We start from the raw sequence: 48,723 nt of genomic DNA on the forward strand, positions 1-48,723 counted from the left end.
CCTGGTGGGCCTGGCCGCGCCGGGCAGCTTCGGCGGCGATGTCAGCCACCTGAACCTGCACAAGACCTTCTGCATCCCGCACGGCGGCGGCGGCCCGGGCGTGGGCCCCGTCTGCGTGGTCGAGGATCTCGTGCCCTTCCTGCCCGGCCATGCCACCACGGGCCTTGCGGGCGGCACGGGCGCGATCAGTGCCGCGCCGCTGGGCAATGCGGCCGTGCTGCCCATCAGCTGGATGTACATCCGCATGATGGGCGCCCAGGGCCTGACCCTGGCCACCGAGACCGCCATCCTCAGCGCCAACTACATCAGCGCCCGGCTGCGCGACCACTACCCCACGCTGTACGCGGGCGAGCACGGCCATGTGGCGCACGAGTGCATCCTGGACCTGCGCCAGTTCAAGGAAAGCACGGGCGTCATGGCCGAGGACGTGGCCAAGCGCCTGATCGACTACGGCTTCCATGCGCCCACGCTGTCCTTCCCCGTGCCCAACACGCTGATGGTGGAGCCCACCGAAAGCGAAAGCCTGTACGAGCTGGACCGCTTCGTGGACGCCATGATCGCCATCCGCGAGGAAATCCGCGCCATCGAGCAGGGCCGCCTGCCCCAGGACGACAACCCGCTCAAGAACGCGCCGCACACGGCCGAGACCCTGCTGGCTTCGGAATGGACCCACCCGTACAGCCGCGAGGCCGCCGCCTACCCCGTGGCTGCCCTGCGCCAGTCCAAGTACTGGTGTCCCGTGGGCCGGGTGGACAACGTCTACGGCGACCGCAACCTCTACTGCAGCTGCATCCCGGTCGACGCTTACCTGAGCTGAAGCACCTGCCACCCAAAGGGGCGCTTGTGGCGCCCCGGCCGGCGCGCGTACACTGCGGCCCTGCCCGCGCCGGGCCCCGGTCCATCTGCCGGGCGCCAGGCGCGGGCAACCAGGATTTGTGCGGCAGATGCCGCTTTCCCCAGCGCCAGCACGCGATGAGCAGCCAAGACCCTTCCGACCAGCCTCGCGACGACGAGCACCTGCCCCTGCATGCCTTGCTGGCGCCCGGCGCCGACCTGCCCCCCGTCGAACGTTTCCCCTCCTTCCAGCCCGAAGACGATCCGCTGCAGGCCCTGGTCGCCGAGCTGCGCAACTACCAGCGCGAGCTGGAGATCCAGAACCGCGTGCTGGACTACAGCCAGGCCGTGGCCGAAAGCGCCTCCGAGCGCTTCGAAGCCCTGTTTGCCAGCATTCCCCTGCCCCTGCTGGTGGTGGACGAGCACGACATGGTGGTGCAGGCCAACGCCATGGCGCACAGCGCCTTCCAGCCCACCGAGCATGACCGGCTGCTGGTCAATTTCGCGCCCTTCGTGCACCCTGACGACGCCGAGCGCGTGCGCGAGACCTTCGTTGCGGCACGCGAGCTGGGCCGCACCGAGGCCCACGAGGTCTGCTTCGACATCACCGAGCAGCACCAGCTGCGCGCCGACCTGCATGTGGCCTGCATCGCCATCCCGCAGCAAAGCGGCCCGCCCATTGCGCAGTACCTGTGCGCCGTGGTCGACCAGGGTCCGCTGCTGGCCGAGCGCCTGGCGCTGCAGCAGCGCAACCACCAGCTGTTCCTGAGCGAGCGGCGGCTCGAATCGGTCATCAACTCGGCCCTGGACGCCATCATCTGCCTGGACCACGAGCAGCGCATCACCGTCTTCAATCCCACGGCTGCCGCCCTGTTTCTGTGTCCGCCGCACGACGCGCTGGGCAGTCCGCTGGAGCGTTTCCTGCCCGATGCGGCCCAGGCCCTGTCCTTTGCGCCGCTGACCACGCAGGCCGTGCTGGGCGAGATGACGGCACGCACGGCCAGCGGCCGCGAAATCCCGGTCGAGGTCAGCGTCTCCTTCGAGCACCACAGCGGCGGCGAGACCACCACCGTGTTCGCGCGCGACCTCACCAGCCGCAAGAAGGCCGAGGCCCAGCGCAACGAGCTGGAAGAGCAGCTGCGCGAATCGCACAAGATGCAGGCCCTGGGCACCATGGCCGGCGGCATTGCCCACGACTTCAACAACATCGTGGGCGCCATCCTGGGCAATGTGGAGCTGGCCAAGGCCGACTGCGGCGGCAATGCCGCAGCCATCGAAAGCCTGCAGGAGATCGAAAAGGCCGGCCGCCGCGCGCGCGATCTGGTGCGCCAGATCCTGACGTTCAGCCGCAATGAACCGCCGCAGCGCAAGCCCGTGCAGGCGCGCGAGGTCATGGGCGACACGGCGCGGCTGCTGCGCGTGACCCTGCCGCCCGCAGTGGAGCTGCAGGTGCACGTGCCGCCGCAGATGCCGCCCATGCTGGCCGACGCCATGCAGGTGGAGCAGGCCCTTTTCAACCTGTGCACCAATGCCATGCACGCTTTGGGCGAGCGGCGCGGCCTGATCCAGATGGATGCCGACCTGGTGCGCCCGGACCAGCGCCTGTGCGAACGCCTGGGCCTGCCGCCCGTCAGCTATGTGGCGCTGTCGGTGCAGGACAACGGCCCCGGCATGGACGCACGCACGCTGCAGCGCATCTTCGAGCCCTTCTTCACCACCAAGCCCGTGGGCCAGGGAACGGGCCTGGGTCTGCCCGTGGTGCACGGCGTCATGCGCAACCACGGCGGCGCCGTGGACGTGTACAGCATCCCCGGCCAGGGCAGCCGCTTCACGCTGTACTTTCCTCCGGCCGACCCCCTGACGCCGGCCGACTCTGCACCGGCCGAGCCCCCCGCCTCCCAGGCGCTGCCCAGCGCACCCGAGCCCCTGGCGGCCGCGGAAACCCCGACCGGCCCGCAGTTCGCCCTGCTGCCCGACCCGCAGGCCGCGCAGCAGCATGTGATGTACGTGGACGATGACCAGGCCCTGGTCTTTCTGGTGCAGCGCCTGCTGCGCCGGCGCGGCTACCAGGTCAGCGGCTTCACCGATCCGCACGAGGCCATCGAGGCGCTGCGCGCCGCGCCCCAGGACTGCGACCTGCTGGTCACCGACTACAACATGCCCGGCTACAGCGGCATCGACCTGGTGCATGAGGCCCTGTCCATCCAGCCGCAGCTGCCCATCGCGCTGGCTTCGGGCTACATCACCACCGAGATCGAGCAGGCCGCATTGGCTGCAGGCGCCAGGGCCCTGGTCCACAAGCCCAACGACGTGGAAGAGCTGTGCGCCACGGTGCACAGGCTGCTGAATGAGCGGGGAACGGCTTGACCCCTGAGCAACGCGATGGCGGCGCCAGTGCAGGTGGCGGCGCAGGCGTCATTTGCCTGCACGAGGATGCCGAACTGCTGGTGCTGGACAAGCCCAGCGGCCTGCTGTGCGTGCCCGGGCGCGGCCCAGACAAGCAGGACTGCCTGAGCGCCCGCGCCCTGCAGCGCTGGCCCGATGCGCTGGTCGTGCACCGGCTGGACCAGGCCACCTCGGGCCTGGTGATCATGGCGCGCAGCCTGGCCAGCCAGCGCCTGCTGAGCGAGGCCTTTGCGCAGCGCCGCGTGCACAAGCGCTATGTGGCCGTGGTGGCAGGCAGCCCCGCCGCGCGGCAAGCCGGCGCATGGCAGAGCATCGACCTGCCGATTGCAGCCGACTGGGAGCGGCGCCCGCTGCGCATCATCGATGCCGTGCAGGGCAAGCCCAGCCAGACCCTGTGGCGCGCCCTGCCAAGCGCGCAAGCCACCGAAGTCCGGGATGCAATCACCACGCGGGTGCAGCTGCAGCCCGTGACGGGGCGCACCCACCAGCTGCGCGTGCACATGGCCGCGCTGGGCCATCCCATCCTGGGCGATGCGCTCTATGCCGATGCCGCCGTGCAGGCGCTGTCGCCGCGCCTGCTGCTGCATGCGCAGCTGCTGGAGCTGGCGCATCCCCTGTCTGGCGAGACGCTGCGTTTCGAATCCGCCGCGCCGTTCTGATCCATCGCAGGAACACGCAAATCATCGCCACCGCGTACGTTGCTGCAATGCAACATTCAGCGTACGTGTTTCCCCTTCTTGCAGTTGGTCATATTGACTTCATGAAGCACCGTCAGGGTGCATCGTCGGCATCAGCCGTTTTCTTCGGCCAAAACAGCCCCCGCCCGACGGCGCAGGCCGCGATGGGAGCCTTAGCGAAAAGCCTGTTGCCGCGCCAGCCCCGGGATACCCTGTTGCCATTGGTAACCAGGCGATTAACCTGTGCTTCTTTGCGCGGCTAGCCCCTACAGGAGCCACCGCGTTTTTCAGAACGCTTTACCCAAAGTTGAAGGAAGTACTCATGAGCATTCCGTTCCGCATGCACACCGTCGTCGCCGCCCTGGGTTTGGCTGGCGCCGCCCTGTTCTCCACAGCGCATGCGCAAATCAAGATCGCCATGGTGGTTCCCACCACCGGCCCGCTGACGCAGTACGGCGACATGGTCAAGGAAGGCGTGAACACCGCCGTGGAAATGGCCAATGCGGCCGGCGGCGTCAACGGCAAGAAGATCGAGCTGGTGTCCGTCGATGACGCCTGCGAACCCAAGCAAGGTCCCGTGGCCGCCAACCGCGTGGTCAACGCCAAGATCGGCTACGTGATCGGCCCCGTCTGCTCGGGCGCATCGATTGCCGCAGCCCCGATCTACAACAACGAAGGCGTGGTCGTGGTGACCCCCTCGGCGACGTCCCCCGCCCTGACCGACGGCAAGAACTACCACTTCATCTTCCGCACCATCGGCCGCGATGACCAGCAGGGCCCGGCCGCCGCCAAGTTCATCCTGGAAAAGGCCAAGCCCAAGAAGGTTGCCGTGCTGCACGACAAGCAGTCGTATGGCCAGGGCATTGCATCCTCCGTGCGCGACGACCTGAAGAAGGCCGGCGTGGAAGTGGCCCTGTTCGAAGGCATCAACGCCGGCGACAGCGACTACTCCGCCGTCATCACCAAGCTCAAGAGCGCCGGCGTGGACTTCATCTACTACGGTGGCTACCACCCCGAAATGGGCCTGCTGCTGCGCCAGGCTTCCGAGCAGGGCCTGAAGGTCCGCATGATGGGCCCCGAAGGCGTGGGCAACCCCGAAGTCAACGCCATCGCCGGCAACGCCGTCGAAGGCATGCTGGTGACCCTGCCCGCAGACTTCTCGGCCAACCCCAAGAACGCCGCCGTGGTCAAGGCCTTCAAGGACAAGAAGCGCAATCCTTCGGGCGCCTTCCAGCTGACCGCATTTGCCGCCACGCAAGTGCTGCTGGACAGCATCAAGGCCGTGGGCGACAGCCCCGCCAAGGTGGCTGACCACCTGCACAAGTCCAACTTCGAGACCGTTCTGGGCTCGGTGGGCTGGAACAAGCAGGGCGACCTGAAGTCCTTCGACTTCCAGGTGTTTGAATGGCACAAGGACGGCAGCAAGTCGGTCGCTGCCAAGTAATCCCCCTCCGTCTGACTGACCGGGGCACGCATTCGGCGTGTCCCGGTCGTCTGCATCCTGGCCTTTTAGGCCTTTTCCTGTTTTGGGGCGGCATTACACCATGTCAGAACTCTTACCTCAGCTGATACAGCAGCTGTTCAACGGACTGTCCCTGGGCGCCATCTATGCCCTGATCGCCATCGGCTACACGATGGTCTACGGCATCATCGGGATGATCAACTTCGCCCACGGCGACATCTACATGATCGGGGCCTACATCGGCCTGGTCACGCTGTCGGCCATAGGCACGCAAAGCGGCCTGCCGGTGTGGGCCATCATCGGCCTGATGCTGGTGGTCTCGGTCTTCGTCACCGGCGTCTATGGCCTGGTGGTGGAGCAGGTGGCCTACAAGCCGCTGCGCCGCAGTCCCCGCCTGGTGGCCCTGATCTCGGCCATCGGCATGTCCATCTTCCTGCAGAACTGGGTGGCCCTGGGCCAGGGTGCGCGCGACATGGCCGTGCCCTCGCTGCTGCCGGGCGCGCTGCGCTTCGGTGCCGAAGGCGGCTTCGAGATCTATGTGCCCTACTCGCGCATCCTGATCATCGTGGTGGCCATCGTGCTCATGGTGCTGCTGACGCTGTACATCCGCCACTCGCGCATGGGCCGCGCCTCGCGCGCCTGCGCCCAGGACATGCACATGGCCAGCCTGCTGGGCATCGACACCAACCGCGTGATCTCGTTCACCTTCGTGCTGGGCGCCATGCTGGCGGCCGTGGGCGGGGTGCTGATCGCGCTGGCCGTGGGCAAGCTCAACCCGTTCATCGGCTTTCTGGCCGGCATCAAGGCCTTCACGGCCGCGGTGCTGGGCGGCATCGGCTCCATCCCCGGCGCCATGCTTGGCGGCGTGCTGCTGGGCGTGGCCGAAACCTTTGCGGCAGCCTACATCTCGTCCGAGTACAAGGACATCGTGGCCTTCGGCCTGCTGGTGCTGATCCTGCTGTTCCGCCCCACGGGCCTGCTGGGCAAACCTGAAGTGGAGAAGGTCTGATGAAAACCAAACCCACTTTGAACCTGCGCGACGCCCTGATCGCCACGGTGATGACGGCCGTGGTCGTCACGCCCATCTTCGGCCTGCACCTGGAACGCGCCGGCACCCGCACCATCATCAACCCCGACTGGACGGTGGTGGCCTGGGCCTGCGCCCTGGTCTTCCTGGTGCAGCTGCTGCGCCCGCTGATCGCGGCGAAGATGCCCAAGGTCTCGCTGCCCTCGCTGCCGCAGGCGCGCCCCAGCCACCGCAACGGCCTGATGCTGGCGGCCCTGCTGATCGCCGTGTCCTGGCCCTTCTTTGCGGGCCGCAACGCGGTGGACATCGCCACGCTGGCCATGATCTACGTGATGCTGGGCCTGGGCCTGAACATCGTCGTGGGCTTTGCCGGCCTGCTGGACCTGGGCTTCGTGGGCTTCTACGCCGTGGGCGCCTACACCTATGCGCTGCTCTTCCACTGGGCCGGCTGGTCCTTCTGGGAAGCGCTGCCGCTGGCCGGTGCCGCTGCCGCGATGTTCGGCTTCGTGCTGGGCTTTCCGGTGCTGCGGCTGCGCGGTGACTACCTGGCCATCGTGACCCTGGGCTTTGGCGAGATCATCCGCCTGCTGCTGGTCAACCTGACCAGCATCACGGGCGGGCCGGACGGCATCTCCAGCATCCCCAAGCCGACGGTGCTGGGCCTGGAGATGACGCGCACCCCCTCCACCGAGGGCGGCACGACGTTCCACCAGTTCCTGGGGCTGGAGTTCAGCTCGCTGCACATGGTGATCTTCCTGTACCTGATGGCGCTGCTGCTGGCCGTGGTCACGCTGTGGATCTCCAACCGCCTGGTGCGCATGCCCATAGGCCGCGCCTGGGAGGCACTGCGCGAGGACGAGATCGCCTGCCGCTCGCTGGGCCTGAACCCCATGAAGATCAAGCTGTCGGCCTTCACGCTGGGCGCCATGTTCGCCGGCTTCGGCGGCGCCTTCTTCGCGGCGCGCCAGGGCATCGTCAACCCCGAGTCCTTCACCTTCATCGAGTCGGCGCTGATCCTGTCCATCGTGGTGCTGGGCGGCATGGGCTCGCAGCTGGGCGTGATCATCGCAGCCATCTTGCTGACGGTGCTGCCCGAGCTGGCGCGCGAGTTCTCCGAGTACCGCATGCTGATCTTCGGCCTGGTGATGGTGCTGATGATGGTCTGGCGCCCGCAGGGCCTGCTGCCCATGCGCCGTCGCCATGTGGAGGTGCGCTCATGAGGCATGCCGACACCATGATTTTTGGGACAACAGATAGCAGCAAGGGCCGGCAATGAGCGAGTATTTGCTAGAAGTCAAAGACCTGTGCATGCGCTTCGGAGGCCTGCTGGCCGTGGACCACGTGGGCTTCAACGTGCGTCCGCAGGAAGTGTTTGCCATCATCGGCCCCAACGGCGCCGGCAAGACCACGGTGTTCAACTGCATCAGCGGTTTCTACCAGCCCAGCAGCGGCTCCATCGCGCTGGACGGCAGCGCCATCGAGGGGCGCAGCAGCCACCACGTGGCCAACCACGGCGTGGTGCGCACCTTCCAGAACGTGCGCCTGTTCAAGTCCATGACGGTGCTGGAAAACCTGCTGGTGGCACAGCACCGCCGCTCCGGCGTCAACCTGCTGTCGGGCCTGTTCAACACGGCGGGCTACCGCCGCAGCGAAGAGGAAAAGATCGAGAGCGCCCTGCACTGGCTGGACGTGATGGGCCTGCGCGAGTTCGTCAACCGCGAGGCCGGCAACCTGGCCTACGGCCACCAGCGCCGCCTGGAGATCGCGCGCTGCATGATCACCAAGCCGCGCGTGCTCATGCTTGACGAACCCGCCGCCGGCCTGAACCCGCAGGAGAAAAAGGACCTGCAGGGCCTGATCGACCAGCTGCGCCGCCAGTACGGCATTGCCGTGCTGCTGATCGAGCACGACATGGGCCTGGTCATGGGCGTGTCCGAGCGCATTCTGGTCATGGAGTACGGCAAGCCCATCGCCATGGGCCTGCCGGATGCCATTCGCAACGATGAACGGGTCATCAAGGCCTATCTGGGAGAAGCCTGATGCCTGCCATGCTGCAACTGGAGAACATCTCCACCCACTACGGCGCCATCTGCGCGGTCGACAGCGTCAGCCTGCACGTCAACCAGGGCGAGATCGTCTCGCTGATCGGCTCCAACGGCGCCGGCAAGACCTCGCTGCTGATGACGGTGTGCGGCAACCCGCGCGCCAGCTCGGGCCGCATCTCGTTCGAGGGCGAGGACATCACCCAGCTTCCTTCGCACCACATCATGCGCAAGGGCATTGCGGTCTCGCCAGAAGGGCGGCGCATCTTCTCGGACCTCACGGTCACCGACAACCTGAAGATGGGCGGATTCTTCCTGGACAAGCCGCAGATCGAGGCCGGCATCGAACATGTGTTCGGCCTCTTCCCGCGCCTGCGCGAGCGCGCCCACCAGCGCGCCGGCACCATGTCGGGCGGCGAGCAGCAGATGCTGGCCATCGGCCGCGCGCTGATGAGCAAGCCCCGCCTGCTGCTGCTGGACGAACCCACGCTGGGCCTGGCGCCGCTGATCATTGCGCAGATCTTCGAGATCATCCAGACCATCCGCGCCGCTGGCGTCACGGTCTTCCTGGTCGAGCAGAACGCCAACCGCGCCCTGCAGATCGCCGACCGCGGCTATGTGCTGGAGACCGGCAAGGTGGTGCTGGAGGACACCGGCGCCAACCTGCTGACCAACGACGCCGTGCGCCGCGCCTACCTGGGCGCCTGAGCGCCTGCGCGCCCGGCAAAACGCCGGCAATACTGCACGCCGGCACTGAACGGAGGCCCGCCATTCGGCGGGCCTTTTCATTTCAGAGCCCGCGAGACCTCACACCAGGCCGCGCTGCTTGAGCAACGCCCAATGCGCATCCGGCAGACGGGCCTTCATGGCCTTCAAGGGATCGACCTCGCCCGTGTTGTCGGCAAAGGCCACCACGAAATCATCGGTCACGGGCAGGCCCGCCTGCCTGACCATGCTCTCCAGCAAGGGCAGCATGTGCCTGAGCACCCGCATGGCCGAGGCATTGCTTTGCTTCATCTCCATCAACTGGCCATGCAGCAGGCAGGCTTCGCCTAGCGCCTCGTCGGAGAACCAGTGCTCATCGGCCTCGCCCATGCCGCGTATCTCGTCCGGCGCCCACAGGTAATACGGAATCTCTTCACCACGCTCCAGCACCGCGCGCCGATAGGATTCGCGCCCCCAGACCAGAAAAGGCGGCCAGGCTGCAGTCAGGTCCTCATGCGTGTAGCAAAGCAAAAGACCGTAGAGCGGTTCGCCGCGTGGGATCTGCTGCAAGGCCGTGGCCAGTGACTGCTCCAGCAGCTGCTGCACACGCGCCTCGACGGTCTTCAGCGTCTCGCCCCTGGGCAGGCGCAGGTAGAGCAGCCTGTCGGCACCCGGCTCGGGCTGGCCCTGGGTGTCCAGGTATTGAAGGTGGATGCGATCCAGAACGCCGTCCGCGCCATGCACGAACACATGCCGCGTGAGCCAGGGCTTCTCACGGGTTTCCCAGTTCCGGGTCACGCTGCACTGCAGTTGCCGGCCGTCGTACTCATAACGGCTGTCCATGCCACGGTAGCCAAGGTGCATGTGATGGGCGACCAGCCGCCCCTCCTCGTAGCGGCTTTGGCTGACGGAATCGATGCTGCCGCCTCCATGCCACGACACGGTTGTGCGCTGGCCGGGCGTGTACAGGCATACCTGCTCGCGCGCGTTGGACCGGCATTCGATGACGATACGGCCCTGGGCATCAAAGCCGTGGTGCACATGCTTTTGCGGGTCTGCCCGCCCATCGCTGAGCCAGCGTGCGGCAGGGCCGCCGAACAGCTCACGGGCATAGGGTTCGTCAAAGCTCATGGAGTCGGACGCCCAGCGCCAGCTTGCGACCTGGCTGCGGATCTCGGCCCTCAATCGCTCCGAGGCCTCGGCACCGCTGAATTTCGAATACAGGGCCTGGATTTCTGAAGGGGAATTCATGTTCAAGCGAGATGCATGCGCGCGGAAAAAACCATTCTTGCATGGCGCTCCAATCCCGCTGCCGCGATTCTGGAAGTGGTCTGGCCGTGCTCCCTGGATTGTGCTGCCGGCCCTCGCATGGCAGCGCTATAAATGCAGCTTCGCCCAAGAATTACCACCCGCAAGGCCGCCCATGAACGCCCCCGCCCCCCATGACATGCTGCAACCCCTGGCCATCGACGTGGTGTCCGTGCAGTCCCAGGTCGTCTACGGCCGCGTTGGCAACAACGTGGCCATGCCCACGCTGCAGGCACTGGGACTGGCGGCGGCGGCCGTGCCCACGGTGGTGTTCAGCAATACGCCGCACTATCCCAGCATCCACGGCGGAGCAATTGCCGCCGAGTGGTTTGCGGGCTATCTGCAGGACCTGGGCGCGCGCGGCGCGCTCGGGCAACTGCAGGCCGTTCTGGCCGGCTACCTGGGCGGGCCGGAACAGGCCGGGCTGCTGGCGGACTGGGTGGCGGGCCTGCTGCAGCAGCGCCCCGGCCTGCGCGTGGTGGTGGACCCGGTGATCGGCGACCACGACAGCGGCATCTATGTGGACCCCGCCATGGTCGAGGCCTACCAGCGCCACCTGCTGCCCCTGGCCGACGGGCTGACACCCAACCATTTCGAGCTGGAACGGCTGACCGCGCGCCCTGTGCACGGCATGGACGATGTGGTCCAGGCCGCACGCAGCCTGCTGACCGGCCGCACGCAGTGGGTGGCCGTGACCAGCGCGGCGCCCGAGCTGGGCGGCGAGCATGCACTGCGCATGCGCGTGGCGCTGGTCACGCGCGAGGACGTGCATGTGGTCACTCACGCGCGCGTGGATGCGGTGCCCAAGGGAACGGGCGACTTGTTCAGCGCCGCGCTCACCGGCCACTGGCTGCAGGGCGCCAGCCTGCGCGAGGCGGCCGAGCGCGCCTGCGAACGCATCGTGCAGGCGCTGGAGCGCACGCGGCAGGCGCGCAGCGCCGAGCTGCTGCTGCCCTCGGACCCCGTCGCCGCCCGGGCAATGACCGCGCAGGCAGCACCGGCAGCACGGGCACAAGCGATACCATCGCCCGCATGAACAATGCATCGCCTCTCCTTTCCCTGACGATTCTCACGGGCGCTTCGCGCGGCATGGGCCTGGCCATGGCCCGGCAACTGCTCGATGCCGGCCATGAGCTGGTCACGCTGTCGCGCTCCACCAGCGAAGACCTGAACCGGGCCGCCGCCACGGCAGGCGCCCCGCTGCAGCAGTGGAGCGTGGACCTGGGCGAGCCCGAGGCAGCGGCCCGCAGGCTGGGCGAATGGCTCGCCGGGCTGGACGCCACGCGCTACGCCAGCGTCACCCTGATCAACAACGCGGGCGTGATTCCGCAGATCGCGCCGCTGTCGCAGCTGCGGCCCGCCGACATCGCCCAGGCCATGCGCGTGGGACTGGAGGCGCCCATGCTGCTGACGGCCGCCTTCCTGGCCGCCACCGAAGGCTGGACGGCCGTGCCGCGCAAGGTGCTCAACATCTCTTCCGGCCTGGGGCGGCGCGCCATTGCCTCGCAGGCCTCCTACTGCGCGGCCAAGGCCGGCATGGACCATTTCAGCCGCAGCGTGGCGCTGGACGAGGCGCTCAAGCCCCACGGCGCGCGCATCTGCTCGCTGGCGCCCGGCGTCATCGACACCGACATGCAGGTGCAGCTGCGCAGCGCCGATGCCGCAGCCTTTCCCGACGCAGGCAACTTCGCCCAGCTCAAGGAGGGCGGCAAGCTGTCCACGCCCGAGCAGGCCGCCACCCTGGTGCTGGGCTGGCTGCAGCGCGCGGATTTTGGCGAGCAGGTCGTGGCCGACGTGCGCCAGCCCTGAACGCACGGGTCTGGCAGGCCCGATGCCGCAATGGAAATCCCGGCAGCAGACAGAAACATATCGCCGTGCTGCCGGAAACAATCCAGCCATTCGCCCTGGAAAATATTCCGCAAGTTTTACCGGTTGCAGGAATCATTTCCCATATCCAGGCCGCGCATTGCCTTCAAAAACGTCATCTGGCAAAGGATGACGTTTTTCGTCTGCGTTTGCCAGTCCCGCTTTTCCAATCCTCCTACAGTGGCATTTATTGCGGCTGGCAAGAATGGGGCACTCAACTCCAGGAAATCCAGCCATGTCCATTGCCTATTCCGATCCCCTGGCAGCGCCAGTGGTCCCTGCGGCCAATACATCCGTCAGCGGTGTTTCATGGGCGGCGATATTCGCGGGCGCCATGGCGGCGGCCTCGCTGTCGCTGCTGCTGTTCATTCTGGGCACGGGCCTGGGCCTGTCGTCTGTCTCGGTATGGACCGGCCAGGGCATGGATGCCGGCGCCCTGGGGTGGACGGCCGTGGCCTGGATCGCCTTCACCCAGCTGGCCTCCGCCGGCGTGGGCGGGTACCTGGCCGGGCGGCTGCGCACCCGCTGGCAAGGCGTGCATACGGACGAGGTCTACTTCCGCGACACGGCCCACGGCTTTCTGTCCTGGGCGCTGGCCACGCTGGCCATGGTGGCCCTGATGGGCGCTGCGGCCGGTGGTGCGGTGTCCGGCGCCTTCAAGGCGGCGCAGACCGTGGCCACCAGCGCCTCCAGCGTGGTGGGCGGCGCGATCGGCGCCGCCGGCGGTGCGGCTGCTGGCGGTGCCGCAGCCATGGCCGGTGCCTCGGGCGCCGACGCCTCGCCCCAGGGCCTGGCCTACTGGACCGGCAGCCTGTTCCGCAATTCCGCGGCAACCTCCGGCAGCACAACGCCTGCCGACATGGCCAGCGCCACGCGGGAGGCCGGCGTGATCTTTGCCCAGTCGCTGCGCACCGGCCAGCTTTCTGCGGCCGATGAGCAATATCTGGCCCAGCTGATTGCGCGCAATTCCGATATTCCGGTGGAAGAAGCGCAAAAGAAAGTGCGAAGCACCTTTGATTCCGTACAGATGCAGATAAAGCAGGCCGAGCAAAAGGCAGAAGAGGCCAAGCAAAAGGCCAAGCAGGCCGCTGAAGAAACGCGAAAGGCCACCGCCCATTCCATGCTCTGGCTGTTTGTTTCCCTGATGCTGGGCGCCTTTGTGGGCAGCCTGTGCGCCACCTGGGGTGGCCGCCAACGCGATGCCATTTGATCCTGCATCGCAGTCAACACCATCCAACCATTCATTGAACGGAGGCCATTCATGCGATCCATACTGCTTTTTCTTCTGGGCGTGCCCATTCCCATCATCATTTTGATTGCACTGATGTTCTGAAGGAGCGCCGCATGCCCGCACCGCGCCGCAGCCACCCGGTCACGCAGCAGCCGCGGCGGGCTGCTGCGGCCGGCGGGCAGGACAAGGCTGCCGCTTCGCTGGCGGCCTACCGGCAAAAGCGCGACTTCACGCGCACGCCGGAGCCCTCGGCAGAACCTTCCAGCGACGCGATTGCAGGGCAGCCCGGCACGGGTGTCCTGCAATTCGTCATTCAAAAGCACTGGGCCAGCCATCTGCACTACGACTTCCGGCTGGAGCTGGACGGCAGCATGAAAAGCTGGGCCGTGCCCAAGGGCCCCAGCTACGACCCGGCCGACAAGCGCATGGCCGTGCAGGTGGAAGACCACCCCATGGCCTACAACCGCTTCGAAGGCCAGATTCCGCCGGGCCAGTACGGCGCGGGCAAGGTCATCATCTGGGACCGGGGCACCTGGTGGCCACAAGGCGACGCCGCCGAGGGCCTTCGCAAGGGCAAGCTCAAGTTCGAGCTGCGCGGCCACAAGCTGCAGGGCCGCTGGACCCTGGTGCGCATGCGCGGCAAGGACGATGCCAAAAAACCCGCGTGGCTGCTGATCAAGGAGCATGACGGGCTGGAACGCGCCGCCGGCGAATTCAGCGTGGTCGAGGACATGCCCGACAGCGTGGCCGGCCTTCCCCTGGAACCTGCAGCAGCGGCAACGACAGAAACAACAACAGCAACAGCGCCAGCGGCAGCGCGAAAGCAGCACGCCGGCACCGCGACCATGCCGCAGGAGATCGCCCCCCAGCTGGCGACCTTGGTGGACCGCCCGCCCACGGAGGCCGGGCAATGGATCTTCGAGAGCAAGTTCGACGGCTACCGCCTGCTGGCGCGCATCGACAGCGGTACCGTGCGGCTTGTCACGCGCAACGGCAAGGACTGGACCGCCAGAATGCCTGCCCTGGCCCGCGCCTTGGCGGCCCTGCCCTTGCAAACAGGCTGGATCGACGGCGAGGTGCTGATGCTGGACAGCGACGACCGCCCCGACTTCCAGGCCCTGCAAAATGCCTTCGACGGCGAGCACACCGACCTGCTGGTCTTCTTCGCCTTCGACCTGCTGTGGCACGACGGCCAGGACCTGCGCCAGCAGCCCGTGGAACAGCGCCGCCAGCGGTTGCAGGAGCTGCTGCACAAGGCGCCGTCGGACCGCGTTCGGTTCAGCCAGGCCTTTGACGCCCCGCCCGCCGACCTGATGGCTGCCGCCTGCCGGCTGGGCCTGGAGGGCGTGATCGGCAAGCGGCGCGGCAGCGCCTACGTCTCGCGGCGCAGCATGGACTGGATCAAGCTCAAGTGCGGCCACCGTCAGGAGTTCGTGATCGCCGGCTATACCGATCCCCAGGGCTCGCGCACCGGCCTGGGGGCCCTGGTCCTCGCCGTGCATGGCGAGGACGGGCAGCTGCACGCGGCCGGCAAGGTCGGCACGGGTTTCAACGCACGCACCCTGGCCGACCTGCGCCAGCGCCTGGACGGCCTGGCCACCGGCACATCCCCGCTGGCAGACACCCGGGGCCTTGGCAGCCAGGTGCACTGGGTGCGCCCCACCCTGCTGGCCGAAGTCTCGTTCGCGCAATGGACCGCGGACGGCCGCATCCGCCACGCCGTATTCCAGGGCCTGCGCACGGACAAGCCTGCGCGCCGCATCGCAAAAGAGGAGCCACAGCACGTGCCATCGACCGCATCTTCACCCCGCACCGCAACCCGCCACAAAGCCGCCCCGCCCCGCATGGCCAAGGCGACGCGCCTGCCCGCCACGATCGCCATCACCCATGCCGAGCGTGTCATCGACCCCTCCACCGGCATCACCAAGATGGAGCTGGCGCGCTACTACGCCACGGTGGCCCCCTTCATGATCACCCACCTCAAGGCCCGGCCCGTGGCCATGGTGCGCGCGCCGGAGGGCATCGAGGGCGAGCTGTTCTTCCAGAAACACATGGACCAGACGCCGCTGCAGGGCATTGCCGCCCTGGCGCCCGAACTCGATCCCGGCCATGCGCCGCTGATGGAGGTGGCGCGGCGTGAAGGCCTGGTGGCGGCTGCGCAGATGAACACCATCGAATGGCACACCTGGAATGCCCGCCGGGACCGCATCGACCGGCCCGACCGCATGACCTTCGACCTGGACCCCGGCGAGGGCGTGCCCTGGACGCAGGTGCAGGAAGCGGCCACCTTGCTGCATGTGCTGCTGCAGGAGCTGGAGCTGCCGGCCTTCCTCAAGACCAGCGGCGGCAAGGGCCTGCATGTGGTCGTGCCGATCAAGCGGCTGCTGGACTGGGACACGGTCAAGGCCTTCTCCCAGGCCGTGGTCCAGCACCTGGCCAGCACCGTGCCCCAGCGCTTCGTGGCCAAGAGCGGGCCACGCAACCGCGTGGGAAAAATCTTCGTGGACTACCTGCGCAACGGCTTTGGCGCCACCACGGCCTGCGCGTGGACAGCGCGTGCGCGGCCCGGCATGGGCATCTCCGTGCCCGTGGGCTGGAACGAGCTCGACAGGCTCACGGGCGGCGCGCACTGGACCATTCGCTCGGTGGACCAGCGCCTGCGCCTGGGCAACTCGCCCTGGGAGCACTACGGCACGGCGGCCACCAGCCTGGGCCGCGCCATGAAGGCGCTGGGCTTCGAGGCACCGGCCCGCGAAGAGCCGCCAACGAGGAAAGCACAACGATGACCAGGAAAGCCACATCTCCCCGCACGGCCCCGGCCGTCTCCTCGCGCAGCCTGTGGAAGGGGGCCATCAGCTTTGGCCTGGTCCACATCCCGATAGGCCTGTATGCGGCCACGGCCAGCACGGACATCGACTTCGACTGGCTGGACAAGCGCAACATGCAGCCCGTGGGCTACAAGCGCATCAACAAGGTCACGGGCAAGGAGGTGGCCTCGGCCGACATCGTCAAGGGCGTGGAATTCGAAGAAGGCCGCTACGTGGTGCTGAGCGCCGAAGAGATTGCCGCCGCCTTTCCCAAGACCATGCAGACCATAGAGATCGAGGCCTTTGTCGATGCCGACGATATCCCCTTCATCTACCTGGAGCGGCCCTACTACACCGCCCCCCTGCACCGGGGCGGGAAGGTCTACGCACTGCTGCGCGAGGCGCTGCGCAAGAGCAACAAGGTGGGCGTGGCCAAGGTCGTCATCCAGGCCAAGCAGCACCTGGCCATCCTGATCCCCTGCGGCCGGGCGCTGGTGCTGAACCTGCTGCGCTGGGGCGGCGAGATCCGCTCCTTCGAGCAGTTGGACCTGCCGCCGCTGGACGCAAGGGCCGCAGGCATCAAGGCCGCCGAAATGACCATGGCCCTGGCACTGATCAAGGACATGAGCCAGGCCTGGGACGCCGACCAGTTCCGCAACTCCTTCAGCGAGGAAATCCACCAGCTGGTGCAGGCCAAGGCCCATGCGGGCGACGTGCAAAGTGTGCAAAGGCAGCAGGACGCGCCCGCCGCACCCGCCAACGCAGCCGTGCTGGATCTGACCGCCCTGCTCAGGAGCAGCCTGGGCAAGGCAGGCAGCGGGGCCCCCGCCTCCGCGGCCAAGGAAAAAAATACCGGGGCGGCGGCAAAAGCTGCAAAAGCTGCAAAAGCGCCCGCGACCCGGACAACACCCAAGCCCCGAAAGCCAGCGTCCAAGGCGCCTGCAAAACGTTCAACATCCAAATGAAACGGACCATTGCCGTTTTGCATAATCTACAAATGGCATTTCATGATAAAAAATACATGCATTTTTGCCGCAAAAATGGATTCCATGATATTCATAGCAAATTCCAATGATTTACCAAAAGTAATCTTCCGAATTTCCTACACGCCGTGGATTTTTCAGGCAGCACAATGAAATTGCAGTGATGACGGCATCGCTGTTTACTTAAGGAGTATGGAAATGACGCAACAGACCAATAACTCTCAAGGCAACACGGCCAGCAACCAGCAAAACGACAAGAACAAGCAGAACCAGCAGCAGCAACAAAACAATCCGGGGCAGCAGCAGCAAAGCAATCCCAATAATCCCAACCATCAGCAACAGCAGAGCAACCCCCAGCGCAACCAGCCGGGTCAGCAGCAAAAGCAGGACAGCCACCAGCAGCGTTGAGCCGCAGGTTGCATGACCTGAAAAAAGGGTCCTCCGGGCCCTTTTTTTATTTTCCCATTGCGGCAACTGAAAAACATACCGTTGCTCCGCTTGAAAATATCCGCGTCAAAAGAACATGGCGTTCATTCCCAAGGAGTGCATCATGGTCAAGAAAGCCCCAGCTGAAAAGAAATCCCCATCCCAATGCCCCGTTGGCCACGGCGGAGAACTCCAGCAGCAGGCCGAAGCCTCTCATCCTGTATTGACGACGCAGCAGGGCATACCGGTTGCGGACAACCAGAATTCATTGAAGCAAGGGCCAAAGGGACCCACGCTGCTGGAAGATTTCATATTGCGCGAGAAAATCACGCATTTCGACCATGAGCGCATTCCGGAGCGGATCGTCCATGCACGCGGCACAGGTGTCCACGGTTATTTCCAGCTGATCGATTCACTGGAGCAGTACACCACCGCCAAGGTGCTGACCGAAACCGGCAAGCAGGTGCCGGTCTTCGTGCGCTTTTCCACCGTGGCCGGCGGCGCAGGCTCGGTGGACACCCCGCGGGACGTGCGCGGCTTCGCCATCAAGTTCTATACCGAAGAGGGCAACTGGGATCTGGTCGGCAACAACATTCCGGTGTTCTTCATCCAGGACGCCATGAAGTTTCCCGACCTGGTCCATGCCGTGAAGATGGAGCCGGACCGGGGCTTTCCACAGGCTGCCACGGCGCACGACACGTTCTGGGACTTCATCTCCCTCATGCCCGAGTCCATGCACATGGTCATGTGGATCATGAGCGACCGCACCATCGCGCGCAGCCTGCGCATGATCGAGGGCTTTGGCGTGCACAGCTTCCGGCTGGTCAATGCGCAAGGCAAAAGCACCTTCGTGAAATTCCACTGGCGGCCCGAGCTGGGCATCCAGTCCACGGTCTGGGACGAGGCCCTGAAGCTGCAGGCCGCCGACAACGACTACCACCGCCGCGACCTGTTCGAGGCCATCGAGGCGGGCGACTACCCGGCCTGGGAGCTGTGCGTGCAGCTGTTCTCGCAGGAACAGGCCGACGCCCTGCCCTATGACCATCTGGACCCCACCAAGATCATTCCGGAAGAGGAAATACCGCTGCGCAAGATCGGCCGCTTCGTGCTGGACCGCTGGCCCGACAACTTCTTTGCCGAGACCGAGCAGGTCGCCTTCTGCCCGGCCAACCTGCCCCCGGGCATCGACTTCAGCAACGATCCGCTGTTGCAGGGCCGCCTTTTCTCTTACCTGGACACCCAGCTGTCGCGACTGGGCGGGCCCAACTTCACGCAGCTGCCCATCAACGCGCCCAAATGCCCGTTTGCCCACGACCAGCGCGACGGCCATATGCAGACCCAGGTGCCCAAGGGCCGCGTGGCCTACGAGCCCTCCAGCCTGCAGGCCGACAGTCCGCGCGCCTCGGCGGCGCGCGGCTTCAGGCACTTTGCCCAGGATGACGGGGACGGCGCCAAGGGCCGCATCCGCCCCGAAAGCTTTGCCGACCACTACAGCCAGGCGCGCATGTTCTACGCCAGCCAGAGCGCGGTGGAGCAGGCCCACATCGCCAGCGCCCTGGTGTTCGAGCTGTCCAAGGTGCAGACGCCGCATGTGCGACTGGCCGTGGTGGGCCACCTGCAGGTGATAGACGCCGACCTGGCAAAGCGCGTGGCCGACGGCCTGGGCCTGCCCCAGCTGCCGCCTGCCGCCAAGCCAGCCGTGCCCCCGCAAAAGCTGCCGCCCAGCCCGGCCACGCGCATCATCGACCGCATGAAACCCACACTGCAGGGCCGCTGCGTGGCCATCCTGGTGGATGAAGGCTCCAGCGCCCGGCACATTGCCGCCTTCCACAAGGCCCTGGTGGCGCAAAAGGCCAGCGTGAAGATCATTGCGCCCAAGATCGGCGGCGCCACGCTGGACGACGGCAGCCACCTGCCCGCAGACGGCCAGCTGGCCGGATCGCCCTCGGCGCAGTTCGACGCCGTGGTGTCCATCCTCACGCCCCAGCGCGGCGAAGCCCTGGCCCGGGAGGCGGCCGCCCAGGACTGGTTCCGCGATGCCTTCGGCCACCTCAAGGCCATTGCGGCCTGCAAGGCCACCGGGCACATCCTGCAGACCGCGGGCATCACGCCGGACGAGGGCGTGTTTCCCATCGACACGCCCAAGCCCTTTGTCGAAGGCGCCAAGAAACGCTTCTGGGACCGCGAGCCCACGCTGAGGACGCTGGCCTGAGGCCGCCGGCCACCGGCTTTTGCGAATCATTGCTACCAAATGTCAACGCTTCGGCCCCGTGCAAGGGTCCGGGCATGGCGATTGCTGCAGCGGCTGCATGGCCGCTGCGGCCCGCCACCATCACAGGAGAAACCGTTCCATGATCGCTGCACCACCCACACCGCCTGCCACACCTCCCGTCGCTCCGCCGGTCAATCCGCCGCCGACCGAGCCGCTGGTGCCACCCGTGGGTGATCCTCCGCCGGCTCCGGCGCCTTCGCCCTATTCCGATCCCCCCATCGCACCTCCGCCGCCGCCGCCGCAGGGGTTGCACTGACTGCAGACCTCATCCATGTCAACGACCGCATGCCCGGCTGGCGCCGCCTGCGGCGTGGCAAAGGCTTTTCCTATGTGGACCAGGACGGCAGGCCCGTGCGCGACGCCCAGGCGCTGGAGCGCATCCGCAAATTGGCCATTCCACCGGCCTATGTGGATGTATGGATCTGCCCTGACGCCCGGGGCCACCTGCAGGCCACGGGCCGCGATGCCCGCGGGCGCAAGCAATACCGCTATCACCCGCAGTGGCAGGAGCAGCGCAAGCAGGTCAAGTTCGACCGCATGCGCGAGTTCGGCCGGCATCTGCCCGCCATTCGGCGTGCCGTGGCGCGGGACCTCAGGCCGGGGCGGCCGCAGCTCGAAACCGTGGTGGCCACCATCGTCTGGCTGCTGGACTGCACGGCGCTGCGCGTTGGCAATGACGAGTATTCAGAAGCCAATGGATCCTTCGGCCTGACCACGCTCAGGAACCGCCACGCCCAGGTGCGCGCCGGCGAGCTGACGCTGAGCTTCAAGGGCAAGAGCGGCGTCGCCCAGCAGGCCCGCGTGTCCGACCGGGCCGTGGCCCGCATCGTCAAGCGCTGCCAGGACCTGCCGGGACAGCGGCTTTTCCAGTTCGTGGACGACGAGGGGGATGTTCACCATGTGCGCTCCGAGCACGTGAACGACTACATCCGCAGGATCTGCAGCAAGGCCGGGGCAGACGAGGCAGACGGACCGGACTTCAGTGCCAAGGACTTCCGTACCTGGCATGCCAGCGTGTACGCGCTGGAGCTGGCCATGGCCGCCGCAGCGTCACCGGCGGGCAGCCGCCATCCGGGCGCGCTCACCTCCACGGACCTCATCGCCGAGGTGGCGCGGCGCCTGGGCAATACCTGTACGGTTTGCCGCAAGTTCTACATCCATCCCCAGGTACTGGCCCTGTGCGAGCAGCCCGGACAATGCCCGCCCGCCGCGACCGCTGCACCCGCACGGCGCACGCGCGGGCTGAGCGCCAAGGAATGCCTGTTCCTGGGCCTGCTGGAGCCCCAGCCCCGGCCCCGCAGGACCCCGCCCCGCCGTGGCCAGGGCGCCAGCCGCCGGCCCGCCTGATCCGCTTGATCCTCTCTTTGCGGCGACGGCGGCGGGGACCGGACCACCCGGCAAGCACTGTGCCTGTGGACTGACACAGATGCATACATCCCAGCCCCTAAACTGCCGGATCATGAATTTTTGTCAAAACAGGCTGCGGCCAGCAGCTCTGGAGGCCATGGAATGAACCACGTGCTGATCGTCGATGACGACGCGGACTCGGCAGCCACCATGCGCGAACTGGTGGGCGTCGACCGCTTTTCGGTCGCCGTGGCCCACACCCTGCGCGATGCGCGCCGCCAGATGGCCATGCAGCCGCCCAGCCTGGTTCTGCTGGACCTGCAGCTGCCCGATGGCAACGGCATGGACCTGTTCGGCGACCGGCAAGTGCCGCAGGACTCGCAGATCGTGCTGGTGACCGGCCATGCCAGCCTGGACTCCTCCATCGAAGCCCTGCGCCGAGGCGCCATGGACTATCTGGTCAAGCCCGTGGGCATAGGCCGGCTCGAGGACATTCTTTCGCGCTTTCTCATCCCCACGCCGGGCCTGTCGGGCGCGGACAGCCGCAACGGCGCAGGCCCGGCCTCCGATCAGATCACGGCACAAGACCATTGCGCACCCGCTGGCAGCTACTGCGCGCAGGAAGGCCGCTTTGGCCGGCTCCTGGGCCAATCGCCTCCCATGCAGCGCCTGTACCAGCAGATGGAGCGCGTGGCAGGCACCTCGGTCACGGTGTTCCTCACGGGGGAGAGCGGCACCGGCAAGGAGGTCGTGGCGCAGACCCTGCACGACTTGAGCCAGCGGCGCAGCCGCCCGTTTCTTGCCGTGAACTGCGGCGCCATTTCGCCGCATCTCATCGAAAGCGAGATCTTCGGCCACGAAAAGGGCAGCTTCACGGGCGCCGACCGCCAGCACCAGGGCTTTTTCGAGCGCGCGGCCACGGGCACGCTGTTCCTGGACGAGATCACGGAAATGCCCATGGAGCTGCAGGTCAAGCTGCTGCGCGTGCTGGAGACCGGCCGCTTCATGCGCGTGGGCTCCACCCAGACGCTGCAGACCGATGTGCGCGTGATCGCCGCCACCAACCGCTGCCCCTTCGAGGCCGTGGCCAGCGGCAGGCTGCGCGAGGACCTGCTGTACCGGCTGAACGTCTTTCCCATCGAGCTGCCGCCGCTGCGCGAGCGCCTGTCCGACGTCCCGCTGCTGGCCCAGCACTTGCTGCAGGCCATCTCTCAGCGAGAGGGGCAGACCAAGCAGTTCACGGCGTCGGCCCTGAGGCAGTTGGCGCAGCACAGCTGGCCCGGCAATGTGCGCGAGCTGCGCAATGCCGTGCAGCGTGCCTACGTCATGGAGCCCGGCCCGCAGGTAGGCACCGAATGGCTGCCCCGCCCACCGGTGGCCATTGCCCAGCCCGCCCCCATGCCGGTGTCATTGCACGCATCCGTGCCTGCACAGCTGGCCGCCAATGCCCCGCAATTGCCGCCCACTGCGCAGGCCGCGCCTGTCGCCGTGCATCCGTTCGCCGACCACGGCGCGGCAGGCGATGCCTACGACCTGCCCGATATGGAGCCGGCCACCATACAGCTGCCCATCGGCATGACCATGGCGCAGGCCGAGCGGCTGCTGATCCAGGCCACGCTCAAGCAGTGCAAGTACCAGAAGGAACGCACGGCCGCCGTGCTCGGCATCAGCCTCAAGACGCTGTACAACCGGCTCAAGGACTATGCGGGCGGCAAAAAGGACAGGACGGACGCCGAACCCGGCTGACACGTGCGCAGACGCGCACAGCACCTATTGCCGTTGCCTTGCGGGCACGCTGCTTGCCACCCTGCAAGCACCTTTGAGCAACCAAGGACAAGCCCATGGACTCCTCTCCTGCCCGCGCCTACGGTGTCTTCAAGCCCGTGGGCCACATGGTGGTCTCTTTTCCCACGGCTGCGCAGGCCGATGACGGCATGGCGGCGCTGCAGGCGCTGAACCTGCCCGAGCAGGACGTACGGCGCTACACCGACCGGGAAATGCTGGCCCAGATCGACCAAGACCTGCGACAGGCCAGCCCCGTGGCCGCCGTGGGCCAGGAACTCAATCTGGTCAAGGCCCACCAGGCCCTGGCCGAGCGCGGCTACCACTGGCTGGTGGTACGGGTGGACAGCGACGAGGCCGCACGCAACGCCGCCGATGCCCTCAAGGCCGCCGGCGCCGAGCGCGCCCAGCTCTACGGCCGCTTCATCATCGAGGAATTGATAGAACACGCCGCCGATCTGCCCCAGGTCAGCGAGTCGCCCGACCGGGGCCTGGACGCCCAGACACCTTCAGGCCGCGAAGCCGAGCGGGCACAAATCCGCCCTCCGCCGGCCCGGGGCAACGGCACCCCGCAACCGGAGCGCTGAGTCGCTTGCGACGGGCAGGCACGCCGATTGCCATTGATATTCAACTGCAACTTTTGTCAAAGGCGATGCCATGGATTTCCTCATCTGGCTGATGGTGGGCGGGCTGATCGGCTGGATCACCAGCATGGTCACGAACACCCAGGCCCAGCAAGGCATTTTGCTCAACGTGGCAATAGGCGCCATCGGCGCCTTGCTGGGCGGCTGGCTGCTGGCGCCGCTGCTGGCGCCCTCGGCCATGGATGCGCAGGCGCAGGTGCCGGCCACATCCATGTCCATCTTCATTTCCATGGCCAGCGCCGTTGCGCTGCTGGTCATCTTCAACCTGTGCAAACCGCGCATGCGCCACTGAGCCGGCCCGGCCACGGGCCATTGACTTGCAGGAAAGGAGCCTCCATGAGCAAAGATCCCTTCCAGACCAGAAGTACCGCTGGCAGCACCGACCTCTCCCGCCAGGGCAGCGCCGTGTGCAAGAAACCGCTGCGCTCCATTGCCACGGCGCTGGCGGCGGGGCTGCTGATCGCGCGCCTCGCACGCTGACCGGGCTCGGCCCTCCTCTCTTTTTCGACTTTCCTGCTTGCTGACTGCGCGCCCCGGCGCGCAGTCCTGTTTCCAGGACCGCGAATGCCAGCTCAGTCCAGGCTTTGCGCAAGACAATCCTGCGCCGCCATGGGCACGCGCGGCAGGACCAGAGAGACGGCCAGGCCGCCGCTGTCTCCATCGCCGTCGCCTCCCCCGCTGCCGCCCTCGGCCCACGCCACGCCACCGCCAGCCAGGCATAGCCGGCGCGCCAGGGCCAGGCCGCAGGAGGCATCTGCATCGGCGTCGCTCAACCGCACGCCGGGGCGGGATTCCTGCGGCCGCTGCGGCGCCTCGGCGCTGGCTGCGGCCGCAGCGCCCGATTCGCCCGGACCCACCCCCTCCGGCCCCGGCTCGGTGTCCTGCCAGTGGGCCACGGCCTCGATGCGGATCTCCACCTGCTCGCCCTTGGCGGCCGATGCCGCAAGATGTCCGCCCACGGGATGTGCCGCCATGCGCACGCGTGCGCCATCGGGCAAGGCCTCGCGCACGGACAGGAAAATGCTGATCAGCGCCAGCTCCAGCTCGTCAGGGTCCACATACACGCCCAGGCGCGCGGCCGGCTGGCCCGGCGGGCTGGCCTCGGCGGGCTCAGCCACCTCCAGCGCCACGCGCTTTCCCAGCACCACGGCCAGCGTGCCCCGCACCCCCGGCAACCAGCGGTACAGATCCACCACCAGCGCATGCGTGCTGTGGCGCGGCCCGAAGCGCAGCAGCTGCTGCGTCAACCGACTGGCCGTGTCCACCGAACGCAGCATGGCCTGTGCAGGCAGGCGCAGGTTCGGGTCCTCCGAACGACGCTCAATCAGATAGGCGCTGTTGCTCAGAACGCCGAGCTGGTTGTTGAACTCATGGGAGAAGCGGCCTGCCAGCCGGCCGACCACCTGCAGGCGCTCGTTCTGGATATGGGCCTCGCCGGCTTCGTTGTCCCGCTCCCCCGGTGCGCCGCCGGCCTGGCTGCGCCGGGCCGGCCTCATCGGGTCCGCCCTGCCACGCAAGGCCAGCCCCGCCAGGCCCAGGCCGGCCAGCGCAAACAACACGATCGCCGCCCAGATCACGCCCCTCAGGAGCGGGGAACACGCCGGATCCAGCGCGGAACAGGGAACCCAGCTCACCCAGGTCCAGCCCTGGGCCGTCCTGCTGAAGAAAACGCGCAGGGTGCCGCCCTGCGCATCGGGCACATCCAGCCAGCCGTGCGCCAGGCTGGAAGCCAGGCGCTCGCTGAAATCAGCGGGCAAGGCAGGCTGACCCGTTGCCGCAGCCGTGCCGGCCGGCACCGCACGGCCCGCGCTGTCCACCAGAAAGCCGGACCATCCCGCCTCCAGCAGCGGTTGGACGGCAGCCAGCGCCTGCTCGGCATTGGCAGCGCGTGGCTCCTGCCTGTCCAGCAGGCGGGCCGCGGCCATGCTGGCGATGCGAACGGCCTGCTCCTGCGCCGCGTGCCCGGATTGATAGGCGCGCAACAGCAGCCAGGACGAGGCGGCCAGCACAAGCACCAGCAAGGCCAGAAGCAACAGGACCCGTCTCAGGCGCATGGACATGGATGGCCCGCGTGCGGCGCCGCGCGCCCCGCCTTGCGGGACTGCATTGAGGGTTCCCGGCGGCGGGACCGTGTGAAAACCGGTGGATTGGTACATGGCAAAGTTTGCAGAAAACCTTGCGCCCGAGCGGAAATTTTTACCGCAGGCGCCTTGAGCGGCCCTGCTGTTGCAAAGCCGATACCCGCAGCGACGGCCGAACCCCGGGCCCCTGTGCCTTCTGCGCAGCAAGTACGCAGCAGGTTTCGTGCCCAAAGTGTATCCAGACGATTCGCCACGCTGATCGGGGCATGAACGTTGCGTCCTTGTGGCCATCGCAACAAGGAGACGAGATGGGTTCCATGCACCTCAAGGCGGACATACGCCAGTCCCAGACGCTTTCCCCGCGCTTGCAGCACGCGGTGCGCATGCTGCAGATGTCCTCGCTGGACTTTGCCGCGATGGTGCGCAGCAAGATGGAGGACAACCCATTCCTGGAAGATGCCGAGCCCGCAGATGACCGCGACCTGTGGGTGGCCGACATGCACCTGGGCGCGCGCCAGGCCGTTGACGCGGAAGGCTCCGCCATGGACACGGCTGCCTGCGAAACCACGCTGGCCATGCACCTGCACGGCCAGCTCAACGTGACGGCCATGACGCCGCGCGACCTGTGCATGGCGCGCGCCATCGTGGAATCGCTGGACGACGACGGCTATCTGCGCACGGACCTGCAGGAGCTGGCCGGCCTGCTGGCGCTCAGCCCGGCGCCCGATGCGCAGGAAATGCTCATCGCCCTGCGACTGGTGCAATCGCTGGATCCGGCGGGCGTGGCCGCGCGCAGCGTGGGCGAATGCCTGTTGCTGCAATGCCCGCAGATGGCCGACGCCACGCTGCGCCAGCTGTCGCAGACCCTGCTGCAGCACCACATGGACGCGCTGGCCGCGCGCGACGTGCCGCGGCTGGCCAAGGCGCTGCAGGTGCCGGCGGCCCAGGTCGTGCAGGCCATGGATGCCATACGGCGCCTCAACCCCAGGCCTGGCTGGAGCTTCGGCTCCACGCGCGTGGACTACATCGTTCCCGACGTGATCGTGCGCAGGGGACCGAGCGGCTGGAATGTGCAACTGAACCCCGCCGTCGTGCCGCGCGTGCGACTGAACAGCGTCTACGAGCAGCTGTTCCAGCGCCACCGCTGCACGGGCCAGGCCCAGTTGGCCGACCATCTGCAGGACGCGCGCTGGACCGTGCGCAATGTGGAGCAGCGCTTTTCCACCATCCTGGACGTGGCCCGGGCCATCGTGCGAAAGCAGGAGCTGTTCCTGGAGTTCGGCGCCATGGCCATGAAGCCGCTGGTGCTGCGCGAAATTGCCGAGGAAGTGGGTGTGCACGAATCCACCGTCTCGCGCGTGACCAACAACAAGTACATGGCCACGCCCACGGGCGTGTTCGAGCTCAAGCACTTCTTCTCGCGCCCCATGCTCAGTGCCAGCGGCAGCGCCTGCTCGGCCACGGCCATCCGCGAGCTGATCGGCGACATCATCGCGGCCGAATCCGATGCCCGGCCCCTGTCCGACGTCGATATCGCACGCCAGCTGGGCGCCCAGGGCCTGGTCGTGGCCCGCCGCACCGTCACCAAGTACCGCCAGCTGCTGCGCATAGCGCCGGCCGACCGGCGCAGGCGCCACGGCTGACACGGCACCTGCCGTCGCGGCCGCGGCCTTGCGATGGCCCTTGGCGCCGCTGCCCGTGGCGGTGTGTCCTGCCAAGCCCCACTGCCGTGCAGCGGCTTGTCGCTCCCCCAGGTCCTGCCTTGTCCGACAGTTGCAGGCCGCCGTCCGGCCTAAGGTGAAGGCTCATGGATTGAAGGAGACCGCCATGGACACCCCTCCCCGCAGAGTGCACGCCCCCCTCGAACGCCAGCGCAGCGAGAACAACCACATCCGCGATGGCCGCTGGCCGCTGCGCATCGCCGCCCTCACGGCCGCCGTCGCACTGATCCTGGTGCTGATGTTCAACTTCATGGCACCCAGGGGGCGGCTGGATGCGCCCAGCGCCACCGGAACGCCAGCGACAGAACCCACCTCCTCTGCCTCGCCGGCCGCACCTGCCGCACCTGCCGCGCCGTCCATGACGCCGCCGCAGGCCGATCCGGCCACCGCACCCGCCACCACCGCGCCACGCTGAGCCCGCTTGCGCACTTGTATCAACCTTTCCCCTCAGGACAGCAGCAGCCATGAACCACCCCCTGCCCCACGCACCCAATATTCCCCAGGTGCCGACCACGCCCAACGACCCCGTGGCACCCGACGATCCCAACCGCCAGCCCGGCCGCCCGCGCGGACCCGAGCCGATAGATCCGCCCACCACGGCGCCCCCCATAGAATTGCCGCCCGCGCCCGAGCAGGAACAGACCCGCAAGGGAGAGTGACATGCCCCGAGGAGACAAATCCACCGATACCCATGAGCGAAAACGCCAGGCCCGGCACATAGTGCACAGCCACGAATCGCGCGGCGCAGGCCATGAAGAGGCCGAAAGGCGCCTGTGGGCCACCGTGGACAAGGACAGCGGCGGCGGCAGGCAATCGGGCTGCGGCCGGGGCCGGAAAGCAGTGCATTGCGCTGCCCGCAAGGGCGACCGCAGGCGAGGCGCCGCACCTGCAGCGCAATCCGCCTCGCGATAGCTGCGCCGCCCCCGCGGCCCCGGCGCCTGGATCAACGACACAGGCCGGCCCGCGAAGTCGGCAATCCCGTGGGAGAACCCGTGAATTCAGAAGACGGTTTTGGATTCCTGCCGCAGCGCGGCGAAATGGCGGCACGCGTGCGCGCCCACGACTGGGCGGCCACGCCCCTGGGCTCGCCGCAGAGCTGGCCGCAAAGCCTGCGCAACGCCGCCAGCCTGATGCTGGGCTCGCGCTTTCCCATCATCATCTGGTGGGGCGATGACTTCCGGCTGATCTACAACGACGCCTACATTCCCTTCCTGGGTACCAGCAAGCACCCCAAGGCGCTGGGACAGGCCGGCGCGCAATGCTGGAGCGAGATCTGGGACGACATCGGCCCCATGCTGGAGGGCGTGCTGCGCACGGGCCAGGCCACCTGGTCCACCGATGCGCGCTACTTCTTCGACCGCGAGCTGCCGCAGGAAGAGGTCTTCGTCACCTTCACCTACGGCCCCATCCTGGCCGATGACGGCATCACCGTGCAGGGCGTGTTCTGTCCCTGCACCGACACCACCGAGAAAATCGTCAGCCGGCGGCGCCTGGAGACGCTGCACCGCCTGGGCATCCGCACGCTGGACATGCGCAGTGCCAAGGACGCGGGCGAAAAGGTCTGCGCCGTGCTGGATGAAAACCCCTACGACGTGCCCTTCGCCATCATCTACGAATGCCAGGCCGCCCCGGATGCAGGCAGCGCAGACACCGCTCCCCCGGCCTTCCAGCTGCTGTGCTCCACCGGCATGGACACCGACCTGGCGGCCGACCCCGCGCCCTGGCCGCTGGCCCAGGCCGTGCAATCGGGCCAGCCGGCCAACGTGGACCTGGCGCAGTTGGGCCTGACCCTGCCTGGCGGCCCCTGGCCCGAACCCTCGCGCCTGGCGCGCATCGTGCCCGTTCGCTGGTCGGGCGACGGCCAGGCCTCGGGCGTGCTGGTGCTGGGCGTCAGCCCGCGCCGCCCGCTGGATGCGGAGTACTGCGCCTTCCTCGATATGGTGGCAAGCCACACGGGCGGCGTTGTCGCGCACGCCGTGGCCTATGAGCAGGAAGCGCGGCGCGCCCGGGCCCTGGCCGAGGTGGACCGTGCCAAGACCGTGTTCTTCTCCAACGTCAGCCACGAGCTGCGCACGCCGCTGACGCTGATCCTGGGGCCGCTGGACGACGCCCTGCGCGAGCACGGCGGCCACCTGCCGCCCGATCAGGCGCAGATGGTCCACCGCAACGCGCTGCGCCTGCAAAAGCTGGTCAACGCCCTGCTGGACTTCGCGCGCATCGAGGCCGGGCGCATGCAGGCCAGCTACGAGCCCACGGACCTGGCCCGCGCCACGGCCGAGCTGGCCAGCGTGTTCCGCTCGGCCATGGAGCAGGCGGGCCTGCGGCTGCGCGTGGACTGCCCGCCACTGCAAGGGTCGGTCTACGTGGACCAGGACATGTACGAAAAGATCGTGCTCAACCTGCTGTCCAACGCCTTCAAGTTCACCTTGCAGGGCGAGATCGCCGTGGCGCTGCACGACGCGGGCCCTGCGGTGGAGCTGTCCGTCAGCGACACCGGCTCGGGGATCGCACCCCAGCACCTGCCCCATCTTTTCCAGCGCTTTCACCGCATTCCGGGCAAGCCCGCCCGCACGCACGAGGGCACGGGCATCGGCCTGGCCCTGGTGCAGGAACTGGTGCGGCTGCATGGCGGCACCATCACGGTCACCAGCACGGAGGGCGAGGGCAGCCGCTTCACCGTGCGGCTGCCCAAGGGCAGCGCGCACCTGCCGGCCGAACAGGTGAACCCCATCGCGGCACCGTCAACCCCGCCGCCGCCGGGGCACGGCGCGGGCGCCCCGGCCGCACGCCAGCTCGTGGACGAGACGCGGCAGTGGGTGCCGGGCGAATCGCCCACGCACGCCCCGCACGGCGTGCCGGCTGGGGCCGAACCGCAAGGCCCCCGGCCGCGCATCGTCTGCGCCGACGACAACGCCGACATGCGCGGCTATATCGGCCAGTTGCTGCGTCCGCTGTACGAGGTGGAGGTGGCCGGCGACGGCCGGGCCGCGCTGGACTGCATCCGGCGCCAGCGGCCCGATCTCGTGATTGCCGACGTGATGATGCCCGTGCTCGACGGCTTCGAGTTGCTGCATGCGCTGCGCAGCGACGAGGCCACGCGCTCCATCCCCGTCATCATGCTGTCCGCGCGTGCAGGCCAGGAGGCCCAGGTCGAAGGCCTGCGCGCAGGCGCGGACGACTACCTGGTCAAGCCCTTTTCGGCGCGCGAGCTGCTGGCGCGCGTCGCCTCGCTGCTGCAGCTCGAGCGCGTGCGCGAGCAGGCCCATGCCGCCCTGCGCGCCAACGAGAAAAGGCTGCGCGCCATCATCGACCAGATGCCGGCGGGCGTGGGCGTGTCCGACATGGGCGGCACCATGGTGCTCAGCAATGCGCTCATGGACCGATTCGTCCCGCGCGCCATCCCCTCCACCCTTGCCGACCGCGTGCAGCGCTGGCGCGGCTGGGACGACAAGGGCCGGCCCATACCGCCCGAGAACTGGCCCGGCAGGCGCGCGCTGCGCGGCGAGGTGGTCATGCCGGGGCTGGAGATGCTGCACACCGACGACGAGGGCCGCGAATGGTGGATGCGCGTCAGCGCCGCTCCGCTGCGCGATGACGGCGGGCAGCTCGTGGGCACCTGCTCCATCATCCAGGACATCACCGAACTCAAGCGCGCCGAGCAGCACCTCAGGGAGGCCGACCGGCGCAAGGACGAGTTCCTGGCAACCCTGGCCCACGAGCTGCGCAATCCGCTGGCACCCATCAGCCACGGCCTGCAAATCCTCAAGCGCACCGTCCATGGCGACGACAGCGCGCGCCGCAGCCAGGAGATGCTGGAGCGCCAGGTCAACCACATGGTGCGCATGGTGGACGACCTGCTGGAGGTCTCGCGCATCACCACGGGCAAGGTCCAGCTGCGCAAGGAGGTGGTGGACCTGAACAACGTGCTGCAAGGCGTGGCGGCGGCCAGCCATGCGGTCATGGAATCCGGCGGCCACCAGCTTCGGCTGGAGCTGCCCGCCGAGACCCTGCTGCTGCCTGCCGACCCCGTGCGGCTGGCGCAAATGGTCACCAACCTTCTCAACAATGCCGCCAAGTACACCGATCCCGGCGGCCACGTCGTGCTGGCGGCCTGGGCAGAGGGTGCGCAGGCCGTGATCTCCGTGCGTGACGACGGCATAGGCATCCCCGCCGCGCTGCTGGACAGGATCTTCGACATGTTCATGCAGGTGGACCGCGGCGGCCGCCAGGGCCAGGGGGGCCTGGGCATCGGCCTGACCCTGGTGCGCAGCCTGGTGGAGATGCACGGCGGCAGCGTGCAGGCGCTCAGCGAAGGTCCGGGCCAGGGCAGTGAATTGCGGCTGCGCCTGCCCTTGCCGGCCCATGCACCTGCCGATGCATCCGCCCATGCACCCGCCGATGTGCCCTCCCTGCCCGGCCCGGCCGCAGGCGCGCAGTCCGGGGACGCGCCAGCCTTCGGCCGCATCCTGGTGGTCGATGACAACGCGGACGCGGCCGACACCCTGTCCATGCTGCTAGGGCTGCTGGGAGCCGAGGTCGAGATCGCCCGCGACGGCCCCGGCGCGCTGGCCATGCACGACGCCTTCAGGCCCGACGTCGTGCTGCTGGACATCGGCCTGCCCGGCATGGACGGCCTGGAAGTTGCGCGCCGCATCCGCGCCCGGCAGGACCGCGACCAGGTGCTGCTGATCGCCCTCACGGGCTGGGGGCAGGAGGATGACCTGAGACGATCGCGCGAGGCCGGCATGGACCACCACCTGGTCAAGCCCGTGAGCTTCGACACGCTGGAGCGGTTGCTCAGGAGCCTGCGCACGTCTGCATGAGCACCGCCTTTGCGCGCGACAATCCCCGCTTCGCCCAGCCTGCCTGCGCTGCCTGCGCGGCTCGCGCGCCTGCCGCAGAACTCACCGAGACCCATGACCGCCCTGCCCCCCATCAATGCCGAGCGCCTTTGGCGCCGTGTCCAGACCCTGTCCACCTTCACCCTGCCCGACCGGCCCTGGACCCGCCGCGCCTTCTCGCCCGAGTTCGACCAGGCCCGCGCCTGGCTGCGCGCCGAGTTCGCGGCCGCGGGCATGCAGGTGCATCTGGATGAAGGCGGCAATCTGGTCGGCCGCCTGCCGGCTGCCCAGGCCGCTGCGGGCGGCGCAGAACGCGCCCCCATCTCCACCGGGTCGCACTGCGACACCGTGATGATGGGCGGGCGCTTCGACGGCATCATCGGCGTGCTGGCCGGCATCGAGGTGGCGCACTGCCTGCATGAAAACGGCATCGCCCTGCAGCACCCGTTCGAGGTGATCGACTTCCTGTCCGAGGAGCCCAGCGACTACGGCATCTCCTGCATAGGCAGCCGCGCGCTGTCGGGCAAGCTGGACGCCGCCATGCTGGCGGCACGCAACCCGCAAGGCGAAACCCTGGCCGAAGGCATGCGGCGCATCGGCGCACGGCCCGAGGCGCTGCACCGCCCGCTGCGCAGCGCCGGCGGCACGGCCGCCTTTGTGGAGCTGCACATAGAGCAGGGCCCGGTGCTGGAGCAGCGCGGCCTGCCCATTGGCGTGGTGACGAACATCGTGGGCATACGCCGCGTGGGCTTCACCGTGCACGGCCAGGCCGACCACGCAGGCACCACGCCCATGGACATCCGACAGGACGCGCTGGTGGGCGCGGCGCGCATCATCGATGCGGCCAACCGCAAGGCCGCTGCGCTCAATGGCCAGCCCCACTATGTGGTGGCCACTGTGGGCCGGCTCTCGCTCACGCCCAATGCCTCCAATGCCGTGCCCGGCCTGGTCGAGATGATGATGGAAGTGCGCAGCGACCACGCCGGCGTGCTGGAGAGCTTCCCCGAGGAACTGCTGGCCGAAGTCCTGCCCGGCCTGGCCGCCCTGCGCGTGCGTGCCGAGATGGCCGACGTGAGCCGCTCCCAGCCCACGGACTGCGCTGGCCTGGTCATGCAGGGCGTGGAGCAGGCCTGCGACAACCTGGGCTACGCCCACATGCGCATGCCCAGCGGCGCCGGCCATGACGCCGTCTACATGGCGCCCACCGGCCCCATGGGCATGATCTTCATCCCCTGCCTCCACGGCCGCAGCCACGCGCCCGAGGAATGGATAGAGCCGTCCCAGCTGCTAGACGGCACCCGGGTGCTGTACGAGACGGTGCGCGTGCTGGACAGGCAGTTGGCGCAGGGCTGAGCGCCTGGCCTGCGGCCAGGCACCAAGGCGGCATAAAATAGCCCGCTTCCCTCTGGAGCAGGCACAAGCTGCTCCTTGGTGGAAGCCCCTGTGGCACAGATTGCGGAAATCCGCCCAAATAGCGGGTTTCCCAATGCAAGATGGCGGAACCACCCTCCCCGATCATCGACAACCCACCGCATGGGCGGCCCGGTGCTGCCGGTCCGCTGCGAGAAGGTTGCACCGCCCCATCAGACCCTGGAGTTTCTTCTTTCATGTTCCGCCAACTGATCACCTGCACCGCCGTGGCCGCCGCCATGGGCCTGAGCTTTTCCGCAGCCGCCCAAGGCACGGCGGCCGACTATCCGAACAAGCCCGTGCGCATGATCGTGCCCTTCCCGCCCGGCGGCGGCACCGACATCCTCGCGCGCGTGGTGTCCAACAAGCTCACCGAAGTCAGCAAGTGGACCGTGGTGCCCGACAACCGCGCGGGCGCAGGCGGCACCATCGGCATCACCGAGGCCGCCAAGGCAGCGCCCACGGGCTACGACATGGTCATGGGCCAGAAGGACAACGTGGTCCTGGGCCCCTACCTCTACAAAAACCTGCCCTGGAACCCGGTCAAGGACCTGGTGCCCGTGGCCCACGTGGCCTACACGCCCATCGTGATCGCCACCAGCGTGAACTCGCCCTACAAGACCCTGGCCGACATCGTGGCCGCTGCCAAGCAGCACCCGGGCAAGGTGACCTACGGCTCGCCGGGCAATGGCACCAGCATCCACCTCTCGGGCGTGCTGCTGGAGAAGGCGGCGGGCATCCAGCTGGTGCACGTGCCCTACAAGGGCTCCAATCCGGCCCTGATGGATGCGCTGGCCGGCAACGTGGACCTGCTGGTGTCCTCCGTGCCCTCGGCCATCGGCCAGATCAAGGCCGGCAAGCTGCGCGCCATCGCCGTGACCTCGGCCAAGCGCTCGTCCTCGCTGCCCGACACGCCCACGCTGGCCGAATCGGGCCTCAAGGGCTTTGACGTGAGCACCTGGTACGGCCTGTTCATGCCCAAGGGCACGCCCACGGCCATCGTGACCAAGGTCAACGCCGAAGTGAACAAGCTGCTGGCCATGCCCGAAGTGCGCGACGCCATCCAGACCCAGGGCGCCGAGCCCCAGTCCATGACCGTGGCCGACTTCGACAAGATGTTCCAGGCCGACTTCAAGCAGTCCAAGCAGATCGTCGAGTCCTCGGGCGCCAAGATCGAGTGACGCCGCGTCTCCTTGATGCAGATCAGACTGATCTGCATCAAGGGGCGATGTGACAGTCCCGTGAATACTTCTCCGGAAATCATCGAATTCCTGGAGAACGCCATGGCATTGCTGGTCTGGGTCCCCGAGCTGGACACCGGAATTGCAGAGATCGACAGGCAGCACCGCCGCATCGTCGACTACATCAACAAGCTCTACGAGCTGCGGTCCTCGCCCGACCGCGAGGCCCTGGGCGATGTCATCGGCGAGATGATCGACTACACCGTCTCGCACTTCGTGTTCGAGGAAAGCCTGATCGAGAGCGCCGGCTACATGTTCGCCGGCCCGCACAAGAAGGTGCACGAGCTGTTCACGCGCCGCGTGATCGAGATGCAGACCCGCTTCGATGCCGGCGAGGACGTGGCCGCCGAGCTGCACGGCATGCTCTCGCGCTGGCTGTTCAACCACATCCGCAACGAAGACACCGGCTACGTGGACTCGGCCAAGGCCTATCTGCGCATGGCGCGCGAGTCCAGTCCTGCCGCCGAGAAGGAAAGGCTCAAGAACGAAGTGCTGCAGGAACTGGAACTGCAGCGCAAGAAAAAGGGCTGGCTGGCACGGCTGCTCAATCGCTGATCGCCCTCTCCCCCTGCAGCGCACCAATAAAAACGGCTCCCGAGGGAGCCGTTGACGTTTCACCCGGCGAAGGGCCGAGCGGCCCGGGGATTACTCGCGCACCACCAGCACCGGCACGCGCACGGCGCCCAGCACGCGCTGGGTCACGCTGCCCAGCATCAGCTTTTCCAGGCCACGGCGGCCTTGCGAGCCCATGATGATCAGGTCGGCGCCCGTGCTCTCGAGCACGCGCACGATGCCTTCGTGCACCGCATGGCCTTCGCCCACCACGGTGGTGGCGGTGATGCCGGCCTCGTCGGTGATCTTCTTGACGGCGTCCAGCGTGGTGTTGGCCTCGGCCGTGGCCGCGCTCAGGTACTGCGACTGGCCGTAGGCGAAGTCGGCGCCCACGCCCGTGAACGGATAGGGGTCCACCACGTAGACCGCCGTCAGCGTGCTGCCAAAGACCTTGGCCAGCTCCACGCCCTTGTGGACCGCCAGCATCGAGCTGTTGGAGCCGTCCACGGGAACCAGGATGTGCTTGAACATGCGTTTTCTCCTTTGTGCTTGGCCGCCCTCAGGAATCGGGGGCGGCCGGGTCGATGAACCAAAGTGTGCGCCCATCATGCGCCAGCGTCTTGAGCTGCATCAATCCTTGCGGCGACGCGTCAGCTCCGAGCCCTGGAAACCCTGGCGGCGATAGGTCAGCACCAGGGTATCGCGCACACCGCCCGGCTGCTCGGGCTGTATGGGCGTGGTCTCGTGGATCATGCGGGCATCGTCCAGCAGCATCACCGACCAGGGCTCGGTCAGCGTGAAGCGCTGGCCGCTGGGGCCCGTGGCCTCGAAGATGCGCGTCTCGCCGCCCTTCACGCCCTCGCGCCCGACCAGGATCACGGCCACCAGGTCCACGCCGTCGCGGTGCGCGCCTTCGGGGGTGGGCCGGCCAATGCCGTCCGTGGTGTCGATGCGGAACTGGTGGGACTCGATGAACCAGCGCTCGTGCTGCACATCATCGCCCTGGGCGCAGAACACCTGGTCGGACAGGCCGGCCAGCGCCAGCAGCAGCCGGCTCCAGGTGGCGCTTTGCGCCGTGGCATCGCGCATGGGATCGAACATGCGCAGCATGCCGCCATGCAGCGCGTTGTACTCCACCGGCTGCCAGTGCGCGCGGTGCTCCACCTGCTGCAGCCCGTCCTGCCCCGCGATGAAGCAGGAATGGCGGCGACGCCGGTAGCGGCCCCCGTCCTTGAGAAAGGCATCGGGCGGCAGCTGGGCCCAGTCGGCATCGAGCGCATGCAGTTCGGTCAAGGACACGCCCGCCCAGGCCGCGAATTCGTCGGGGCGCAGCACCGCATAGCCTGCGTCGCGCAGCGACTGCGCTGCATTCTGGGGGGCGATATAGGGAGGGGGAAACGTGATGTGCGCCATAACCTGCCAAGCTTACTCCTCGCCCGCACCCGTCCGGGCGAGGCGGCCTGCAAATTTGCGCAATGCTGTGGCGACAGGCGCGCATCAATGCGGGCGCAGCCTCGGCGGCGCCCGGGGCCTCACGCCGGCCCTCACACCAGCGGCAACCCCACATAGTTCTCCGCCAGCGAGGTCGAGCCTGCCCGGGAGTTGACGATGTAGTCCAGCTCCGCCTCCTGCACCTTGGTGTCGAAGCCGCCCGCGTCGGGGAAGCGGTGCATGAGCGAGGTCATCCACCACGAAAAGCGCTCGGCCTTCCAGACGCGGCGCAGGCATTGCTCGGAGTAGCCGTCGATGCCTTCGGGCGCCTTGTCGCGGTAGTACTGCGCGAAGGCGCTGGACAGGTAGCCCACGTCCGAGGCGGCCAGGTTCAGGCCCTTGGCGCCCGTGGGCGGCACGATGTGGGCCGCGTCGCCGGCCAGGAACAGGCGGCCGAAGCGCATGGGCTCGGTCACGAAGCTGCGCAGCGGGGCAATGCTCTTTTCCAGCGAGGGGCCGGTCACCAGGCGCTCGCGTGCCTCGGGGTCCAGGCGCAGGCGCAGTTCGTTCCAGAAGGCTTCGTCGCTCCAGTCCTCCACTTTCTCGGTCAGCGGCACCTGCAGGTAGTAGCGGCTGCGCGTGGCGCTGCGCTGGCTGCACAGTGCGAAGCCGCGCTCGGTCTGGGCGTAGATCAGTTCGTGCGAGACGGGCGGCGTGTCCGACAGCAGGCCCAGCCAGCCGAAGGGGTAGACCTTCTCGAAGGTGCGCACCTTGTCCTGGGGCACGCTGGCGCGGCAGATGCCGTGAAAGCCGTCGCAGCCCGCGATGAAGTCGCATTGCAGCTCATGGACCTGGCCGTCCTTTTCGTAGCGCACGACGGGGCTGTCGCCATCGAAGCCCACGGGCTGCACGTTGCTGGCCTCGTAGACCGTGGTCAGGCCCTCGGCGGCGCGCACTTCCATCAGGTCGCGCGTGACCTCGGTCTGGCCGTAGACCATGACGCGCTTGCCGCCGGTCAGGCCGTGCAGGTCGATGCGGTGACGCTGGCCGCCGAACAGCAGCTCGATGCCGTCGTGCGGCAGGCCTTCGGCGCGCATGCGGGCATCGGCGCCGGCCTGCTCCAGCAGGTCCACCGTGACCTGTTCCAGCACGCCGGCGCGGATGCGGCCCAGCACGTAGTCGGCGCTGCGCTGCTCGATGATGACGTTGTCTATGCCTGCGCGGTACAGCAGCTGGCCGAGAAGCAGGCCGGCAGGGCCTGCACCGATGATGGCGACTTGGGTGCGCATTGATTTGTCTCCGTTGCGTTGTTCGATGTCATGGCCGGTTCATGCCATGGCCTGCGCCCAAGATTAGTTTTGAGGCAGCGCAAAGACGAGGGGCCGCAGCACGCGTTGCGCGGTGATCGCGCAATCTGCGCGACAATCGCGCACTACCTGCATGCCCGCCCTCCCCGCCCATGAACCAGCCCTTTCCCATCGACCCGGATGACTTCATCGCCGGACTGGCCAAGGGCCTGGCCGTGCTGGAGAGCTTCGACACCGAGCGCCAGCGCCTGAACGCCACCATGGCGGCCGAGCGCTCTGGCATCACGCGCACGGCCGCGCGCCGCCATCTGCTGACCTTGACGCACCTGGGTTATCTGGAGACGGACGGCAGCCATTTCTGGCTGGCGCCCAAGGTGCTGCGGCTGTCGGGCAGCTACCTGGCCTCGGCGCGGCTGCCGCGCATCGTCCAGCCCGTGCTCTACCGGCTGGCGGCGCAGACCCAGCTGTCGTTTTCCTGCGTGGTGCGCGATGGCCACGAGGTGGTCATCGTCGCGCGCAGCGCCCTGCACGAGCGCGGCCAGCGCCTCATGGCCCACGGCCTGCACCTGGGCAGCCGCCTGCCCGCCCACGCCACCTCCACCGGCCGCGTGCTGCTGGCCGCCCTGCCTGCGGCCGAGCTCAGGCAATGGCTGGCCTCGCACGATCTGCGGCGCCTGACCGCCCACACGGTCACCGACAGCGCAGCGCTCGAAGGCGTGCTGGACGAAGTGCGCCGACAGGACTTCTGCCTGGCCCTGGAAGAGCATGAGCTGGCCGTGCAGGCCCTGGCCGTGCCGCTGCGCAACATGGAGGGGCGCACGGTGGCCGCGCTCAACATCGTGACCTCGCCCCAGCGCATGGCGCCGGCCGACATGGTGGCCGAGCTGCTGCCGCTGCTGCAGGAGGCGGCGCGGGAGCTGCGGCCGTTGCTCTGAGGCCTGGCTGAACTGCCGCCGTCGCTGCAACCGCTCAGAGCGGCGCGCACACCAGCCGGCTCAGTTCGCGCAGGGCCAGAGAAGTCTTGCGGATCAGCGGCGTGGCCTTTTTCTTGGCCGACTGCGCCAGGCACAGCGTGCTCACGACGTAGGGCGACTCGATGGGAATGCCCACCAGCTCGGCATCGGTCAGGTGGCTGCGCATGGCGCTGTCGGTCAACGCGGCATAGCCGTAGCCGCCGCGCACCAGGTCCAGGATGGCCGGCACGCTGGACACTTCCCAGACCACGTTGAGCTTGACCTGGGACAGCGTGGCCTGGGCCTCCATCAGCTTGCGGAAGATCTGGCCGTGCTGCGGCATGATCAACGGAAACTGCGACAGCTCGTCAAAGCGCACGCTGCTGCGCCCGCCCAGCGTGCGCGCCGGGCCGATCAGGCACAGGCGCTCTTCCAGCACGGGCGTGACCTCGATGTGCGGATGCGGCTCGGGCGTATAGACCAGGCCCAGGTCCATGCGGCCCGAGGTCAGCCATTCGGCGATATTCATGGAAAAGCCCTCGACCACGGCCAGCCGGGCCTTGGGCATGTCCTTGCTGAACAGATCGATCAGCGGCAGCGTCAGGCGCCGCGCCAGGCTGGGCGGCAGGCCCACCACGATGCGGCCCACGGGCTCGTCGCGCTGGCTGCCCAGATCCTCCTTGGCCAGCGCCACGCGCTGCATGATGGCGTGGCCGTGCTCCAGCAGGCGGCGGCCCGCGTCGGTCAGGGTCACGCCGCGGCCGGTGCGGATCAGCAGGGTTTCGCGCAGCTCGGTCTCCAGCGCCCGCACCTGGCGGCTCAGTGCGGGCTGGGCCGTCTCCAGCAGCACGGCCGCCTTGCTGAAGCTGCCGGTCTCGGCCACATGCACGAACGTCTCTATCTGCTGCAAATTCATGTTCTCTCGCCTCCTCACTTATGCCATTTTGCTATAGCTGCTAGCGCCAGCCACGGCTAGGTGCTTTGCAACGAACTGACACAATGCGGCGACTGGATGATCCAGCCGCTCCCGCAAGAGAGCGTAAAAACAAGAGCAGCCTGTGCCTTGCCGGCATAGGACCAAGCCACCCAGCAAGCCCAACAGCGACTCGGAGACAAACCATGAAAGACAGCGCCTTCCGCATCAATCGCCGCCAGGCGGGCCTCGCCCTTGGCGCCCTGGCCATGGGCGCCCTGGCACCCGCGCGCGCCCAGTCGGGTGCCGCCGCCAACTGGCCCACCAAGCAGGTGCGCATCATCAACCCCTTCCCCGTGGGCGGCGGGCCGGACGGCACCTCGCGCCTGGTGGCCGACAAGCTGGCGCGCCTGTGGAACCAGCCCGTCATCGTGGAAAACCGCCCGGGGGGCAACGGCTTCATCGCCATCGAGGCCTTCAAGCGGGGCGCCACCGACGGCACGGACATCATCCAGCTGGACAACGTCCACCTGGCCGCCTATCCCCACCTGTTCAAGAAACTGCCCTACAGCATCGACAAGGACTTCGAGGTCGTCCTGCCGCTGTTTCGCACCTTCTTCTTCGTCTGCGTGCCGGTCAACAGCCCCTACAAGACCGTGGCCGACCTGATTGCCGACGCCAAGGCGCGCCCCGGCAAGCTCAACTACGGCTCGTGGTCCGTGGGCAACCCGGTGCACCTGGGCTCGGCCCTGCTGGAGTCGCTGACGGGCACCAAGATGGAACACGTCATCTACAAGGAAACCAGCCAGCTGTACACCAGCGTGGCCACGGGCGAGCTGGCCTTTGCGCTGGGCTCCTCGGGCACGGCCGGCCCGCTGATGCGCTCGGGCAAGCTGCGCTTTCTGGCCGTGCTGGCGCCCCACCGCCTCAAGGGCTATGAAGACGTGCCCACCGTGGCCGAGTCCGGCGGCCCGGCCGATGCCGTGGTCACCGGCTGGAATGCCTTTGCCGTCTCCAAGTCCACGCCGCCGGCCGTGGTCGAGAAGATCCGCCAGGACACCATGAAAGTCCTGCGCGAGCCCGACATCCAGCCCAAGTTCCAGACCTTCGGCTACGAGAACTACTTTCCCACGCCCGAAGAGTTCAAGGCCTTCATCGTCGAGGAAAACAAGCGCTTTGGCGACGTGATCCGCCGCGCCAAGATCGAGCTGTAAGCCACAGGCCACAGCAGGCGCAGACGCAAAAAAGCCGCCGCGCCGCAAGGCCGGCGGCTTCTTTCATGCCGTCTTCAGCGCGACAGCCCGCGCGCCGCAATCGGCCACAGCGCGTGCACCGTGCCGCCCTGCAGCACCACCAGCTCGTCGTGCAGGTTGAATGTCGGGTCCACGTGGGAGGGCAGCAGCTGCAGCACGCTGCCCAGGGCGGGCGCCTGGGCGCCAGGCTCCACGCATACCACGCTGTGCTCGTCATTGATGGCCACGCAGCGCAGGCCCGGCGTGCCGTAGACGGCGGGCGGGCCGCATTCGGCCGAGGTGGATTTCAGGCCCGCATCGAGGATGACGCGGTCCGGCGCGGGCGTGCTCATCACCGTGGACAGCAGGAACAGGCTGCGGCGAAAGGCCAGCGCCCCGCCCCATTCGTTGGCGCCGTAGTCACCATCCATGAAGGCATAGGAGCCCGGCTGCAGCTCGGTGTAGACGCCGCTGGCCGCATCGAACTCCACGCTGCCCGTGCCGCCGCCCGTGATGGTGTGGCACGCCAGGCCGTTGTCGCGCAGCAGCTGCGCGCAGGCCGCCGCCCGGCTCGCAGCCTCCTGGCAGGCCTGCGCACGCTCTTCGCGGCTGCGCCGGTGCTGCGCCGCTCCGTGGTAGGCCTGCAGGCCCGCGAAATTCACGCCCGGCAGGTTGTGCGCCTGCCGCGCCAGGGCCAGCACGGCCTCGGGGCCCGTGACGCCGCAGCGGCCCTGACCCACGTCCACCTCGACCAGCACGTCGATCTCCACGCCCGCCTGCGACATGGCCTCGGACAGCTGCACCAGGTTGGCCGCGTTGTCCACGCACACGGCCATGCGCGCACTGCGCGCCAGCCGGGCCAGCAGCGCGTGCTTGGCCGGCCCCACGACCTCGTTGCTGATCAGGATGTCGCGCACGCCGGCCGCCACAAAGGGCCGCGCTTCGCTCACCTTCTGGCAGCAGATGCCACGCGCGCCCAGCGCCAGCTGGCGCAGCGCGATCTGGGGGCACTTGTGCGCCTTGGCATGCGGGCGCAGCGCCACGCCATGGCGGTCGGCCCAGTCCTGCATGGTGCGCAGGTTGGCATCGAAGGCCGTCAGGTCCAGCGCCAGGCTGGGTGTGTCGATGCGATCGAGCGGATCGCCGGGCCGTGCGGCAGGCTCCATTGCCAGGCCGCTGGCGTCATCGTGCAAGGGCATGGTGCTGTGCCTCATTCCTGCGGGGGCGCGTACTGGGCGATGACCTCGGCCTCGGTCATGGTCGGCGTCTGGTTGGCGAAGTCGTAGTAGCCGGGCTTCTTGTCGATGTAGATCTGCGTGGCCAGCTCGAAGTCCTGCGACTCGAAGGCGCCGGCCGGCACGAAGTACTCGCCCGTGGCGTGCAGCCGGTAGTACAGGTGCGTGCCGCATTGCCTGCAGAAGGCGCGCTCGGCCCATTCGGAGGAGGCATAGGTGCCTATGTGCTCGCCGCCCTCGAACTTCACATCGGGCCCGCAATGCACCGCCAGCATGGGGCCACCGCCCCAGCGCCGGCAGTACCCACAGTGGCAGGCCCCGATTTCCCGGGCCTGGGGAGAGACAAAGCTGACTGCGCCGCAAAGACAGTGACCGTTCATGGTGCGTGGACCTTTCCGTGGGTTGCGAGTACCTGGGATTATTCACAGGTATCGCGCATCATAGGGGATGGCGGGCCGCCTGCAAATCGCCGCGCCCTACACTGCGCGCCAGTCCTCTCAACCATCCATCCCCCTTGTCAGCCATGCCCCGCAATGACAACCGCCTCAAGGTCCTCTTCGTCTGCAGCCGCAACCAGTGGCGCAGTCCCACGGCAGAGCAGGTCTGGCGCAGGCACCCTGCCTTGCAGGTGCGCTCGGGCGGCACCAGTGCGGGCGCCCGCCACCGCGTGTCGGCCGACGATGTGGCCTGGGCCGACGTGATTCTCGTGATGGAGGAAAGGCACCAGTCCCGCCTCAAGGCCGATTTCGGCCGGCTGCTGGCGCAAAAGCGTCTGCATGTGCTCGATATCCCTGATGAGTACCGCTACATGGACCCCGAGCTGGTGGACATGCTGCAGACCGCCGTCAGCGCACTGCTGCAACTGGACTGAGCGCCGGACGCCACGGCGACGGCAACCATAGGCAAGCAGGTAGGCAAAAACAGTCAATTGCATTCGGACGTACGCTATAGTAACGAACGGTATCAAAAGCACGGTCTGCCGTATGACAAATGGACGACTGGATACCCTCCAGGAGGACCCCCAACCGAGGCTGAAATGCACGATGCCATCACCAACCCCACGCAAGCTGCGGTGACCCCGGTGGCGCCAGCCCCCCTGGAAATACCCGATTACGAACTGCTGGAAACCTTGGGATCGGGTGGCTACGGCACCGTCTACCGCGCGCGCCACCGGCGCACGGGTGCATCGGTGGCCATCAAGGTCGTCAGGCTGCAGGAAGGCGGCCGCCAGGTGGAGCGCTTCCACCGCGAGACCATGCTGTGCGCGTCCCTGCACCATCCGCACATCGTCCAGTTGCTGGACAAGGGCGAGCAAGGCGACTGCGTCTACGGCGTCTTCGAATATGTGCCGGGTGAAACCCTCAAAAGCCTGATCCGCCGCCAGGGCGTGCTGACTGCCGCCGAGGCCGGCCGCCTCATGGCCGAAGTGCTCGATGCGCTGGACTGCGCGCACGCGGCCGGCATCGTGCACCGCGACCTTAAGCCCGACAACGTGATGGTCACCTCCACGGGCGCCGTGCGGCACGCCATGGTGCTGGACTTCGGCATCGGCACCGTCATTCCGCAGTTTGCCGGCCCGCAGGTCTCGCAGCTCACCATGGGCGACGAGTGCCTGGGCACGCCGGCCTACAGCGCCCCCGAGCAGCTGCGCGGCGAGCCGCCCAGCGCACGCACCGACCTGTATGCCTGGGGACTGATGTTCCTCGAATGCCTGACGGGCACGCCCGCCGTGCAGGGCGCCTCGGTGGCCGAGATCGTGCACCGCCAGCTCAGCCCGCAGGAAGTGCAGCTGCCGCCGGCCATCTCCACCCACCCCGTCGCCACCTTGCTGCGCAAGGCGCTCAAGAAGCGGCCTGCGGAGCGCAGCGACTCGGCGGCGGCCCTGCTCAGGGACCTCATGCGCGTGCGGCTGGACGATCTGGTGGGCCAGTTGCCCGCCGCCGCCCAGGTGCAGCAGGCGGACCTGACACGCACCGTGGCCACCACACGCGTGTTCTCCGAAGTGCGCCAGCTCACCGTGCTGTGCTGCAGCGTCTCCCTGTGGCCGGGCAGCGACATCCACGGCATGGACAGCGCGGCACGCACCGCAGGCCAGCCCTCGCAGGGGCTGAACATCGAAGACATCGAGCTGCTGCAGCGCGAGGAACTCACGCTATTCTCCGACGTTGCCACCCGGCGCGGTGGCATGCTGGCGGGCACGCTGGGCGACCGCATGCTGGTGCTCTTCGGCTACCCGCACACCAGCGACACCGATGCCCGCCAGGCCGGCATGACGGCCCAGGAGCTGCTGACGCTCAGCCGCAGCCGCGCGGCCGCCATCGAGCAGGTCCACGGACTGCACCTGGGAATCCGCATGGGCCTGCACACCGGCATGGCCGTGGTGGTCGGCGGCGAAGCGCCCTCGGGCCATGCCGTCAACGTGGCCATGCGGCTGGAGGCCATCGCCGATGCGGGCACCCTGCTGGCCAGCGAAAGCAGCCATCGCCTGCTGTCGCGCCATGCGCGCTTCGAGAAAGCCGGCAGCCTGCGCCTGCCCGGCCAGCCCACGGGCATGCAGACCTATCGCCTGGAGCTGGAGCAGCCAGCCGAGCTACTGCAGGGACCTGTGTCCGATGCAGCCTTGCAGTGCATAGGCCGCGAACCCGAACTGCAGCGCCTGAACGACGCATGGGCGCGGGCCCGCGAAGCTGGGGGCAATGCGCTGTGGATTCGCGGCGAGCCGGGCATCGGCAAATCCTGCCTGGCCGACATGCTGCTCGTCCACGCCAGGACACAGTGCGCGAACACCGTGGTGCTGCAATGCCAGCCCGAGCACCGCAACACCGCGCTGACCCCTTTCCTGGGCCTGATACGGCAGCGGCTGGAGGCGGCCGATCCCCCGCAGGACCACCGCGAGCAGATGCGCGAAGCCCTGCGCGCCGCAGGCTGCGATGCCGAGGCCGCCCTGCCCATTCTGTGCGCCTGGCTCTCGCTGCCCCTGGGCGACTGCGAGCCCAGCCGCATCTCGGCCGTCATGCAAAGGGCGCTGCTGCTGCAGTCCACCGCGCAATGGCTGCTGCACATGTCCGAAGCCGAGCCCCTGCTGCTGGTCGTCGAGGACGTGCACTGGGCCGACCCCACCAGCATCGAACTGCTGGAGCAACTGGTCGCGCGCCTGCCCGGGCGGCGCGTGCTGCTGGTGCTCACGGCGCGTCCGCAGTGGCAACCGCCCGAAGGCCTGCAGGCCGACTGCGTGGACGTGCGGCGGCTGGAAGACGCCCAGGCCACCGAACTGGCCCGCCAGACGCTGGCACCGCGCCGGCTCAGCCCCGCCGTGATCCGCCACGTGGTGGAACGCACGGACGGCGTGCCGCTGTTCATCCAGGAAATGGCGCGCATGCTGCTGGATGCCCACCTGGTGGAGGAAGACGGCGTCTGGGACTTTCGCCATGCCGGGCTGCCGGCCGCCATTCCGCTCACGCTGCGCGACTCGCTGGTCAGCCGCTTTGACCGCATCGGCCCGCTCAAGCCCCTGCTGCAGCTGGCAGCCACCATGGGCCGGCACTTCGACTTCGACCTGCTGTGCGCCTGCCTGGAACGCCCGCAGGGCGAGGTCGAGCAGGAACTGGCGCAGCTGGGCCAGGCCGGCCTGGTCATTGCCGATGAACGTGCGGGCGCCGGCGCCTTCATGTTCCGCCACGCGCTGATCCGCGACACGGCCTACGAATGCATGCTGGTATCGCAGCGCCGGCTGCTGCACCGCGACGTGGCCCTGGCCCTGATGCAGCACCAGCCGCAGCGCGTTGCGGCGGAACCCGCAGGCGTGGCCCAGCACTGGGCGGACGCCGGAGACCACGCCCAGGCCGTGGCCCTGGCCGTGCGGCAGTTGCGCATCACCCAGCTGCGCTCGCTCAACGATGAAACCATTGCCTACGCGCGCCACATCGACGACTGGCTGCAACAGCTCCAGGGCGTGGCCCAGCGCGAGGCGCGGCTGGACGTCAACAGCTACGTGACCCAGGCGCTGATGAACAAGCACGGCTGGGCCCATGCCCAGGTGGTGGAAAGCATCGCGCTGTCGCAGGAGCTGCTGGCCGGCCCGGGCGCCAACGCCGTGGCCGACTACAAGCAGGTGCAGCACCTGTGGATGCTGATCACCTACCACCACGTGGCCAGCAACCGCGAGGAAGTGCGCCAGCTCAGCCACCGCCTGCTGGAGCAGGCCGTGCGCCAGCAGGACACGGGCGTGCTGGTGGCCGCCCAGACCTACCTGGGACTGGCCCACTACTCCGACGGCCGATTCGAGCAGGCCGAAGAAGCGCTGACCGACGCCATCACCCGCTACGACCCCGTGGCCCATGCCCACCATGCGGCCGAGTTCGGCTTCGACACGCGCGTCTGGGCCACCTGCGGGCGCGCCCTGGTGCGCTGGTTCGCCGGCTTCGACCAGGCCGCGCTGGCCGATGCGAACGACGCCGTGCGCCTGGCGCACGAGGTCTCGCACATCCCATCCCTGAGCATGGCCCTGCTCTACCAGGGCCTGGTCCACCAGGCGCGCGGCGACCGGGCCAGCGCGCTGGCCACCACGGGCGAGCTGCTGGACATCACGGCCCGCTACGGCCTGCCAGCGTTCTCGGGCTATGCGGACATCATCCGCTGCTGGGCCCTGGGCGAGGGCACGGCAAGCGAAGACAGCGAAGGCATAGCGCGCGCCAGCGCAACGGCGCAGGTGCTCTGGGACATGGGCTGCCGCTACTGCCAGACCTACTACCGCTCCTTCGTCGCCGAAATGCTGGCGGCCAGCGGGCGCTGGACCGAGGCCCTGGACAAGATCGACGAATGCCTGCGCCTGGCCGACGTGCTGGACGAACGGCTGCACAGCAGCGAGCTGCACCTGAAGAAGGCCCGCTTCCTGCTGGCCATGGGCGCCGACCACGCGGCCGTGCAGGACAGCCTGGCCCAGGCGGCCGGGACTGCGCGCACTGCCGGCAAGTACCGCACCGAAACCGAGGCACTGGCCCTGTCGCAGGCCCTGGCACCCGCCAGGCCGGACGTGGCCGCGCGCCTGAGTGAGCTGGCCGCGCTGCGGCCTGAACTGTCCGTGCACCTGTCCGGGCCCCTGCCCGGCCAGGCGCATTTTTCTTGAACCGAGGATGAAGTCACATGACCACCCAGCTGCAGAATACTGAACCGTTGCTCGCATTCCGCCTTGCCTACCTGCGGGCCATCGCCCGCTCCTGGCAGGATGACGCCTACCGCCGTGACCTGCTGGGGCAGCGCGACATCCAGCCCATGCTGCACCGCGACTTCAACCTGCCGACCCAGTGGCCCCAGGTCGATGTGTCGCTGCGCCTGAGCGACGACCCCACCCAGCGCGCCGAATGGAAGCCCGTGCTCACGGCCGGCTGGATCGGTCCCGACGATGAATTCGTCATCGTCCTGCCCCAGGCGCCCCAAACCCATGCCTCCGAGGCCCTGGCCGCCTACTACCAGCTGTTCCCCAACTTCATGGGCGTGAGCACCTCGTTCGAGGAACCGAACAACGGCATGCTCAGGGCTGCCCTGCCCACTGGCCTGGGCATCCCCGGCGGCGGCCCCGACTCGCTGCTGGCCTTCGGCGGCGTGGTGTTGCGCGCCATCGCCCTGGCCTGGCAGTCGCCCGAGTTCCACGCGGAGCTGACGCGTGACGACGGCAAGGACAAGGCCCCCGTGCTGAGCCAATGGCTGGGCTACAACAACCCGTTCAACTTCCAGGTCCGCTTCGAGACCGAACAGGCCTTCACCTGGGACGCCGCGCGCGGCGAGTGGAACCTGCAGCGCGCAGACGGCACGGCCATCAAGAACGGCATCGTGCTGAACTACCCGGTGGCACCCGCCGAGCAGGACCTGTGGGCCATCGCCCTCACCTCCTACAACAACACCGGTGACGCCTATCCCTTCACCTGCTGATACGGCACCGGCGCAGCTGCAAGGGGCCACGGCCACCTTGCTGCTGACGCTGGCGGCAC

At 67.9% G+C, this 48,723-nt stretch carries 41 protein-coding genes (1 of these 41 running past the window's edge); 33 read left to right on the forward strand and 8 right to left on the reverse strand.

What is annotated here, in order from left to right; genetic code table 11:
- The 8 genes from gcvP to ACF8LI_RS11150 form a co-directional block, all read left to right on the forward strand.
- Positions 1-817, forward strand: partial view of an aminomethyl-transferring glycine dehydrogenase gene (gene gcvP / locus ACF8LI_RS11115; protein WP_392412685.1) — the end only. 2,075 nt of this gene lie to the left of the window's left edge; only the last 817 of its 2,892 coding nucleotides appear in the window; its start codon lies beyond the left edge, outside the window; it ends in the stop codon at positions 815-817.
- Positions 818-972: 155 nt separating this feature from the next.
- Positions 973-3,201, forward strand: a complete 2,229-nt coding sequence (locus ACF8LI_RS11120) for a PAS domain-containing sensor histidine kinase (RefSeq protein ID WP_047216907.1) — start codon at positions 973-975, stop codon at positions 3,199-3,201.
- Positions 3,198-3,899, forward strand: coding sequence for an RluA family pseudouridine synthase (locus tag ACF8LI_RS11125; RefSeq protein ID WP_047216906.1), 702 nt, complete (start codon positions 3,198-3,200; stop codon positions 3,897-3,899). Before ACF8LI_RS11120 ends, ACF8LI_RS11125 begins: the two co-directional genes overlap by 4 nt.
- Positions 3,900-4,239: 340 nt before the next feature.
- A complete protein-coding gene (locus ACF8LI_RS11130; RefSeq protein WP_016446333.1) occupies positions 4,240-5,361 on the forward strand; it encodes a branched-chain amino acid ABC transporter substrate-binding protein in 1,122 nt (373 codons plus the stop codon).
- 100 nt (positions 5,362-5,461) lie between these two features.
- Positions 5,462-6,388 carry a high-affinity branched-chain amino acid ABC transporter permease LivH gene (livH, locus tag ACF8LI_RS11135; RefSeq protein ID WP_016446334.1) on the forward strand — a complete coding sequence of 309 codons (927 nt, stop codon included), beginning with the start codon at positions 5,462-5,464 and terminating at the stop codon, positions 6,386-6,388.
- On the forward strand, positions 6,388-7,626 hold the full coding sequence (locus ACF8LI_RS11140; RefSeq protein WP_016451503.1) for a high-affinity branched-chain amino acid ABC transporter permease LivM: 1,239 nt from the start codon (positions 6,388-6,390) through the stop codon (positions 7,624-7,626). Before livH ends, ACF8LI_RS11140 begins: the two co-directional genes overlap by 1 nt.
- A gap of 52 nt (positions 7,627-7,678) precedes the next feature.
- On the forward strand, positions 7,679-8,446 hold the full coding sequence (gene livG / locus ACF8LI_RS11145) for a high-affinity branched-chain amino acid ABC transporter ATP-binding protein LivG (protein ID WP_016446336.1): 768 nt from the start codon (positions 7,679-7,681) through the stop codon (positions 8,444-8,446).
- Positions 8,447-8,454: 8 nt separating this feature from the next.
- A complete protein-coding gene (locus ACF8LI_RS11150) occupies positions 8,455-9,156 on the forward strand; it encodes an ABC transporter ATP-binding protein (RefSeq protein WP_026062223.1) in 702 nt (233 codons plus the stop codon).
- Positions 9,157-9,255: 99 nt separating this feature from the next.
- On the opposite strand, the gene ACF8LI_RS11155 is transcribed toward ACF8LI_RS11150, so the two are convergent.
- Entirely contained in the window at positions 9,256-10,404 is a 1,149-nt protein-coding gene (locus tag ACF8LI_RS11155) for a hypothetical protein (protein WP_016446338.1), read from the reverse strand.
- Between the two features lie 172 nt (positions 10,405-10,576).
- Here ACF8LI_RS11155 and pdxK point away from each other — a divergent pair, with 172 nt between their 5' ends.
- The 12 genes from pdxK (at position 10,577) to ACF8LI_RS11215 (ending at position 24,299) form a co-directional block, all read left to right on the forward strand.
- Entirely contained in the window at positions 10,577-11,497 is a 921-nt protein-coding gene (gene pdxK / locus ACF8LI_RS11160) for a pyridoxine/pyridoxal/pyridoxamine kinase (RefSeq protein ID WP_392412687.1), read from the forward strand.
- Positions 11,494-12,270, forward strand: a complete 777-nt coding sequence (locus tag ACF8LI_RS11165; protein ID WP_046240202.1) for an SDR family NAD(P)-dependent oxidoreductase — start codon at positions 11,494-11,496, stop codon at positions 12,268-12,270. Before pdxK ends, ACF8LI_RS11165 begins: the two co-directional genes overlap by 4 nt.
- Before the next feature lie 292 nt (positions 12,271-12,562).
- Complete coding sequence (locus ACF8LI_RS11170) at positions 12,563-13,537, forward strand: hypothetical protein (RefSeq protein ID WP_016451500.1); 975 nt, start codon at positions 12,563-12,565, stop codon at positions 13,535-13,537.
- 134 nt (positions 13,538-13,671) lie between these two features.
- A complete protein-coding gene (ligD, locus tag ACF8LI_RS11175; RefSeq protein WP_392412690.1) occupies positions 13,672-16,344 on the forward strand; it encodes a DNA ligase D in 2,673 nt (890 codons plus the stop codon).
- Positions 16,341-17,330: a Ku protein gene (locus ACF8LI_RS11180; protein ID WP_061287951.1), complete on the forward strand. Its 990-nt coding sequence runs from the start codon at positions 16,341-16,343 to the stop codon at positions 17,328-17,330. Before ligD ends, ACF8LI_RS11180 begins: the two co-directional genes overlap by 4 nt.
- A 216-nt stretch (positions 17,331-17,546) precedes the next feature.
- The gene (locus ACF8LI_RS11185) at positions 17,547-17,756 is read left to right on the forward strand and encodes a hypothetical protein (protein WP_050042492.1); all 210 of its coding nucleotides are present in this window, start codon (positions 17,547-17,549) and stop codon (positions 17,754-17,756) included.
- Positions 17,757-17,898: 142 nt separating this feature from the next.
- Positions 17,899-19,986 carry a catalase gene (locus ACF8LI_RS11190; protein WP_392412692.1) on the forward strand — a complete coding sequence of 696 codons (2,088 nt, stop codon included), beginning with the start codon at positions 17,899-17,901 and terminating at the stop codon, positions 19,984-19,986.
- Positions 19,987-20,331: 345 nt separating this feature from the next.
- Positions 20,332-21,393 carry a DNA topoisomerase IB gene (locus tag ACF8LI_RS11195; RefSeq protein ID WP_392412694.1) on the forward strand — a complete coding sequence of 354 codons (1,062 nt, stop codon included), beginning with the start codon at positions 20,332-20,334 and terminating at the stop codon, positions 21,391-21,393.
- Positions 21,394-21,555: 162 nt separating this feature from the next.
- On the forward strand, positions 21,556-23,139 hold the full coding sequence (locus ACF8LI_RS11200; protein ID WP_203400788.1) for a sigma-54 dependent transcriptional regulator: 1,584 nt from the start codon (positions 21,556-21,558) through the stop codon (positions 23,137-23,139).
- A gap of 95 nt (positions 23,140-23,234) precedes the next feature.
- Positions 23,235-23,762, forward strand: coding sequence for a hypothetical protein (locus tag ACF8LI_RS11205; protein ID WP_203400787.1), 528 nt, complete (start codon positions 23,235-23,237; stop codon positions 23,760-23,762).
- A 70-nt stretch (positions 23,763-23,832) separates the two neighbouring features.
- Entirely contained in the window at positions 23,833-24,111 is a 279-nt protein-coding gene (locus tag ACF8LI_RS11210; RefSeq protein WP_392412696.1) for a GlsB/YeaQ/YmgE family stress response membrane protein, read from the forward strand.
- Positions 24,112-24,155: 44 nt separating this feature from the next.
- Entirely contained in the window at positions 24,156-24,299 is a 144-nt protein-coding gene (locus ACF8LI_RS11215; RefSeq protein ID WP_016446351.1) for a hypothetical protein, read from the forward strand.
- Positions 24,300-24,391: 92 nt separating this feature from the next.
- Here the strand turns inward: ACF8LI_RS11215 and ACF8LI_RS11220 are convergent, their stop codons facing one another.
- A complete protein-coding gene (locus ACF8LI_RS11220) occupies positions 24,392-25,873 on the reverse strand; it encodes a hypothetical protein (protein WP_392429790.1) in 1,482 nt (493 codons plus the stop codon).
- A gap of 335 nt (positions 25,874-26,208) precedes the next feature.
- Here ACF8LI_RS11220 and rpoN point away from each other — a divergent pair, with 335 nt between their 5' ends.
- The 8 genes from rpoN to ACF8LI_RS11260 all read left to right on the forward strand — a co-directional run bounded on the left by rpoN (position 26,209) and on the right by ACF8LI_RS11260 (position 35,668).
- The gene (gene rpoN, locus ACF8LI_RS11225) at positions 26,209-27,543 is read left to right on the forward strand and encodes an RNA polymerase factor sigma-54 (protein ID WP_126312568.1); all 1,335 of its coding nucleotides are present in this window, start codon (positions 26,209-26,211) and stop codon (positions 27,541-27,543) included.
- A 184-nt stretch (positions 27,544-27,727) separates the two neighbouring features.
- On the forward strand, positions 27,728-28,036 hold the full coding sequence (locus ACF8LI_RS11230; protein ID WP_047216897.1) for a hypothetical protein: 309 nt from the start codon (positions 27,728-27,730) through the stop codon (positions 28,034-28,036).
- Positions 28,037-28,085: 49 nt separating this feature from the next.
- Complete coding sequence (locus ACF8LI_RS11235) at positions 28,086-28,280, forward strand: hypothetical protein (RefSeq protein WP_016446355.1); 195 nt, start codon at positions 28,086-28,088, stop codon at positions 28,278-28,280.
- Between the two features lies 1 nt (position 28,281).
- Complete coding sequence (locus ACF8LI_RS11240) at positions 28,282-28,533, forward strand: plasmid stabilization protein (protein ID WP_392429792.1); 252 nt, start codon at positions 28,282-28,284, stop codon at positions 28,531-28,533.
- Positions 28,534-28,613: 80 nt separating this feature from the next.
- A complete protein-coding gene (locus tag ACF8LI_RS11245) occupies positions 28,614-32,444 on the forward strand; it encodes an ATP-binding protein (RefSeq protein WP_392412700.1) in 3,831 nt (1,276 codons plus the stop codon).
- A gap of 93 nt (positions 32,445-32,537) precedes the next feature.
- Complete coding sequence (locus tag ACF8LI_RS11250; protein WP_043791156.1) at positions 32,538-33,815, forward strand: Zn-dependent hydrolase; 1,278 nt, start codon at positions 32,538-32,540, stop codon at positions 33,813-33,815.
- Between the two features lie 254 nt (positions 33,816-34,069).
- Positions 34,070-35,053 (forward strand): tripartite tricarboxylate transporter substrate binding protein, encoded by a 984-nt coding sequence (locus ACF8LI_RS11255; protein WP_016446358.1) that lies wholly within the window; start codon positions 34,070-34,072, stop codon positions 35,051-35,053.
- Positions 35,054-35,113: 60 nt separating this feature from the next.
- Positions 35,114-35,668 (forward strand): bacteriohemerythrin, encoded by a 555-nt coding sequence (locus ACF8LI_RS11260; protein WP_223275325.1) that lies wholly within the window; start codon positions 35,114-35,116, stop codon positions 35,666-35,668.
- 90 nt (positions 35,669-35,758) lie between these two features.
- On the opposite strand, the gene ACF8LI_RS11265 is transcribed toward ACF8LI_RS11260, so the two are convergent.
- From ACF8LI_RS11265 to pobA, 3 genes are all read right to left on the reverse strand, one after another.
- Positions 35,759-36,196, reverse strand: coding sequence for a universal stress protein (locus ACF8LI_RS11265; RefSeq protein ID WP_016446360.1), 438 nt, complete (start codon positions 36,194-36,196; stop codon positions 35,759-35,761).
- A gap of 99 nt (positions 36,197-36,295) precedes the next feature.
- On the reverse strand, positions 36,296-37,078 hold the full coding sequence (locus tag ACF8LI_RS11270; protein WP_043791151.1) for a 2OG-Fe dioxygenase family protein: 783 nt from the start codon (positions 37,076-37,078) through the stop codon (positions 36,296-36,298).
- Between the two features lie 131 nt (positions 37,079-37,209).
- Entirely contained in the window at positions 37,210-38,385 is a 1,176-nt protein-coding gene (pobA, locus tag ACF8LI_RS11275; RefSeq protein WP_013801914.1) for a 4-hydroxybenzoate 3-monooxygenase, read from the reverse strand.
- A 170-nt stretch (positions 38,386-38,555) separates the two neighbouring features.
- Here pobA and ACF8LI_RS11280 point away from each other — a divergent pair, with 170 nt between their 5' ends.
- Positions 38,556-39,338 (forward strand): IclR family transcriptional regulator C-terminal domain-containing protein, encoded by a 783-nt coding sequence (locus tag ACF8LI_RS11280; RefSeq protein WP_017404813.1) that lies wholly within the window; start codon positions 38,556-38,558, stop codon positions 39,336-39,338.
- Positions 39,339-39,372: 34 nt separating this feature from the next.
- Here the strand turns inward: ACF8LI_RS11280 and ACF8LI_RS11285 are convergent, their stop codons facing one another.
- The gene (locus tag ACF8LI_RS11285; RefSeq protein ID WP_392412703.1) at positions 39,373-40,272 is read right to left on the reverse strand and encodes a LysR family transcriptional regulator; all 900 of its coding nucleotides are present in this window, start codon (positions 40,270-40,272) and stop codon (positions 39,373-39,375) included.
- Positions 40,273-40,475: 203 nt separating this feature from the next.
- Here ACF8LI_RS11285 and ACF8LI_RS11290 point away from each other — a divergent pair, with 203 nt between their 5' ends.
- On the forward strand, positions 40,476-41,483 hold the full coding sequence (locus tag ACF8LI_RS11290; protein WP_046238589.1) for a tripartite tricarboxylate transporter substrate binding protein: 1,008 nt from the start codon (positions 40,476-40,478) through the stop codon (positions 41,481-41,483).
- A 74-nt stretch (positions 41,484-41,557) separates the two neighbouring features.
- On the opposite strand, the gene ACF8LI_RS11295 is transcribed toward ACF8LI_RS11290, so the two are convergent.
- Positions 41,558-42,700 carry a DSD1 family PLP-dependent enzyme gene (locus ACF8LI_RS11295; protein ID WP_392412705.1) on the reverse strand — a complete coding sequence of 381 codons (1,143 nt, stop codon included), beginning with the start codon at positions 42,698-42,700 and terminating at the stop codon, positions 41,558-41,560.
- 11 nt (positions 42,701-42,711) lie between these two features.
- The gene (locus tag ACF8LI_RS11300; protein ID WP_013801910.1) at positions 42,712-43,116 is read right to left on the reverse strand and encodes a GFA family protein; all 405 of its coding nucleotides are present in this window, start codon (positions 43,114-43,116) and stop codon (positions 42,712-42,714) included.
- 143 nt (positions 43,117-43,259) lie between these two features.
- On the opposite strand from ACF8LI_RS11300, the gene ACF8LI_RS11305 reads away from it, so the two are divergent.
- The 3 genes from ACF8LI_RS11305 to ACF8LI_RS11315 all read left to right on the forward strand — a co-directional run bounded on the left by ACF8LI_RS11305 (position 43,260) and on the right by ACF8LI_RS11315 (position 48,664).
- The gene (locus tag ACF8LI_RS11305) at positions 43,260-43,607 is read left to right on the forward strand and encodes a low molecular weight protein tyrosine phosphatase family protein (RefSeq protein ID WP_063325611.1); all 348 of its coding nucleotides are present in this window, start codon (positions 43,260-43,262) and stop codon (positions 43,605-43,607) included.
- Between the two features lie 165 nt (positions 43,608-43,772).
- Positions 43,773-47,861 (forward strand): TOMM system kinase/cyclase fusion protein, encoded by a 4,089-nt coding sequence (locus ACF8LI_RS11310; protein ID WP_392412707.1) that lies wholly within the window; start codon positions 43,773-43,775, stop codon positions 47,859-47,861.
- Positions 47,862-47,878: 17 nt separating this feature from the next.
- A complete protein-coding gene (locus tag ACF8LI_RS11315; RefSeq protein WP_016446373.1) occupies positions 47,879-48,664 on the forward strand; it encodes a BMA_0021/BMA_0022 family TOMM bacteriocin in 786 nt (261 codons plus the stop codon).
- Positions 48,665-48,723 lie beyond the last annotated feature (59 nt).

Origin of the sequence: Delftia sp. WSY_12 (assembly GCF_043104645.1) — a bacterium.
Taxonomy (GTDB): Bacteria; Pseudomonadota; Gammaproteobacteria; order Burkholderiales; family Burkholderiaceae_C; genus Comamonas; species Comamonas tsuruhatensis.

What these genes read in the sequence shown, in the direction of transcription:
- ACF8LI_RS11120 (WP_047216907.1), top strand. Translation starts at nt 973, where the DNA reads ATGAGCAGCCAAGACCCTTCCGACCAGCCTCGCGACGACGAGCACCTG.
- ACF8LI_RS11130 (WP_016446333.1), top strand. Translation starts at nt 4,240, where the DNA reads ATGAGCATTCCGTTCCGCATGCACACCGTCGTCGCCGCCCTGGGTTTG.
- livH (WP_016446334.1), top strand. Translation starts at nt 5,462, where the DNA reads ATGTCAGAACTCTTACCTCAGCTGATACAGCAGCTGTTCAACGGACTG.
- ACF8LI_RS11140 (WP_016451503.1), top strand. Translation starts at nt 6,388, where the DNA reads ATGAAAACCAAACCCACTTTGAACCTGCGCGACGCCCTGATCGCCACG.
- livG (WP_016446336.1), top strand. Translation starts at nt 7,679, where the DNA reads ATGAGCGAGTATTTGCTAGAAGTCAAAGACCTGTGCATGCGCTTCGGA.
- ACF8LI_RS11150 (WP_026062223.1), top strand. Translation starts at nt 8,455, where the DNA reads ATGCTGCAACTGGAGAACATCTCCACCCACTACGGCGCCATCTGCGCG.
- ACF8LI_RS11155 (WP_016446338.1), bottom strand. Translation starts at nt 10,404, where the DNA reads ATGAATTCCCCTTCAGAAATCCAGGCCCTGTATTCGAAATTCAGCGGT.
- pdxK (WP_392412687.1), top strand. Translation starts at nt 10,577, where the DNA reads ATGAACGCCCCCGCCCCCCATGACATGCTGCAACCCCTGGCCATCGAC.
- ACF8LI_RS11165 (WP_046240202.1), top strand. Translation starts at nt 11,494, where the DNA reads ATGAACAATGCATCGCCTCTCCTTTCCCTGACGATTCTCACGGGCGCT.
- ACF8LI_RS11170 (WP_016451500.1), top strand. Translation starts at nt 12,563, where the DNA reads ATGTCCATTGCCTATTCCGATCCCCTGGCAGCGCCAGTGGTCCCTGCG.
- ligD (WP_392412690.1), top strand. Translation starts at nt 13,672, where the DNA reads ATGCCCGCACCGCGCCGCAGCCACCCGGTCACGCAGCAGCCGCGGCGG.
- ACF8LI_RS11180 (WP_061287951.1), top strand. Translation starts at nt 16,341, where the DNA reads ATGACCAGGAAAGCCACATCTCCCCGCACGGCCCCGGCCGTCTCCTCG.
- ACF8LI_RS11185 (WP_050042492.1), top strand. Translation starts at nt 17,547, where the DNA reads ATGACGCAACAGACCAATAACTCTCAAGGCAACACGGCCAGCAACCAG.
- ACF8LI_RS11190 (WP_392412692.1), top strand. Translation starts at nt 17,899, where the DNA reads ATGGTCAAGAAAGCCCCAGCTGAAAAGAAATCCCCATCCCAATGCCCC.
- ACF8LI_RS11195 (WP_392412694.1), top strand. Translation starts at nt 20,332, where the DNA reads ATGCCCGGCTGGCGCCGCCTGCGGCGTGGCAAAGGCTTTTCCTATGTG.
- ACF8LI_RS11200 (WP_203400788.1), top strand. Translation starts at nt 21,556, where the DNA reads ATGAACCACGTGCTGATCGTCGATGACGACGCGGACTCGGCAGCCACC.
- ACF8LI_RS11205 (WP_203400787.1), top strand. Translation starts at nt 23,235, where the DNA reads ATGGACTCCTCTCCTGCCCGCGCCTACGGTGTCTTCAAGCCCGTGGGC.
- ACF8LI_RS11210 (WP_392412696.1), top strand. Translation starts at nt 23,833, where the DNA reads ATGGATTTCCTCATCTGGCTGATGGTGGGCGGGCTGATCGGCTGGATC.
- ACF8LI_RS11215 (WP_016446351.1), top strand. Translation starts at nt 24,156, where the DNA reads ATGAGCAAAGATCCCTTCCAGACCAGAAGTACCGCTGGCAGCACCGAC.
- ACF8LI_RS11220 (WP_392429790.1), bottom strand. Translation starts at nt 25,873, where the DNA reads ATGCGCCTGAGACGGGTCCTGTTGCTTCTGGCCTTGCTGGTGCTTGTG.
- rpoN (WP_126312568.1), top strand. Translation starts at nt 26,209, where the DNA reads ATGGGTTCCATGCACCTCAAGGCGGACATACGCCAGTCCCAGACGCTT.
- ACF8LI_RS11230 (WP_047216897.1), top strand. Translation starts at nt 27,728, where the DNA reads ATGGACACCCCTCCCCGCAGAGTGCACGCCCCCCTCGAACGCCAGCGC.
- ACF8LI_RS11235 (WP_016446355.1), top strand. Translation starts at nt 28,086, where the DNA reads ATGAACCACCCCCTGCCCCACGCACCCAATATTCCCCAGGTGCCGACC.
- ACF8LI_RS11240 (WP_392429792.1), top strand. Translation starts at nt 28,282, where the DNA reads ATGCCCCGAGGAGACAAATCCACCGATACCCATGAGCGAAAACGCCAG.
- ACF8LI_RS11250 (WP_043791156.1), top strand. Translation starts at nt 32,538, where the DNA reads ATGACCGCCCTGCCCCCCATCAATGCCGAGCGCCTTTGGCGCCGTGTC.
- ACF8LI_RS11255 (WP_016446358.1), top strand. Translation starts at nt 34,070, where the DNA reads ATGTTCCGCCAACTGATCACCTGCACCGCCGTGGCCGCCGCCATGGGC.
- ACF8LI_RS11265 (WP_016446360.1), bottom strand. Translation starts at nt 36,196, where the DNA reads ATGTTCAAGCACATCCTGGTTCCCGTGGACGGCTCCAACAGCTCGATG.
- ACF8LI_RS11270 (WP_043791151.1), bottom strand. Translation starts at nt 37,078, where the DNA reads ATGGCGCACATCACGTTTCCCCCTCCCTATATCGCCCCCCAGAATGCA.
- pobA (WP_013801914.1), bottom strand. Translation starts at nt 38,385, where the DNA reads ATGCGCACCCAAGTCGCCATCATCGGTGCAGGCCCTGCCGGCCTGCTT.
- ACF8LI_RS11280 (WP_017404813.1), top strand. Translation starts at nt 38,556, where the DNA reads ATGAACCAGCCCTTTCCCATCGACCCGGATGACTTCATCGCCGGACTG.
- ACF8LI_RS11285 (WP_392412703.1), bottom strand. Translation starts at nt 40,272, where the DNA reads ATGAATTTGCAGCAGATAGAGACGTTCGTGCATGTGGCCGAGACCGGC.
- ACF8LI_RS11290 (WP_046238589.1), top strand. Translation starts at nt 40,476, where the DNA reads ATGAAAGACAGCGCCTTCCGCATCAATCGCCGCCAGGCGGGCCTCGCC.
- ACF8LI_RS11295 (WP_392412705.1), bottom strand. Translation starts at nt 42,700, where the DNA reads ATGCCCTTGCACGATGACGCCAGCGGCCTGGCAATGGAGCCTGCCGCA.
- ACF8LI_RS11300 (WP_013801910.1), bottom strand. Translation starts at nt 43,116, where the DNA reads ATGAACGGTCACTGTCTTTGCGGCGCAGTCAGCTTTGTCTCTCCCCAG.
- ACF8LI_RS11305 (WP_063325611.1), top strand. Translation starts at nt 43,260, where the DNA reads ATGCCCCGCAATGACAACCGCCTCAAGGTCCTCTTCGTCTGCAGCCGC.
- ACF8LI_RS11310 (WP_392412707.1), top strand. Translation starts at nt 43,773, where the DNA reads ATGCACGATGCCATCACCAACCCCACGCAAGCTGCGGTGACCCCGGTG.
- ACF8LI_RS11315 (WP_016446373.1), top strand. Translation starts at nt 47,879, where the DNA reads ATGACCACCCAGCTGCAGAATACTGAACCGTTGCTCGCATTCCGCCTT.